Origin of the sequence: Streptomyces tibetensis (assembly GCF_040647715.1) — a bacterium.
GTDB lineage: Bacteria > Actinomycetota > Actinomycetes > Streptomycetales > Streptomycetaceae > Streptomyces > Streptomyces tibetensis_A.
The window spans coordinates 1-57671 of record NZ_JBEZCR010000020.1 but is presented as its reverse complement, the minus strand read 5'-3'; the positions used below and the strand labels follow the sequence as shown (position 1 = coordinate 57671).

The 57671-nt window shown below is 71.4% G+C and carries 43 protein-coding genes and 3 pseudogenes (1 of these 46 running past the window's edge); 17 read left to right on the top strand and 29 right to left on the bottom strand.

The features are described 5' to 3' along the window. Both dxr and AB0B29_RS35935 read right to left on the bottom strand, forming a co-directional pair. On the bottom strand, positions 1 to 539 hold the beginning of the coding sequence (dxr, locus tag AB0B29_RS35940; RefSeq protein ID WP_362246635.1) for a 1-deoxy-D-xylulose-5-phosphate reductoisomerase. The gene continues 718 nt to the left of window position 1, outside the view; the window shows 539 of its 1257 coding nt (coding positions 1-539); it begins with the start codon at positions 537 to 539; the stop codon falls past the left edge of the window. Between the two features lie 96 nt (positions 540 to 635). Then, positions 636 to 2576, bottom strand: coding sequence for an acyl-CoA dehydrogenase family protein (locus AB0B29_RS35935; RefSeq protein WP_362246633.1), 1941 nt, complete (start codon positions 2574 to 2576; stop codon positions 636 to 638). A 394-nt stretch (positions 2577 to 2970) separates the two neighbouring features. Here AB0B29_RS35935 and AB0B29_RS35930 point away from each other — a divergent pair, with 394 nt between their 5' ends. From AB0B29_RS35930 to AB0B29_RS35920, 3 genes are all read left to right on the top strand, one after another. Continuing rightward, complete coding sequence (locus AB0B29_RS35930; RefSeq protein WP_362246631.1) at positions 2971 to 3993, top strand: LacI family DNA-binding transcriptional regulator; 1023 nt, start codon at positions 2971 to 2973, stop codon at positions 3991 to 3993. Positions 3994 to 4299: 306 nt separating this feature from the next. Further along, complete coding sequence (locus tag AB0B29_RS35925; RefSeq protein ID WP_362246629.1) at positions 4300 to 6342, top strand: glycoside hydrolase family 31 protein; 2043 nt, start codon at positions 4300 to 4302, stop codon at positions 6340 to 6342. Between the two features lie 26 nt (positions 6343 to 6368). Next, a complete protein-coding gene (locus AB0B29_RS35920) occupies positions 6369 to 7262 on the top strand; it encodes a sulfotransferase family protein (RefSeq protein WP_362246628.1) in 894 nt (297 codons plus the stop codon). A 31-nt stretch (positions 7263 to 7293) separates the two neighbouring features. Here the strand turns inward: AB0B29_RS35920 and AB0B29_RS35915 are convergent, their stop codons facing one another. The 7 genes from AB0B29_RS35915 to AB0B29_RS35885 form a co-directional block, all read right to left on the bottom strand. Further along, positions 7294 to 8007: a glycoside hydrolase family 12 protein gene (locus AB0B29_RS35915; RefSeq protein WP_362246626.1), complete on the bottom strand. Its 714-nt coding sequence runs from the start codon at positions 8005 to 8007 to the stop codon at positions 7294 to 7296. 34 nt (positions 8008 to 8041) lie between these two features. Continuing rightward, positions 8042 to 10231 (bottom strand): glycosyl hydrolase family 95 catalytic domain-containing protein, encoded by a 2190-nt coding sequence (locus AB0B29_RS35910; protein ID WP_362246624.1) that lies wholly within the window; start codon positions 10229 to 10231, stop codon positions 8042 to 8044. Continuing rightward, positions 10228 to 12207: a beta-galactosidase gene (locus AB0B29_RS35905; protein ID WP_362246622.1), complete on the bottom strand. Its 1980-nt coding sequence runs from the start codon at positions 12205 to 12207 to the stop codon at positions 10228 to 10230. The genes AB0B29_RS35910 and AB0B29_RS35905 overlap by 4 nt, the downstream gene beginning before the upstream one ends. After that, complete coding sequence (locus AB0B29_RS35900) at positions 12204 to 14411, bottom strand: WD40/YVTN/BNR-like repeat-containing protein (RefSeq protein ID WP_362246620.1); 2208 nt, start codon at positions 14409 to 14411, stop codon at positions 12204 to 12206. The genes AB0B29_RS35905 and AB0B29_RS35900 overlap by 4 nt, the downstream gene beginning before the upstream one ends. 130 nt (positions 14412 to 14541) lie before the next feature. Beyond that, positions 14542 to 15477: a carbohydrate ABC transporter permease gene (locus AB0B29_RS35895; RefSeq protein ID WP_362246619.1), complete on the bottom strand. Its 936-nt coding sequence runs from the start codon at positions 15475 to 15477 to the stop codon at positions 14542 to 14544. Then, positions 15474 to 16517 carry an ABC transporter permease gene (locus AB0B29_RS35890; protein ID WP_362246617.1) on the bottom strand — a complete coding sequence of 348 codons (1044 nt, stop codon included), beginning with the start codon at positions 16515 to 16517 and terminating at the stop codon, positions 15474 to 15476. The genes AB0B29_RS35895 and AB0B29_RS35890 overlap by 4 nt, the downstream gene beginning before the upstream one ends. A gap of 27 nt (positions 16518 to 16544) precedes the next feature. Beyond that, positions 16545 to 18230: an extracellular solute-binding protein gene (locus AB0B29_RS35885; protein WP_362246616.1), complete on the bottom strand. Its 1686-nt coding sequence runs from the start codon at positions 18228 to 18230 to the stop codon at positions 16545 to 16547. Positions 18231 to 18551: 321 nt separating this feature from the next. On the opposite strand from AB0B29_RS35885, the gene AB0B29_RS35880 reads away from it, so the two are divergent. Further along, entirely contained in the window at positions 18552 to 21389 is a 2838-nt protein-coding gene (locus tag AB0B29_RS35880; RefSeq protein WP_362246614.1) for a glycoside hydrolase family 3 C-terminal domain-containing protein, read from the top strand. Positions 21390 to 21507: 118 nt separating this feature from the next. Here AB0B29_RS35880 and AB0B29_RS35875 read toward each other — a convergent pair whose 3' ends face one another. The 3 genes from AB0B29_RS35875 to AB0B29_RS35865 form a co-directional block, all read right to left on the bottom strand. After that, positions 21508 to 22953, bottom strand: coding sequence for an aldehyde dehydrogenase family protein (locus AB0B29_RS35875; RefSeq protein WP_362246612.1), 1446 nt, complete (start codon positions 22951 to 22953; stop codon positions 21508 to 21510). Between the two features lie 121 nt (positions 22954 to 23074). Further along, positions 23075 to 24748 carry a PucR family transcriptional regulator gene (locus tag AB0B29_RS35870; RefSeq protein ID WP_362246610.1) on the bottom strand — a complete coding sequence of 558 codons (1674 nt, stop codon included), beginning with the start codon at positions 24746 to 24748 and terminating at the stop codon, positions 23075 to 23077. Between the two features lie 119 nt (positions 24749 to 24867). Then, positions 24868 to 26997, bottom strand: coding sequence for an ATP-binding protein (locus tag AB0B29_RS35865; protein ID WP_362246608.1), 2130 nt, complete (start codon positions 26995 to 26997; stop codon positions 24868 to 24870). Positions 26998 to 27249: 252 nt separating this feature from the next. On the opposite strand from AB0B29_RS35865, the gene gabT reads away from it, so the two are divergent. The 3 genes and pseudogenes from gabT (at position 27250) to AB0B29_RS35850 (ending at position 30408) form a co-directional block, all read left to right on the top strand. Continuing rightward, a complete protein-coding gene (gene gabT / locus AB0B29_RS35860; protein ID WP_362246606.1) occupies positions 27250 to 28584 on the top strand; it encodes a 4-aminobutyrate--2-oxoglutarate transaminase in 1335 nt (444 codons plus the stop codon). A 164-nt stretch (positions 28585 to 28748) separates the two neighbouring features. Continuing rightward, a pseudogene (locus AB0B29_RS35855) lies at positions 28749 to 28973 on the top strand (phosphatase PAP2 family protein); the annotation flags it as partial. Positions 28974 to 29736: 763 nt separating this feature from the next. Then, positions 29737 to 30408, top strand: coding sequence for a phosphatase PAP2 family protein (locus AB0B29_RS35850; protein WP_362246604.1), 672 nt, complete (start codon positions 29737 to 29739; stop codon positions 30406 to 30408). Here the strand turns inward: AB0B29_RS35850 and AB0B29_RS35845 are convergent. The 7 genes from AB0B29_RS35845 to AB0B29_RS35815 all read right to left on the bottom strand — a co-directional run bounded on the left by AB0B29_RS35845 (position 30390) and on the right by AB0B29_RS35815 (position 38165). Continuing rightward, positions 30390 to 30863, bottom strand: coding sequence for a hypothetical protein (locus tag AB0B29_RS35845; RefSeq protein WP_362246602.1), 474 nt, complete (start codon positions 30861 to 30863; stop codon positions 30390 to 30392). The two genes, AB0B29_RS35850 and AB0B29_RS35845, sit on opposite strands and share 19 nt — an antisense overlap. A gap of 143 nt (positions 30864 to 31006) precedes the next feature. Continuing rightward, a complete protein-coding gene (locus tag AB0B29_RS35840) occupies positions 31007 to 32425 on the bottom strand; it encodes an NAD(P)/FAD-dependent oxidoreductase (RefSeq protein ID WP_362246600.1) in 1419 nt (472 codons plus the stop codon). 18 nt (positions 32426 to 32443) lie between these two features. Next, positions 32444 to 33244 (bottom strand): ABC transporter permease, encoded by an 801-nt coding sequence (locus tag AB0B29_RS35835; RefSeq protein ID WP_362246598.1) that lies wholly within the window; start codon positions 33242 to 33244, stop codon positions 32444 to 32446. After that, positions 33245 to 34174, bottom strand: coding sequence for an ABC transporter permease (locus tag AB0B29_RS35830; protein ID WP_362246596.1), 930 nt, complete (start codon positions 34172 to 34174; stop codon positions 33245 to 33247). Further along, positions 34174 to 35319, bottom strand: a complete 1146-nt coding sequence (locus AB0B29_RS35825; RefSeq protein WP_362246703.1) for an ABC transporter ATP-binding protein — start codon at positions 35317 to 35319, stop codon at positions 34174 to 34176. The genes AB0B29_RS35830 and AB0B29_RS35825 overlap by 1 nt, the downstream gene beginning before the upstream one ends. Before the next feature lie 5 nt (positions 35320 to 35324). Continuing rightward, positions 35325 to 36572, bottom strand: a complete 1248-nt coding sequence (locus tag AB0B29_RS35820; RefSeq protein WP_362246594.1) for a polyamine ABC transporter substrate-binding protein — start codon at positions 36570 to 36572, stop codon at positions 35325 to 35327. A 57-nt stretch (positions 36573 to 36629) separates the two neighbouring features. Next, positions 36630 to 38165, bottom strand: coding sequence for a gamma-aminobutyraldehyde dehydrogenase (locus AB0B29_RS35815; protein WP_362246593.1), 1536 nt, complete (start codon positions 38163 to 38165; stop codon positions 36630 to 36632). A gap of 199 nt (positions 38166 to 38364) precedes the next feature. Between AB0B29_RS35815 and AB0B29_RS35810 the strand changes: the two genes are divergently transcribed. After that, positions 38365 to 38940, top strand: coding sequence for an NADAR family protein (locus AB0B29_RS35810; RefSeq protein WP_362246591.1), 576 nt, complete (start codon positions 38365 to 38367; stop codon positions 38938 to 38940). A 101-nt stretch (positions 38941 to 39041) separates the two neighbouring features. On the opposite strand, the gene AB0B29_RS35805 is transcribed toward AB0B29_RS35810, so the two are convergent. Further along, positions 39042 to 39518: a DUF4190 domain-containing protein gene (locus tag AB0B29_RS35805; RefSeq protein WP_362246589.1), complete on the bottom strand. Its 477-nt coding sequence runs from the start codon at positions 39516 to 39518 to the stop codon at positions 39042 to 39044. A 69-nt stretch (positions 39519 to 39587) separates the two neighbouring features. After that, the gene (locus tag AB0B29_RS35800; RefSeq protein WP_362246587.1) at positions 39588 to 40256 is read right to left on the bottom strand and encodes a DUF4190 domain-containing protein; all 669 of its coding nucleotides are present in this window, start codon (positions 40254 to 40256) and stop codon (positions 39588 to 39590) included. A gap of 184 nt (positions 40257 to 40440) precedes the next feature. Between AB0B29_RS35800 and AB0B29_RS35795 the strand changes: the two genes are divergently transcribed. Both AB0B29_RS35795 and AB0B29_RS35790 read left to right on the top strand, forming a co-directional pair. Beyond that, positions 40441 to 41559, top strand: a complete 1119-nt coding sequence (locus tag AB0B29_RS35795; protein WP_362246701.1) for an adenosine deaminase — start codon at positions 40441 to 40443, stop codon at positions 41557 to 41559. Next, positions 41556 to 42281, top strand: a complete 726-nt coding sequence (locus AB0B29_RS35790) for a glycerophosphodiester phosphodiesterase (protein WP_362246585.1) — start codon at positions 41556 to 41558, stop codon at positions 42279 to 42281. The genes AB0B29_RS35795 and AB0B29_RS35790 overlap by 4 nt, the downstream gene beginning before the upstream one ends. Here AB0B29_RS35790 and AB0B29_RS35785 read toward each other — a convergent pair. The 3 genes and pseudogenes from AB0B29_RS35785 to AB0B29_RS35775 all read right to left on the bottom strand — a co-directional run. Continuing rightward, positions 42196 to 42381, bottom strand: a pseudogene (locus AB0B29_RS35785) (hypothetical protein); the annotation flags it as partial. The gene AB0B29_RS35790 and the pseudogene AB0B29_RS35785 overlap by 86 nt on opposite strands. Before the next feature lie 28 nt (positions 42382 to 42409). Next, a complete protein-coding gene (locus AB0B29_RS35780; protein ID WP_362246583.1) occupies positions 42410 to 42934 on the bottom strand; it encodes a hypothetical protein in 525 nt (174 codons plus the stop codon). A gap of 119 nt (positions 42935 to 43053) precedes the next feature. Beyond that, the gene (locus AB0B29_RS35775; RefSeq protein WP_362246581.1) at positions 43054 to 44493 is read right to left on the bottom strand and encodes a gamma-aminobutyraldehyde dehydrogenase; all 1440 of its coding nucleotides are present in this window, start codon (positions 44491 to 44493) and stop codon (positions 43054 to 43056) included. A 164-nt stretch (positions 44494 to 44657) separates the two neighbouring features. Between AB0B29_RS35775 and AB0B29_RS35770 the strand changes: the two genes are divergently transcribed. The 7 genes from AB0B29_RS35770 to AB0B29_RS35740 all read left to right on the top strand — a co-directional run bounded on the left by AB0B29_RS35770 (position 44658) and on the right by AB0B29_RS35740 (position 51692). Further along, entirely contained in the window at positions 44658 to 45197 is a 540-nt protein-coding gene (locus AB0B29_RS35770; RefSeq protein ID WP_362246579.1) for an Lrp/AsnC family transcriptional regulator, read from the top strand. Between the two features lie 13 nt (positions 45198 to 45210). Continuing rightward, positions 45211 to 46578 (top strand): aspartate aminotransferase family protein, encoded by a 1368-nt coding sequence (locus AB0B29_RS35765; RefSeq protein WP_362246699.1) that lies wholly within the window; start codon positions 45211 to 45213, stop codon positions 46576 to 46578. A gap of 206 nt (positions 46579 to 46784) precedes the next feature. Continuing rightward, entirely contained in the window at positions 46785 to 47534 is a 750-nt protein-coding gene (locus tag AB0B29_RS35760) for an ABC transporter ATP-binding protein (RefSeq protein WP_362246577.1), read from the top strand. After that, the gene (locus AB0B29_RS35755) at positions 47516 to 49189 is read left to right on the top strand and encodes a hypothetical protein (RefSeq protein WP_362246575.1); all 1674 of its coding nucleotides are present in this window, start codon (positions 47516 to 47518) and stop codon (positions 49187 to 49189) included. The genes AB0B29_RS35760 and AB0B29_RS35755 overlap by 19 nt, the downstream gene beginning before the upstream one ends. Positions 49190 to 49302: 113 nt before the next feature. Beyond that, a complete protein-coding gene (locus AB0B29_RS35750) occupies positions 49303 to 49710 on the top strand; it encodes a VOC family protein (RefSeq protein WP_362246573.1) in 408 nt (135 codons plus the stop codon). A gap of 24 nt (positions 49711 to 49734) precedes the next feature. Beyond that, positions 49735 to 50856, top strand: a complete 1122-nt coding sequence (locus AB0B29_RS35745) for an LOG family protein (RefSeq protein ID WP_362246571.1) — start codon at positions 49735 to 49737, stop codon at positions 50854 to 50856. Between the two features lie 146 nt (positions 50857 to 51002). Further along, entirely contained in the window at positions 51003 to 51692 is a 690-nt protein-coding gene (locus AB0B29_RS35740) for an LAETG motif-containing sortase-dependent surface protein (protein WP_362246569.1), read from the top strand. Between the two features lie 60 nt (positions 51693 to 51752). Here AB0B29_RS35740 and AB0B29_RS35735 read toward each other — a convergent pair. The 5 genes and pseudogenes from AB0B29_RS35735 to rlmN all read right to left on the bottom strand — a co-directional run bounded on the left by AB0B29_RS35735 (position 51753) and on the right by rlmN (position 57409). Next, positions 51753 to 52297 (bottom strand): annotated as a pseudogene (locus AB0B29_RS35735) (maleylpyruvate isomerase N-terminal domain-containing protein). A 24-nt stretch (positions 52298 to 52321) separates the two neighbouring features. Beyond that, positions 52322 to 53341, bottom strand: coding sequence for an ABC transporter ATP-binding protein (locus AB0B29_RS35730; RefSeq protein WP_362246568.1), 1020 nt, complete (start codon positions 53339 to 53341; stop codon positions 52322 to 52324). After that, positions 53341 to 55005 carry an ABC transporter permease gene (locus AB0B29_RS35725; protein ID WP_362246697.1) on the bottom strand — a complete coding sequence of 555 codons (1665 nt, stop codon included), beginning with the start codon at positions 55003 to 55005 and terminating at the stop codon, positions 53341 to 53343. Before AB0B29_RS35725 ends, AB0B29_RS35730 begins: the two co-directional genes overlap by 1 nt. Next, a complete protein-coding gene (locus AB0B29_RS35720; RefSeq protein ID WP_362246695.1) occupies positions 54981 to 56018 on the bottom strand; it encodes a thiamine ABC transporter substrate-binding protein in 1038 nt (345 codons plus the stop codon). The genes AB0B29_RS35725 and AB0B29_RS35720 overlap by 25 nt, the downstream gene beginning before the upstream one ends. A 284-nt stretch (positions 56019 to 56302) precedes the next feature. Beyond that, the gene (rlmN, locus tag AB0B29_RS35715) at positions 56303 to 57409 is read right to left on the bottom strand and encodes a 23S rRNA (adenine(2503)-C(2))-methyltransferase RlmN (protein WP_344459046.1); all 1107 of its coding nucleotides are present in this window, start codon (positions 57407 to 57409) and stop codon (positions 56303 to 56305) included. Positions 57410 to 57671: the final 262 nt, after the last annotated feature.

The window sequence follows — 57671 nt, the reverse complement described above, 5'->3', positions numbered from 1 at the left end:
AGGGCGGCGTGCTCGGAGTCGACCGGGATGATCTGCCCGGGCTTGGCGAGGGCCTTGACCAGCGGGCCGCCGACGATGAGCGACTCCTTGTTGGCCAGCGCGAGGGTGCGGCCCGCCTCCAGGGCGGCCAGGGTCGGGGCGAGTCCGATGGAGCCGGTGATGCCGTTCAGGACGGTGTGGCAGTCGGACGCCGCCAGGTGGGTGGCCGCGTCCGGGCCGGCGAGGAGCTCGGGGAGCGGTTCGCCGGGGCCGTACTGCGCGGTGAGCGCCTCGCGCAGGGCCGGTACGACGTCCTCGCGGGCGACCGCGACCGTCCGCACCCGCAGCCGGTGGGCCTGCTCGGCGAGGAGGGCGATCCGGCCGCCGTTGGCCGAGAGGGCGGTGACCCGGAACCGGTCGGGGTTGCGCAGCACGAGGTCGATGGCCTGCGTGCCGATGGACCCGGTGGAGCCGAGGATCACCACGTCCTTCGGGCCACTTCCCGCTACGGGGTCGTAGACGAGGTGGGGATCGGCGAGGGGGGTTGGACTGTCGCTCATTGCTCCATTGTTGCCGTAAGGCCGGTGTGTGAGGACAGCGCATCCCCTTCCCGGGGGCGCGCGCCATAGCGGTGCACGCCCCTGGGAGAGCCGGGGTTACCTGATCGGCCGGTGGACGTTCTCCTTCTGTGACGGCCCTGGTGTCGCGTCTGCGATCCACGGGCCCTCGCCGGAGGGGTCGACGATGCCCTGCTCCAGCCACTCGTACGTGCCGGACAGGACGCCCTTGACGACCTTGCGGTCGAGGTCGTCGGTGTTGCTCCACAGGCGGGTGAAGAGCTCTTCGATCCGGATGCGGGACTGGCGGCAGAAGACGTCGGCGAGCTGGTATGCCTCGCGGCCGTTCTCGCCCTGGCTGCGCAGCAGCTCGGCCCGCACGCAGGACGCGCTCATGGCGAACAGTTCGGCGCCGATGTCGACGATCCGGCCGAGGAAGCCCTGCTTGGACTCCATCCGGCCCTGCCAGCGGGACATGGCGTAGAAGGTGGAGCGGGCGAGCTTGCGGGCGGTGCGCTCGACGTAGCGCAGGTGGCCGGAGAGGTCCACCTCGTGTTTGAACTCGCCATAGGAGGCCGGGAGCTGACCGGGGCCGGCGACCAGCTTCGGCAGCCACTTGGCGTAGAAGACGCCCGCGTTCGCGCCCGCCCTGGCCTTGTCGCCCAGGGACTTCTCGGGGTCGATGAGGTCACCGGCGACCGAGAGGTGGGCGTCGACGGCCTCGCGCGCGATCAGCAGGTGCATGATCTCGGTGGAGCCCTCGAAGATGCGGTTGATGCGCAGGTCGCGCAGCAGCTGCTCGGCCGGGACGCCACGCTCGCCGCGGGCCCGCAGGGAGTCGGCCGTCTCGAAGCCGCGGCCGCCGCGGATCTGGACGAGTTCGTCGGCCATCGTCCAGGCCATCTCGGAGGCGTACAGCTTGGCGAGGGCCCCTTCGATGCGGATGTCGTTGCGGTCCTCGTCGGCCATCTGGGAGGCGAGGTCCGTCACGGCCTCCAGGGCGAAGGTGGTGGCCGCGATGAAGGAGATCTTGGAGCCGACCGCCTCGTGGTGCGCGACGGGCTTGCCCCACTGCTCACGGGCCGCCGACCACTCCCGGGCGATCTTCAGGCACCACTTGCCGGCCGCGACACAGGAGGCCGGCAGCGACAGCCGCCCGGTGTTGAGGGTGGTCAGGGCGATCTTCAGGCCCTGACCCTCCTCGCCGACGCGGTTGGCGGCGGGAACGCGGACCTGGTGGAAGCGGGTGACGCCGTTCTCGATGCCGCGCAGGCCCATGAAGGCGTTGCGGTTCTCGACGGTGACGCCCGGCGAGTTCGTCTCGACGACGAAGGCGGTGATGCCGCCGCGGTGGCCCTCACTCCTGGGGACCCGGGCCATGACGACCAGCAGGTCGGCGACGACGCCGTTGGTGGTCCACAGTTTCACCCCGTCGAGGACGTAGTCGTCCCCGTCGGGCACGGCCGTGGTGGCGAGGCGGGCCGGGTCGGAGCCGACGTCGGGCTCGGTGAGCAGGAAGGCGCTGATGTCCGTGCGGGCGCAGCGCGGCAGGAAGCGCTCCCGCTGCTCCTGGGTGCCGAACAGCTTCAGGGGCTGGGGCACGCCGATCGACTGGTGCGCGGAGAGCAGCACGCCGATCGCGGGGCTCGCGGAGCCGATCAGGGCGAGCGCCTTGTTGTAGTACACCTGCCCGAGGCCGAGCCCGCCGTACTTGGTGTCGATCTTCATGCCGAAGGCGCCGAGCTCCTTCAGCCCGTCGATCACCTCGTCGGGGATCCGGGCCTCGCGCTCGATGAGGGCCCCGTCGACCTTGGTCTCGACGAAATCGCGGAGCTTGGCGAGGAACTCCTCGCCGCGCTGGGCCGCCTCGTCGGCCGGGAGGGGGTGGGGGTGGATGAGGTCGAGCCGGAAGCGGCCGAGGAACAGCTCCTTGGCGAAGCTGGGCTTGCGCCAGTGCTGTTCCCGGGCGGCCTCCGCCACCTCACGGGCCTCCCGCTCGGTGACGGCGGGACGGGAAGAAGGGGTGGTGGAAGCGGACATGAGGGGCACCTCGCCGCAACTAGGAAGATGGAGGACCGTTTCGTTACCGACCAGTGCTACTGGATCGTTGGTACCCGAATCCGGACGCTCCCACCAGTCCTCGCGCGTCTGTTCAGCCGAAGGGGGCCGAGCATCCCCGGTACTTGCCGCGAGCATCACCGGTATTTGCCGCGAGCATCTCCGGTACTTGTCGCGCGCCTGACGACGGTGTTGCATCGAGGTGCCGTCCCGGTGGCGGCTCCGGCTCCGGAAGCGCTTCTGGGAAATCCGCATCGAAGCGCTTCGACAACCTATGGACACCCACCCCCGCTGGGGCTACTGTCGAACCACCCTCACCCGCCCGTATCAGCTACGCGCACTGTCGAAGCGCTTCACAACGAACTGGGAGAGCTGGATGGTCACCCTCGCCGAGGTCGCCCAGCACGCCGGAGTCTCGGCGAGCACGGTGAGCTATGTCCTCAGCGGCAAGCGGTCCATCTCCGCGAACACCCGGCAGCGGGTCGAGCGGAGCATCCGCGAGCTCGGGTACCACCCGAACGCCGGGGCCCGCGCCCTGGCCAGCAGCAAGTCGAACATCATCGCGCTCATGGTCCCGCTGCGCACGGACATGTACGTGCCGGTGATGATGGAGATCGCCATCGCCGTGGCGACCTCCGCCCGCGCCCACGGGTACGACGTGCTGCTGCTCACCGGTGAGGAGGGCCCCGACGCGGTGCGCCGCGTGGCCGGCAGCGGGCTCGCCGACGGCATGATCCTCATGGACGTCGAACTCGACGACGAGCGGCTGCCGTTGCTGCGCGCGACGGACCAGCCGTCCGTGCTGATGGGGCTGCCCGCCGACACCTCGGGTCTGACCTGCGTCGATCTGGATTTCTGGGCGACGGGCGCGCTGTGCGTGGAGCACCTGGCCAAGCAGGGGCACCAGGACATCGCCGTCATCGGCGAGGCCCCGGCCGTCTACGAGCGGCACACGGGCTTCGCCGAGCGCACCCTCGAGGGGCTCAGGTCCCGTGCCGGCGAGCTGGGCGTCCGGCTGCTGCACCGGCCGTGCGAGGGCGGGTACGACGCGATGGCGGTCACCCTCGCCCGGATCCTCGACGAACGCCCCGACACCTCGGGCCTGATCGTGCAGAACGAGTCGGCGGTCGAGCCGCTGCTCGCGCTGTTGCGGCAGCAGGGCCGGGCCGTGCCGGAGGACATGTCGGTGGTCGCGATCTGCCCCGACCAGGTCGCGACGCAGGCGTCGGTGCGGCTCACGTCGGTGGCCATCCCCGCGCACGAGATGGGCCGGCACGCGGTGGACCACCTGGTCGCCAAGCTCGACGGGCGAGGCAGCGACGAGGTCGTGCTGATCGCGCCCGAGCTGACGGTACGCGCGAGCACGGGCCCGGCGCCGAGCCGGCCGCGGCGCCGGTAAGCACGACCTGGCACCACCTGCACGACCCTCACCACCGGTACCGCCCGACACCACACCGTAGGCACCACCAACACAGCCCAGCACCACGAGCACCACGAGCACCACCAGTACCGGAGGCACCACCAGTACCGCCAGGCGCCCCTTGCGCGACTGTCGTGGGCACGACCGTCGTGAGCACGAGCGTCGTGAGCACGACCGTCGTGAGCACATCACCTCCACCCGCCTCGAACACCCCTCCCCCTCGAACACCGCCCTCCTCTCAGGGCACCCCCATGTCCGCACTCCTCCAGGAGCACAGGAGCACGCGTGAATCAGCCTGCTGAAACCCAGCCCCAGGTGAGTCTGGCGCAGTCCTCCCCCACCGTCGGCACGTTCCGTGAGCGGGGCGGTGCGCTGGAGTGGAGCGGCCGCCAGGAGACCCTCCGGATCGAGCCGTGGGGTCCGGACGCGGTCCGGGTGCGCGCCCGGCTCGGCGGCCCGGTCCTGGAAGGACTCCCGGGCGCCCTGCTCGACGAGCCCCCCGGGACGCCGGCCACGGTGAAGATCGAGGAGGGCACCGGTCTGCTGACCGTCGGCGCGCTCACCGTCGAGGTGAGCGCCGAGGGTCTGATCCGCTTCCTGCGGACGGAGGATTCCACCGAGATCCTCGCCGAGGACCGCGCCCACTTCTGGTGGCCCGGCTCCCGCCTGTACACGGCCGTCGGCAACGGCCACCACCGCCTGGAGCAGCGCTTCGCCGCCTACGACGACGAGAAGCTGTACGGCCTCGGCCAGCACCAGCACGGGCGCCTGGACCAGAAGGGCCTGGTGCTGGACCTGGTCCAGCGCAACGCCGAGGTCGGCATCCCGGTGCTGACCTCCAGCCGCGGCTACACGCTGCTGTGGAACAACCCGGCGATCGGCCGCGTGGAGCTGGCGCACAACGGCACCCGGTGGGTCGCCGACTCGGCCCGGCAGATCGACTACTGGATCACCGCGGGCGACCCGGCCGCCGGCCAGCGCCGCTACAGCGCGGTGACCGGCCGCAGCCCGATGCTGCCCCAGTGGGCGGCGGGCTTCTGGCAGTGCAAGCTGCGCTACCGCACCCAGGACGAACTCATGGCGGTGGCCCGGGAGTACAAGCGGCGGGGACTGCCCATCTCGGCGATCGTCTGCGACTTCTTCCACTGGACGCACCTCGGCGACTGGAAGTTCGACCCGAAGGAGTGGCCGGACCCGGCGGCGATGGTGCGCGAGCTGGAGGAGCTCGGCATCAAGCTCGTGGTGAGCGTCTGGCCGTCGGTGTCGCCGCTGAGCGAGAACCACCCGGTCCTGGAACAGCGCGGCTGGTTCATCGGCACCCAGTACGGGCCGATGGCGCACGCCGACTGGCCCGACAAGGAGGTCGCCTCCACGGTCCAGGTGGCCTTCTACGACGCCACCAACCCGGAGGCCCGGGAGTTCGTGTGGTCGAGGGTGAAGGAGAACTACCTCGACCCGTACGGCATCACGGCGTTCTGGCTGGACGCCTGCGAGCCGGAGCTGAAGCCGGGCTTCCAGGAGAACCTGCGCTACTGGGCGGGTCCGGGCCTGGAGGTCGGCAACGCCTACCCGGCGGAGAACGCCCGCACCTTCTACGAGGGCCTGCTCGCCACCGGGGAGGAGGAGATCGTCACACTCAACCGCTCGGCGTGGGCGGGCAGTCAGCGCTACGGCGCCGCTCTGTGGTCCGGTGACATCGGCACCGACTTCCCGACCCTGCGCCGCCAGATCGCGGCCGGACTCAACACGGCCCTGTCGGGCATCCCGTGGTGGAACACCGACATCGGCGGCTTCCACGGCGGCGACCCGGACGACCCGGCCTACCGGGAGGTGATGGTCCGCTGGTTCCAGTTCGGCGCGCTGTCCCCGCTGATGCGGCTGCACGGTTTCCGCGACCCGGGCATGCCGCTGGGCCCGGAGATGACGGGCGGCCCCAACGAGGTGTGGTCCTACGGCGAGGAGGCCGGGGCGATCCTGGAGCGGTACCTGCGGCTGCGCGAGCGGCTGAAGCCGTACGTGCTGGACGTCATGCGCGCCGCCCATGAGGAGGGGCTGCCGGTGATGCGGCCGCTGTTCCTGGAGTTCCCGGACGACCCTGCGGCCTGGTCGGTCGACGACTCCTACCTGTTCGGCCCCGACCTGCTGGTGGCGCCGGTGCTGACGGCCGGCGCCACGGCCCGTACGGCGTACCTGCCGGCGGGGGCGTCCTGGACGGACGCGTGGACGGGTGAGACGTACGGGGGCGGGCGGACCGTGACGGTCGACGCCCCGCTGGACCGGATCCCGCTGTTCCTGCGGGACGGGGCGCGGCTGCCTGTGGCGGAGTAGCCGGGTCGCGAGGGGTGGCCGGTTCGATGGAGGTCTTCCGGCCACTCCTTCGCGACTGTCGGCCGGCTTCCGCACTGTGCGGCGCGGTGCGAAGGGCCAGTGCCGTCGCGTGTCCTCGCCCCCGCTCGCCCTCACCCTCGCCAATGTGGCGCTGCGGCCGCCGGCAGCGGCGCCGGGCGATCGCGGCCGGGCGCCGGATGGTGCGGGGCACGGACCTGTTCGCGCCGCGCTTCCGCGACATCCACGCGATGGCCGCCGAGGGCCCCGAGGAGTGCACGTTCGCGTTGCCGCACGCCCTGATGCCGTTCTCCCAGGCCCTTATCCCCGCCTACCTGGCGTGGCACTGCGCGCGCGACTTCACCGCCGACTACCGGTATCTCAAGCAGGTCTACCAGGTGCTCCAGTACGGCCGTCCGCGGCGGCGCTGGATGCTGAAGTCCCCCATGCACCTGGAGAACCTGGACGCGCTGCTGGCGGTGTTCCCCGACGCCACGATCGTGTGGTGCCACCGGGACCCGGTGACCGCCGTGGCGTCCTTCTGCTCCCTGATCGAGCACGGCATGGCCGTCAGCACCCGTCCCGTGGACCCGGCGGGCATCGGCGCCACCTGGCTGGGCCTGCTGAGCCGGGCCGTGACGCGCGGTCTCGCGGCCCGGGCCGCCGTCCCCGCACAGCAGCTGGTGGACGCCCCGTACTCCTGGCTCGGCTCCGACCCCGCGAGCGGCGCCCCGAAGCTCTGCGCCGCCGTCGGCGCCCGGTGGACCGAGGCCGACGCGGTCCGGCTCCCCACGGCCGTCGCCCGCCCCAAGGGCACCCGCAGGCACACCTACGAGCTGTCCCGCTACGGCCTCACCCGCGACGAGGTCGAGTCCGCCTTCGCTGGGTACAACGCGCTGCGGGCCGAGGTCGACCGCGCCTGACGGCACGGCCGGCCCCGGCCCCGGCGACGGATCAGCTGCTGCTGACCGTCAGGTTGTTGGTGGTGAAGTTCAGCCCGCCGGACGACGAGGTGACCTCGTAGCCGAACTGCACGTCACCGATCGTCTCGTTGCCCATCCACTTCTTGGTGTCCTTGATCCACTTCAGGATCGGCAGGATGTTCACGGTGCCGGAGCTGGAGTTGGAGGTGCGGATGAACGAGAACACCTCGTTGGAGCCGTTGGTGCCCTTGAAGACGTTCCAGGAGTGGCCGCCGAGGCTGACGGTGCCCTGCGAGGTGCCGAGCGGCCCGACGGGCCCGGTCTTGTTGACCCAGAGCATGATCTCGTAGTCGTGGTCCGTGTCCCAGATGTCGTACGACGTGTTGTACGCGCCGGACGACGGGACGCTGACGTTGTAGCTGCTGGAGAGCGAGCCCAGCGAGGTGATCGACTTGTTGATCGCCTTCGTCTGGTTCGGGTAGGACTTGATGCCGCCGGTGTTGGGGTGGTTGGCCCAGATGCCCCAGTTGGTGCCGGAGTTGGCCCAGATGCACTGGCTGCCGGCGCCGGAGCCCCAGATGTTGTTGTAGAGCGTGTAGCCGTTCAGGTTGGTCTGGCCCCACTGGTCGCAGGTGTTCCACACGGCGGCGGAGGCGGGGGCGGAGGCGAGACCGATCGTGGCGCCGAGCGCCAGGGCGGGAGCCAGCAGGGCCTTGGTGACCCTGCTCAGCGTGCTTGATGCCATGGTGTCCCTTCCATGGGTGGGGGGGTGGGGGGAACTACCACGTCCTCAGGGTGAGGACGTGGTCTTCTCCGGCGACCAGGTGGAGGGATTGCGCGCCGGAGGAAGTCCGCAGTTCGACGCGGTGGGTGCGGCCGGGTCTGATGACGGCACTGGCGCCGTCCTTCGTCCAGGTGAGGTCGAGCTCGGCCCCGAAGCGGGTGCGCACCCCGCGCAGGGCGCCCTCGGGATACACCGCCGGCAGCGCGGGCAGCAGGACCAGCCGGTCGGGGGTCGACTGGACGAGCATCTCGATCAGCACGGCGGGCAGGGTGTGCGCGGCGTCGGCGTTGTAGACGTCGCGGCCGGGGTAGTGCGCGCTCATCAGGGAGGCGTGGAAGAAGTCGCCGTCCAGGACCTTGCCGAGGGCGTGGGCGACACGGTCCGCGTCCCTGAGCCGGGCCGCGATCAGGGCGTGGTGCAGATGGCCGTGCGCGGAGTCGTTCTCGGCGCCGCGCAGTTCGAGGGCCCGGTGTGCGGCGTCGGCCAGTTCGGGGGTGTCGTAGGGGGTGATCTCGTCGAGCGGCCAGACGCCGTAGAGGTGGCTGAGGTGGCGGTGGTCGTAGGAGTCCGTGAGGCCGGGCCACGCCCATTCGGCCAGGGCTCCGTCCTCGTTGATCCGGTGCGGCGGGAGCCGGTCGGCGAGGGCGTTCCACCGGTCGGCGTCGGGGCCCGGGCGGTAGGCGGCGGCCGTGCGCAGGGCGTGGCGGGCCGCGGAGAGGTCCATGGCGGCGTTGATCGTGCCCCAGCCGGCGCCCGCGGGCCGGTTCTCGGGTGAGTAGGACGGGACGACGACGAGGTGGCCGTTCTCGTCCGTCCTGGTGAGGAAGTCCTCGTAGAACAGGGCGACTTCGGCGAGGGCGGCGGCGGTGCGGGGGTCGCGGGTGCCGTGGGTCTCGTCGTGGTCGACGAGCGGCTTGAGCAGCCAGTCGGCGCCTGCGGTCCACAGGTGGAGGGGGTACTCGCGGCTGAAGTGGTAGGAGTGGCCGGACTCGCCGTCGGTGTGGGCGGGGGCGACGACGCCCCGGGCGCCGAAGATCACGCGGGCGTTGTCGCGCCAGTCGGGGAGCAGCCGGTGGATCAGGTTCGCGTGGGCCTCGGTGACTTCGGGGAGGGCTGCGGCGGCGGACGAGGCGGTCTGGAGGTTGAGGTTGGCGTCGTTGGTGAACGCCCCCGACCAGGCGGTGTTCCAGTCGCCGGTCCACAGTCCGGTCAGCCGGGGCGGGAACAGGCCGCTCGCGGAGAGCAGGTGGTAGCGCCCGGCGGCGAACAGGCGCTCCGGCAGGGCGGTGCTGTGCGGCCGCTCGAGCAGCTCCGAGCCCGGCAGGGCGCGGTCGGCGGGGTCGGCCGCGAGGTCGAGGGTGACGCGCTCGTAGGCGGTGCGGTGCAGGGCGGCGTGACGTTCGAGGAGCTCGTCGTGGTCGGCGGGCAGGTCGCGCAGGGCACGGCCCTCGGCAACCACGTCGAGCTCGCCGGTGTGCCGGTGCACCCGGGTGAGGAGCAGCACGGACCGGGCGCCCTCGATGTGCACGCCCGGGGGCACGAGGGTGGTCGTGCCCCCGGTGACGACGATCTGGGTGACGCCGGTGCAGGCCCGGTCGCTGTCCGGGTAGCGGGCGCGCAGGCTGAGCAGGGCGCCCTCGGGGGTGAGGACCGCTCCGTGGCCGATGCCCAGTCGGGCCGGGGCACCGGGCAGCCGGGGGTCGAGGTCGATGTCGAGTGTGAGGCCGGGTCCGGCGACGTGCTGGACGATCACGTCGTCGGCGCGGGAGACGAAGACGCGGCTCGCCCGGCCGGCGCAGGTCGCGCTCACCACTCCGGTGGTGAAGTCGACGTCCCGGCGGTAGTCGTGGCCGCCGTCCGGGGGCCCGGCCAGCCGGACCTGGAAGGCGGGGTGGAAGGGCTGCACCCACTGGAGGGGGCGGCCGTCCGTGAAGTCCTCGGCAGCGGTCGTGTCGCCCGCCAGGAGGCGGTCCTGCAGCCCGGGCAGGCTGTCGGCGAGCTGCGGGGGCCGGGGGTCCCGGCCGCCGGGCCGCACCAGGGTGTGATGCGTGACGACGACCCGCTCGGCGTGCGCAGGGCCGAACACCAGGGCGCCGTGCCGGCCGTTGCCGCTGAGGAAGCCGTCCTCCCAGCGGGCGGCCGGTCGCGGCTCCCAGGTGCCGTGGACGGGCGCGGAGGTGGTCATGGCCGCAGCACCGCCACCCCGTGGCGGCCGAGGGTGACCCGGTCGGTGACGTCCGTTGCGGTCAGCAGGTCGTGGTGGGTGCCTGGCACCTCCACGGTCACCGGCTCGCGGCCGTGGTTGAGCAGGAACAGGACCTCGCCCCGGCGTACGGCCTCGACCTGCTCGGGCAGGCCGTCGAGCACCGGCCGGACGCCCGCGCCGGCGGCGATCGAGGCCAGCAGGTCGCGCAGCGCCCCGGGCTCCGGGAGCGTGGAGACGTACCAGGCACGGCCCTTGCGCAGGACGGCGGGCATGCCGTCGAGTTCGCCGCCCTTGTAGCAGGTGGTGTCGTCGGGGTCGGCGGGTTCGATCTCCTCGGACCACAGCGTGCCCCGGAAGCCCTCGCAGGCCACGGTCTCCCCCGCGTCCAGCGGCCACCACTCGTGCAGCGTGCGGATGCCGAACAGGTCGCGCAGCCGGGCGTCCATGCCGCCCGGGCGCACCCGGTCGTCCTGGTCGGCGACACCGGTCAGGAAGCCGCAGACGAGGGTGCCGCCCTGCCGTACGTAGGCGAGGAGGTTGTCGATCGCGGTGTCCGTGAGGGCGTACAACTGCGGTACGACGACCAGCGGGTACCGCGTCAGGTCGTGCTCGGGGTGGGCGAAGTCGGTGGTGAGGTGTGCCTGCCACAGGGCCCGGTGCCAGGCGCGCAACACGTCCGGGTAGTCCACCTCGCTGGAGAGACGGCCCTCCTGGGCGCCGGCCCACCAGGAGTGCCAGTCGTGCAGGACGGCGACGCTCGCGGTGAGGTGCCGGCCGGTCACCTCGGGGGCGATGCGTTCCAGGTCGGCGCCGAGCTGCTTGACCTCCTGGTACGTCCGGCCCTGCTCCCCCGCGTGGCTGACCATGCCGGAGTGGAACTTCTCCGCGCCCTGCCGGGACTGCCGCCACTGGAAGTAGCAGACGGCGTCGGCGCCCCGGGCCACGGCCTGGAGGGACCACAGCCGGTTCAGGCCGCGTGGCTTGGGGTGGTTCACGCCCCGCCAGTTGACCGGCCCGGCCGCCTGCTCCATCAGCACCCACGGCCCGCGGGCCTGGGAGCGGGTCATGTCCTGGACGAGGGCGCCGTGCTGTGCGCCGAGCGGATCACGCGGGTCGGGGTAGAGGTCGACGGACACGACGTCCTCCTCCTCGGCCCAGCGCCACGCGTCCTGCCCGAACCACAGCGGCATGAAGTTGCTGGTGACCGGCAGGTGCGGGGTGTGCCGCCGGACGATGTCCCGCTCGGCGGTGTAACACTCCAGGAGCATGTCGGAGGTGAACCGGCGGAAGTCCAGGACCTGGCCGGGGTTGCGCATGTAGTGGGGCAGCCGGGGCGGCAGGACGCCGTCCCAGGTGTCGTAGCCCTGGCTCCAGAAGGCGGTGCCCCAGGCGGTGTTGAGGGCGTCGAGCGTGCGGTACTTCTCGCGCAGCCACCGTCGGAAGGCGGCGGCCGCCTCGTCGCCGTGGTCGTAGGTGCAGTACTCGTTGTTGATGTGCCACATGGTGAGGGCCGGGTGGCCGGCGTAGCGGGCGGCCAGGTCCTCGGTGATGGCGGCGGCGTAGCGCCGGTAGGTGGCGCTGGAGTGCGAGAAGTGCTGGCGGCCGCCCCACCACTCGGTGCGGCCGTCCTCGGTGACGGGCAGGGTGTCGGGGTGCAGCCGGCCCATCCAGGGCGGGGGCGAGGAGGTGGGGGTGGCCAGGACGACGCCGATGCCGCTGTCGTGCATCAGGTCCATCACCGTGTCCAGCAGGCCGAACTCGCGTGCCCCCGGCTCCGGTTCGAGCGTCGACCAGGAGAACACCCCGAGGGTGACGGAGTTGACGCCGGCGTCCTTCATCAGCCGGACGTCCTCGTGCCAGGTCTCCTCGGGCCACTGCTCCGGGTTGTAGTCACCGCCGAAGAGGAGCCGGCGCCGGGTGGCGTCGCCCAGCCCGGGCCGCTTCGCCTCGCTCATCGGACGGGTTCCCCGTACTGCACGCCGCGTCCGTTGGTGGCGATGTACACGCGGCCGTAGACCCGCGGGTCCCCGGTGATGGCGGCACCGGTCCAGCCCCACTGGTGCCGGTCGTCGTTGATCCGCGTCCAGGTCTTCGCCTCGTCGTCGGAGCGGTACACGGCGGTGATGCTCTCGGTGGAGCCGACCATGTAGATCGCCGGGTGGGAGGCGCCCTCGGCGGCCTTGCCGAACCCGAGCGTGTACGAGGCCCAGCAGCTGCTCACCTTGGTGAAGGTCGCGCCGCCGTCGGTCGAGCGGTACAGCCCGTTCCACTTCAGGCTCAGCCACAGGTCGCCGGATCGCCCCGGCGCCGCGACCAGCTGGAACTCGCTGTCCCCGGAGGTCAGGCCGGTGGCCCGGGCGGTGAAGGTCCGGCCGCTGTCGGTGCTGGCGAAGAGCGTGCCGGTGGTGGTGTCGAAGGCGTAGAAGCGGGCCGGGTCGACGGGGTCCGCGACGGGCACCGCGCCCTTGGGGAAGGAGCCGAGCTCGGACCAGGTGGCGCCGTTGTCCGCGGAGCGGTGACCCGGGCCGGCCGTGCCGAAGGACCACAGCAGCACGCTGCCGTCGGCGTTGGTGGCGATCGGGCCGGGCGCGGACTTGGCGACGGCGGGCTGGGTCGCGAAGGGGGCCCAGGTCCTGCCGCCGTCGCGGGAGAAGGCGCCGTTTCCGTGGTCCCCATAGCCGGACCGGACCACGTACGACGGTCTGGCCGCGGCCATCGACAGGCCCGTCGCCGAGCCGAACACCGGGTTCGAGGCCATGCCGCGCGAGGGCGACGCGGTGAGCCGCTCGTGGTACATCACACCGACGTCCCCGCAGCCGCTGAGCAGATGCGCCTTGCCGGCCGGGGGCGAGATCAGATGCCGTGCGGACGCCTCCTCCACGCCGCGGATCTGCGGGGCCCAGTGCCTGAGGTCACGGGTGCCGTAGAGGGTGGCGCCGGTGCCGTACACGACGTGCCGGGAGTCGAACGGATCGAGCCCGACGGCCTGGATCCACCAGCCGAACTTGGGCTTGTCGGCGCCGAAGGTGAGGTACGGCGTCTCGGAGACGTCGAGGACGGCCTTGTCCTTGAGGGACGTCCAGGTGCGGCCGCCGTCGGTGGTCCGGTACACGGTGTCCACCAGCGACCAGCGGTTGTTGGTGGCGACGACGACGGTGCCCGGGCGCCGGGCGTCCACGGCGATGCCGCCGTAGGCGAAGGTGTCGGTCCCGCCGTCGCCCGTGGGCCCGCCGGGCTTCGCCGGGGTGACCTCGGTCCACTTCCCGTCCGTCGTCCGCAGCTTGTGCACGCTGCCGTCGGACTGGCCGTTGGGGCCGGGGGCGTCGCCGTAGGCCACGTACAGCTCGCGGGTGTGCCGGTCGTACGCGGCCCGGATGGGCACCTTGGCGGCGGTGCCGGTGGGCTGCCCGGGGACGGCCTGCCAGGTGGTGCCGTCGGACGTGCGGTACAGACTGGGCTTTTCGGCGGTGCCGTCGGAGTCGCCCCAGCCGGCGTAGACGCTGCGGCCGGCGGCGACCAGGAGGGTGATGCCCTGGCCGGTGGCGCTCGGGGCGGCCGGGAAGTTCACCGCCTGCCAACTGGCTCCCCGGTCGGTCGACTTGAGCAGTCCGTCGTGCCGGGTGCCCAGCCACAGGGTGTCGCTGTCCCGCGGGTCGACGAGCAGCCGTTCACCGCAGCCGCGGCCGTCCTCGTTGGCCCCGAGCTTCACGGTGAGGTCGGTGCGCTGCCAGGTCGTCCCCCGGTCCTCGGACCGCAGCACGGCCCCGTTGCCGGCCCAGGGCTGGGTGTACGTGCCGAGGGCGAGGTAGACCCGGTTCGGGTGCGCCGGGTCGACGGCCATGGCCTCCACGCCGAGCAGGTTCCAGTCGTCCCAGCCGATGTGGTCGGTCAGCGGGATCCACCGGTCGGCCCGGTCGTCCCAGCGGTAGGCGCCTCCGATGTCGGTGCGGAGATAGGCGAGTCCCTCGACGGAGGGGTGGAACAGCACGCCGGTGATGAATCCCGTGCCTCCCTGGACGACGTTGCGCCAGCGGTAGCCGCTCGGGGCGGGGGTGGCGGCGGCCCGGGCCCGCCCCTGGGTCAGCGGCAGGGAGACGGCGGCGGCGGCGACCGCGGTCCCGGCGAGAACGGCACGTCTGGAGAGGCTGGACGCACGCATGACACACACCTCGTCGTTCTGTAAGAAGGGGGAGGGAATCGCCCTGAAGGGGCGCGGGGAACTTCGCGACCGGCCACGACGCTGCCCGCAGCCGCCGGACGACAGGAGCACCCCACCGGGTGGGCGTCGATCAGCCCTTGACGGCCCCGGTGAGCATGCCCTTCTTGAAGTGCTTCTGGACGAAGGGGGACAGCACGGCGACGGGCAACAGAGCCATCACCATCACGGCCATCTGCACCGCCAGCCCCGACAGCTGACCCGTCTTGATGGCCTGCCCCAGCCCCACCGGGGCCTCCTGCTTCTGCACCAGCTGGATCATGACGTTCTGCAGCGGCATCATGTCCTGGTCGTTCAGGTACAGCGACGCGTTGAACCAGGCACTCCAGTACCCGACGGCGTAGAAGAGCGTGATCACCGCGATCACGGCCCGGGACAACGGCACGACGATCTGCCACAGGATCCTGAAGTCACCGGCGCCGTCGATGCGTGCGCTGTCGACGAGTTCCTGCGATATCCCCATGAAGAACCCGCGCAGCACGAGGATGTTGAACACGCTCACCGCACTGGGCAGGATGAGCGCCAGATAGGTGTCCGTCAGGCCGAGGGTCTGCACCAGCAGGTACGTCGGGATGAGCCCGGCGCTGAAGAACATCGTCGCCAGCAGCGTCATCAGGATCCAGCGGTGCCCCAGTGACCCCGTCCGGGACAGCCCGTAGGCGCACAGGACGGACACGGTCATCGAGAACAGCGTGCCGAACAGTGTCACGAGAAGGCTGATGACCGTGGCGCGGGTGACCTGGCCGCCGCTCAGCAGTTCCCGGTACGCGACGAAGGTGATCCCCTTGGGCACCATCACCAGCCCGCCGGCCTCGTCGATGGTCTTCCGTGACGACAGGCTCGTCACGACGACGATCCACAGCGGGAAGAGGATCGCGAGGCAGGCCAGCGACAGTGCGAGGCCCTTGCCCGCGAGGCCGGCCCTGGACGGCTCCTCCTCCCAGGCCGGCCGGGGCGGGGCCTGCCACCGGCCCGGCTTGCTCACGCGTTTGTCGATGACGGCGGTCACTTCTTGTACACCCCCTGCTCGCCCATGAGATGGGCCACCTTGTTCGCGACGAGGACCAGTCCGAGACTGACGACACCCTTGATCAGACCGGCCGCGGCCGCGTAGCTGAAGTCCTGGTTGCGCACGCCGTTCCACCACACGAAGGTGTCGAGCACCTCCCCCGCCCCGGGCCCGACGGCGTCGCGCTGCAGCAGGATCTGTTCGAAGCCGACGGTGAGGGCGTCACCGACGCGCAGCACCAGCAGCAGAGCGATCACCGGGCGCAGCGCGGGGAGGGTGACGTGCCACATCCGGCGCCAGCGGCTCGCGCCGTCCATGGCCGCGGCCTCGTAGAGGTCGGGGCTCACCGAGGCGAGCGCGGCGAGGAAGACGATGATTCCCCAGCCGACGTCCTTCCAGATGCTCTCCGCGGTGATCAGCAGCGGGAAGGTGCCGGGGTTGGTCATGATGTCGAGGCCGTCGTACCCGTTCTGTCGCAGCAGCTGGGAGAGGATTCCGGCGCCGCCGAACAGCTGCTGGAAGACGGCGATGACCAGCACCCAGGAGAAGAAGTGCGGCAGGTAGAGCACGGCCTGCGCGACCGCCCGCACCCGGGGCCGGATCACGCTGTTGATGAGCAGCGCGAGCAGGATCGGGATGGGGAAGAACAGCACGATCTGGAGGATGAACAGCACCAGGGTGTTCTCGACGGCGTTCCAGAAGGCCGAGTCCTCGAAGATCCGCTGGAAGTTCTCCAGGCCCACGAAGGGGCTGTTGAGCATGGAGATGGCGCCGTTGTCACTGATGTACGGGTCGTACTCCTGGAACGCGATGACGTTGCCGAGGATCGGTATGTAGTTGAAGAGCAGGATCAGACCCAGGGCCGGCAGGGTCATCAGGAGCAGCAGCCGGTCGCGTCTGAACCTGACCCTGAGGCTCAGCTTGCCCGTCGGGCGCTTGCCCGCGGAGCCGGTGGCACCGTCGGAGACCACCGGATGCCCGGGGCGCGGAATCTTCGTTGTCGCCTCGGCACTGCTGCGAGGCACCGTGCTGTGGGACACGGGCTTCTCCTTGCCTCGAACCCCGGATCAGTTGGCCGCGCTGCCGTTCTCGTCGAGGATCTTCTGGTACCAGTCGCGCAGTTTGTCGCCGCCCTTGCTCTTCCAGTCGGAGACGAACTGCTGCATGTCGCTGATCTTCTTGCGGCCGCGGACGATGTCGTCCTCCAGCTGCTCGGCGTCGTTGGAGAGGTTCGTGTACCGGGCGGGCTCGGTGATCTGCATGCCCCAGAAGGAGGACTTCTTGGCGAAGGCGCCCATCCGCTGCTCCCACTCGACCTGGCCCTTGGCGACCTCGGGGAAGTCGGGGTGGGCGAGGGTCGCGGCGGGGCTCGCGACCATGACGTAGGCGTTCATCACCTCGATGTTGCCCTTGTCGGTCTTGACGGGGACGCCGTCCTTGACGGTGTAGTGGGTGCCTTCGACGCCGTAGTTGGTCATCATGTACTCCTTGGTGCCGTACGGCGCCGCGGTGACGTTGGCGACGGCCAGCACGTCGCGGATGACCGACTCGGAGGCCTTCTTGTTGACGAAGGCGAAGATGCCGGCGGGCTGATCGGCCCACAGAGTGGGGTCGCCGCCGTCATGCCCCCAGATGTCCATGCCCCAGATCTTGAAGTCCGGGTTCTGCGTGGCCTGTTCGGCGGTGCGGCCCCACCACTGGGAGATGTTGTTGGGGTAGATCAGGAACTCGCCCGCCGCGAACTTGGGGCCCGGGTCGGGGGCGTTCTTGCCCATCATGGAGTCGGGGTGGACGACCCCGGCGGCGAAGAGCTTGCGGGACCACTCCAGCGCCTCGAGGTACTCCTCGGTCTCGATGCGGTTGACGAGCTTGCCGTCGACGAGGTTCCAGCCGAGTGGCTTCTCGCTGCCCGAGAGCACACCGAAGGCCTGGAAGGCGGTCCACTTCATGTCCAGGCAGGCCCAGCGCTTGGCCCTGGCGTTGGTGATCTCCTTGGCCAGGGTCATGAACTCGTCGCAGGACTTGGGGACTTGGTAGCCCTCCTTCTCGAAGATGTCCTGCCGGTACAGGGGCACCATGGAGGGGGCGGACGGCGCCGGCATGGGCAGGCCGCGCAGCTTGCCGCCGAAGATCGAGCGCCGCCAGGCGTCCGTCGGGATCGCCGCGAGGTTCGGGTACTCCTTGACCTTGTCCCCGGAGAGGTAGGGGCCGAGGTCGGCGAACTTGCTGATGATGGCGCTGGGTATCTTGCCGCCCATGTTCCAGCCGGGGACCACCACGACGTCCGGGACGTCGCTGGAGGCGAGGACCGCGCCGAGCTTCTGGTCGTAGGTGTTGCCGTCCTGGTTCTGCCAGAAGACGTCGACGCCGATCAGGTCGTTCATCGCCCTGTAGTAGGCGTTGTTCTGCTTCGGCGGCGAGCCCCAGAACGGCGACATGACGGTGACCTTGCCGCCCTTGCCGAGCTTCTTCGACACCGAGGTCTTCAGGCCGGCGAGGTCGAGCTTGCGGGTGAACCCGAGTGCGGAGCCGTTCTTGGACGGGATGTCGGGCTTCACCACGTTGCTGGCCACGTACGCCGGCAGGATCTTCTGGGCGTCCTTGCCCGACGTGGTGCCGTCCCGCGACCCACCCTCCGACCCGCCGCAGGCGGTGAGCAGCGGCATCCCGCCGGCCACGGCCGCGGTGGCGACCGCCGTGGAGGCGAGGAAACTTCTCCGGCTCGGTCCGGAGGAGGCGGCGTTCGGCGTCATTGCGTCAACCCTTCATGGCGCACCAGGACACCCGGCGGTAGGCCGTCGGCTGTGGTGTCTCGAGTGGAACTGGCTGAGCAGAAGCGGAACTCGACCAGAGGGGCCTCTGCAGTCGAAGCGCTTCGATGTTGCTGTGAGGTTAAGTGAACACCCATGGGTGCACAAGGGTCGTTCCCAAACTTCCTCGCAAGCATCAGAAGGGAACATTCCTCATGCCCGGCCTGAAGTGACGGCGCCCGTCTCTTGACACCCGAGTCGTCGCCGACCAGCATCGAAGCGCTTCGAAAGCGCCTCGCCGATCCATCGCAAGGGGATCCCCACGTGACCGCACACACGCCACCCACCGCACCGTTCAGTGATCCGCAGCTGCCGTTCGCGAAGCGCGTCGACGATCTGCTGGGGCGGCTCACCGTCGACGAGAAGATCTCCTTCCTGCACCAGTTCGCACCCGCCGTCGACCGGCTCGGCGTCGCCGCCTTCCGCACCGGTCAGGAGGCGCTGCACGGCGTGGCGTGGATGGGCCCGGCGACGGTGTTCCCCCAGGCTGTCGGCCTGGGTGCGACCTGGAACCCGGAGCTGGTGCGGCGCGTCGGCGACGCGGTGTCCAAGGAGGTCCGCGCGATGCGCGCCAAGGACGACCGGGTCGGCCTGAACGTCTGGGCCCCGACGGTCAACCTGCTGCGCCACCCCCTGTGGGGCCGCAACGAGGAGGGCTACTCGGAGGACCCGAAGCTCACCTCGGCGATCGCCACGGCCTACACGCACGGCCTGCGCGGGGACCACCCCACCTACTGGCGCACCGCGCCCGTGCTGAAGCACTGGCTGGCCCACAACAACGAGACGGACCGCGCCGCCACATCGAGCTCGGTGCGCCCGCGCGTGCTGCACGAGTACGACCTGCGGGCGTTCCGCGAGACCGTCGAGGCGGGCGCGGTGGCCGGGGTGATGCCGGCGTACAACCTGGTCAACGGCCGCCCCAACCACGTCTCCCCTTACCTGGCCGAACACCTGCGGACCTGGACCGACGAGGACCTGCTGGTCTGCTCGGACGCGGGGGCGCCGACCAACCTCGTCGACGCCGAGCACTACTTCGACACCCACGAGGAGGCCACCGCCGCCTCCCTCGTCGCGGGTGTCGACAGCTTCACCGACCACGGCACGGACTCCTCGCAGATGACGGGGCGGCTGCGCGGCGCCCTGGAGCGCGGCCTGCTGACCGAGGCCGATCTGGACACGGCCGTCCGCCGCCAGCTCTCGGTGCGTTTCCGGCTCGGCGAGTTCGACCCGGAGCACGACCCGCACGGTGCCACCGGCGAGTTCGACACCCCCGCGCACCGTGCCCTCGCCCAGGAGGCGGCCGAGCAGGCGATCGTGCTGCTCAAGAACGACGGGGTGCTGCCGCTCGCCCCGGACACCCGGATCGCGGTGGTCGGCCTGCTCGCCGACGAGTGCAAGCTCGACTGGTACAGCGGCACGCTCATCCACCGCTCGACCCCGCTGGAGGGCCTGTACGAGCGGTTCGGCGCGCAGCGGGTGGAGTTCGCGGAGGGGGTGGACCGGGTCCGGCTGAAGACCTCCGCGGGCGCGTTCCTGCAGGTGCCGGTGGTGGAGGACGCCGCCGACGAGGTGCGCGGCGCCGAGGGCGCGCTCGACCCGGCGCTGCTGGCCGGCCGCACCGACCTGCCCCCGCTCACCACCGACCCGGAGGGCACCGAGCTGGCGCTGGTCGACTGGGGCGAGGGGGTGCTGACCCTGCGCGCCCCCGACGGCCGCTATCTCTCGGTGGCTGAGGACGGCTGCCTGCGCGCCTCCGCCGACCAGCCGGGCGGCTGGATCGTGCAGGAGACGTTCCGCCTGGAACCGCACGGGGACGGACACCTCCTGAAGCACCCGGGGACGGGTCGCCACGTGTGTGTCTCCGCCGAGGGCGTGAAGGTTGCCGACGCGGAGCCCGAGGTCTTCGAGCTGGTCGTCGCCGAGCGCGGCGAGGAGGCGGTGGCGCGGGCCGCGGCGGCGGCCGACGTGGTCGTGGTGGTCGCGGGCAACGACCCGCACATCAACGGCCGCGAGACCGAGGACCGTACGACCCTGTGCCTGCCGGGACACCAGCAGCGGCTGCTGCGGGCGGCCCGGGCCGCGAACCCGGCGACCGTGCTGGCACTGGTCTCCGCCTACCCGTACGCCGTCGACCCGGCCGAGCTGCCCGCCGTGCTGTGGACCGCGCACGGCGGCCAGGCGGCCGGCACCGCCCTGGCCCGCGTCCTGGCCGGTGACGTCTCCCCCGCCGGGCGTCTGCCGCAGACCTGGTACGCCGGCGACGCCGACCTGCCGGGCCTGCTCGACTACGACGTGATCGGCTCCCGCCAGACGTATCTGTACTTCGAGGGGACGCCCCTGTTCCCCTTCGGGCACGGCCTGTCGTACACGTCGTTCGCGTACGGCGGCCTGACGGCCCGGGTCGACGGCGAGACGGTGCGGGTCTCGTTCTCCGTCACCAACACCGGCGACGTCACGGCCGGCGAGGTGGCCCAGCTCTACACCCGGGCCGTCGAGGCGTCCGTGCCGCGTCCGCGCCGCGCACTGCTGGACCACCGCCGCCTCACCCTCACCCCCGGGGCGACGGCCGAGCTCGACTTCGACGTCCCGCTGGCCGCCTTCGCGTTCTGGGACGTCGCCCAGGACCGGTGGCGCGTGGAGCCGGGCGCGTACGAGCTGCTGGCCGGGGCATCCAGTGAGGACGTCAGGCTGCGGACGACCATCACGCTCGACGGGGAACCGACCCTGCCGCGCACGGTCCTCGCAAAGGGCCTGGCGGCGGCCGGGTTCGACGAGCAGAGCGGCATCGAGATCGTCGACCGGACGAAGGTCTCGGGCGACGCCGTCACACCGGGCGGCACGGAGACGGCCGAACTGGTCTACCGGGCGTGCGACTTCGGGCGTGGCATCGGTGAGGTGACGGTGGAGGTGGCCGGCTCGGGCACGGTGGAGCTCTCCCTCGACGGCGGCCCGGCCCTCGCGGCGCTGTCGCCCGCCGCACCGACCTCGGGACCGTACGACTACGTCTCGCTCCGCGCGCCCGTCGCCGCCGCGGGCGTCCACGACGTGCACCTCAGGCTGCGCGGCCCGTTGCGGCTCGCGCACGTCGGCTTCTCCGGTTGAGGGTCCGGAGCGGGCCGGCACACAGAAGGAGCCCGGCACCGGAAGGCATCGGTGCCGGGCCCCTTCGCCCAACCTATATGAAAATGGTTTCCATAAGCCAGGCCTGCCGGAGGCTGAGCTAGAGGTCGATGCCGGTGAGGACCAGCACCCGCTCGTAGGTGTAGTCCTCCATGGCGAACCGCACGCCCTCGCGGCCCACGCCGGACTGCTTGACGCCGCCGTACGGCATCTGGTCGGCGCGGTAGGACGGCACGTCGCCGATGACCACTCCGCCGACCTCCAGGGCCCGGTGGGCGCGGAAGGCGGTCTGCAGGTCGTGGGTGAACACGCCCGCCTGGAGGCCGTACTTGGAGCCGTTGACGGCGGCGAAGGCCGCGGCCTCGCCGTCCGCCTTCTGCACGGTGAGGACCGGCCCGAAGACCTCCTCGCAGGAGATCGTCACGTCGGCCGGGACCTCGGCCAGGACGGTCGGCGCGTAGGAGGCTCCGTCGCGCTTGCCGCCGGTCAGCAGCTGCGCACCGGCGTCCACGGCCTCCTGCACCCACGTCTCGACGCGCTTCGCGGCGTTCTCGTCGACCAGCGGGCCGACGTCCGTCTTGTCGTCACCCGGGTCGCCGGTGACCTGGGCCTCGACGGCGGCGACGATGCGCGGCAGCAGCCGGTCGTACACCGCGGCGTCGGCGATGACCCGCTGCACGGAGATGCAGGACTGGCCGCCCTGGTAGTTGGAGAAGGTGGCGATGCGGTTCGCCGCCCATTCCAGGTCCGCCTCGCTCGCCCAGTCGGCGAGGACGACGGCCGCGCCGTTGCCGCCGAGCTCCAGGGTGCAGTGCTTGCGCGGCACCGAGTCCATGATCGCGTAGCCGACCTTCTCGGAGCCCGTGAAGGAGATGACGGGCAGGCGCTCGTCCTGCACGAGGGCGGGCATCTTGTCGTTGGCGACCGGCAGGATGCTCCAGGAACCGGACGGCAGCTCGGTCTCGGCCAGCAGGTCGCCGATGATCAGGCCGGACAGCGGGGTCGCCGGGGCCGGCTTCAGGATGATCGGGGCGCCGGCCGCGATGGCCGGGGCGATCTTGTGGGCGCAGAGGTTCAGCGGGAAGTTGAAGGGCGCGATGCCGAGCACGACGCCCTTCGGGAAGCGGCGGGTGAGGGCGAGCCGGCCCTGGCCGCCGAGGTCGGTGTCGAGCCGCTGGGCCTCGCCGCCGTTGAACCGCCGGGCCTCCTCGGCCGCGAAACGGAACACGGACACGGCCCGGCCGACCTCGCCGCGCGCCCACTTCAGCGGCTTGCCGTTCTCGGCGGAGATCAGCTGCGCGATCTCCTCGGTGCGCTCGGCCAGGCGCTTGCTGACGTGGTCGAGCGCGGCGGCCCGGACGTGGGCGGGAGTGGCGGCGAACTCGTCCAGCACGGCGTGCGCGGCGGCCACGGCCTCCTCGACCTGCGCGTCCGTCGGCACGCTCACCTTGCCCACGAGCCGCCCGTCCCAGGGGGAGGTGACGTCGAAGGTTTCCTCGCCGGTGGCCTGGCGGCCGGCGAGCCAGAAGGCGTGGGTGGAGGTCATGTGGGTTCCGGCCCTTCGGCGTTGGGGGTGATCTGGACTACGGGACCAACGGTAGGCGCGAGGCGGCCGAAGCACGTTTGTCCGAGGCGTAGCAGTGGCGGACGTGGATGCTCCGGTTTGGCTACTCGGTGGAGGCCGCCTTCAGGGCCAGCCACAGCTCCATCCGGACGTCCGGGTCGTCCAGGGACCGGCCGAGTATCTCCTCGACGCGGCGCATGCGGTAGCGCAGGGTGTGCCGGTGGACGCCGAGTTCGGCAGCCGCCGCGTCCCACTGGCCGTGCTTGGACAGCCAGGCGCGCAGGGAGGAGACGAGGTCGCCGCGGCCGGTGGCGTCGTGCTCGTACAGCGGCCGTAGCATGCCGTCGGCGAAGGCCCGTACCGCGTCGTCCGCCAGCAGCGGCAGTACCGATCCGGCCGCCATCCGCTCGTGCTCCACGAGGACCCGCCCGCGCCGCCTCGCCACCGACAGGGCCTGTTCGGCCTGCTTGTACGCGGCGGATGCGGCGATGGGCCCGGCCGGTGCCGACAGGCCGACGACCAGTTCGTCGTCCTCGCCGCCCGGCACCTTCTCGCGTATGCCGGCCCGGGTCGTCTCCAGGGCGGCCGCATAGTCCCCGCAGGCCGCCGCGGCGGCGCCGCCGTCCGCGGCCAGCACCACCAGCCGCTCCCCCTCAGGCACCACCAGCACGGCCTCCCCGGCCCGGGCCGCCGCGGACTCCATGACGTCGGCGAGAACCGCGAGGGGATCGCCGCCGGTGTCGGCCGCGGCGAGCGCTGCGGCCGAGGACCGCTCGGCGGGCGGGGCTCCCTTGCGCGCCTCGGCACGGGCCAGCGCGGCCGACGCCGACACCGGCACCCGCTCCGCGACCAGCATCCGGAACGGCGCGTCCAGCAGTTCGCCGTACAGGTCCCCGGCGACGGCGCGCGCGTGGTCCGGCTCCCCGGCCAGCAGCATGCGCAGCACCGCCGCTCCGACGCGCTGCTCGGCCGCCTGGAGGGACCGGGAGCGTTCCGTGGTCAGGGTCAGCAGCGCGATGGCCGAGTGGACGGCGTAGCGCTCGGCGGTGCCCGGAGCCGCTGCCGTGCCCACGGCGAGGGCCGCGCGGGGGCGACGGCCGGTGCCGATGGTGTGCAGCTCGACCCGGTCCTCGTTCTCCGGCCCGCCGGCCACGGAGGACGCGGGCGCGGGGCGGTCCCGCAGCTTCTGCACGTCCCCGGTGAGCCGCGCGGCACGCCGCCCCGCCCACTCCGGTGCCGTGGCGACGACCGCGCCCGAGGCGTCGTACAGCGCCGCCCAGCCGTCGACCTGCGCGGCCAGCGCGGCCAGCAGCCCCTCCGGGCCGCCGGTCTGGGCCTGCCGGGTCAGTTCGCGCTGGGCGGCGAACCCGGCGGTGACGGCGCGGTACTGGTCGGCGGCGATCGCGGCGGAGACGGCCTTGCTGATGGCGAGGAACGGCGTGCGGCGCGGCACCTCCAGCAGTGGCAGGCCCTCCTTCGCGGCCGCGTCGACGAGCGCCTCGGGGATCTCCTCGTAGTTGACGCCGACCGCGAAGCCCAGCCCGACCACTCCGGCCCCGGCCAGCCGGTGGACGTAGCGGCGCATGGCCTCCGGGTCCTCGGCGTCCAGCTTGAGCGCGGTGATCAGCAGCAGTTCGCCGCCCTCCATGTAGGGGACGGGGTCGGCGAGCTCGCTGACGTGCGCCCAGCGGACCGGCACGTCGAGGCGGTCCTCGCCCGCCCGCACGGTCAGTTTCAGCGCGGAGTGGTGGACGAGCGAGGCGAGCGTCGGGGGCATGAGGCCTTCTGCGTCAGGGCGGTGTGATCTCTGTGGTCTTTTGGCCGCCACGTATGAACGACCTGTGACGATTCTGCCTCACCGTACGGTCCCCGCGTACCCGACCGGTGGGTAGGGGGTCAGCTCCGCAGGTCCACCAGCAGGGGCGGGGCATGCTCGCCCTTGACGTCGGTCAGCGACAGCACCGCGTGGCCCGCCGGCACGGCGTGCGCCAGCTCGGAGGCGGACCAGCGCTCCCGCTCGACCTGCCGCACGGTCACCGCCCGCGCGGTCGGGGCCTTGCCGGTGATCACCCGGCGCAGCATGTGCACGGCCTTGCCCGCCGGGGTCTCCGCGATGATCTGGCGGTCGGTGACGTCCCGGGCCTCGGTCCACTCCTTGCCCCAGACCTCGGCGAAGTCCTGCCCGTCCCAGGGCGTGAGCCCCGACAGCGCCATCCGGCAGCCGGTCGCGCCGAGCAGCGGCCCGCGCAGCGGCCGGGCCACGTCGTCGAGCGTCCGCAGGGTGAGCACGACCCCGGCGTTTCCGGACCGCAGCCGCTGGATGCCGCGCACGGCCTCGGGCGTCACCACCCCGGTCGCGTCGTCCAGCAGCAGGCAGGCGAACAGCGACCGGTCCTCGCGGACGGCGACACTCGCCGTGAACTGCGCGAGCACGAGGCGGGCCAGCAACTTGGAGGCGTCGGCGTGGCCCCGCTGGGGCAGGTCGATGCGCACCCGCACCGGGTGGTCGAGGGCCTTGAGCGTGAAGGGCCGGGACTGTCCGGAGGTGTCGAAGAACCCGGCGAAGGCGGGCCGGTCGAGCAGCGCGACGCGGTCGCCCAGCACCCCGCTGACGTCACCGGGCTGCCCCATCTGCCGCTCCCGGGCGTCGAGCTCCCGCAGCAGAGAGTCCTGCCCGGTCTCCTGAAGCCCCTGCCGCAGTGCGGCGAACGGCCCCGGCGCGCCGTCCAGCAGCTGCCGCAGCTCCGGTACGGAGGGGAAACGCCCGTGCACGGCCCGGAACGGTCCGAGCAGCTGGGCGAGGACGGTGGTGGACCGGCGGCTGTCGCTGCCGGGGTGCGGGTCGGCGAGGTCCCCGACGAGCGCCTCGGCGAGCACGGCCGCGGCCTCGTCCGGGTCGCCGGAGCCGCCGTACAGATCGAGGTCGTACTCGGACTCCTGGTTCCCGATCCGCACGACCACGTCATAGGCGTCGGCCGGTCCGAGCCCCGCGCCGGCCGCCCCGACGACGACCACGGCGGCCCGCCCGGCGAGGGCGTGCAGGCAGAGCGACTCCGCGAGCGGGCGGACGACGGTCCCGGTCTTGCCGGAGCCTGCCGGGCCCACGGCGACGAGCGAGGTGCCGAGCAGGTCGGGCCCGAGGGCGAGCCCCGTGCCGCGGTAGGTGTACGGGTTGCGGGCGTCGTCCACGGTGGTGCCGAGCCGCACCTGCCCGGTGACGAGGTCGTGCCGGGCGAGCCGGGCGGGCAGGTCGCGCTCCCCGGAGGGGTGCAGGCAGGCGGCGGCACCGTCCTTGAGCACGGCGCCGCTGAAGCCGGCCAGGCTGTGCCGGCCGGTGCGCACGCCCTGCCAGGCACGCAGGATCCGGGCGTGGTCGACGTCCCGCATCAGCCCGGAGCGCGCCTCGGCGGCGAGCCGCTCGGCGGCGTCGACGGCCCCGGCGGCACGCAGCTCGTTCCACTGGGCCGGGTCGTCCTCGGGCACGGTACGGGTCTCCTGGGCCTCCGGTCGGCGGAAGCGGGGGGTGACGAAGCGGCGCCACACCTCGCCCCAGCGGCCGAGCCGGGCCGCCCCGACCATGATCGCCAGGGCGATGAGCAGCTCGTACCCCTGGTAGACGACGAACGTCCCGGTCTCCCCGAGGTCGCTGTCGCCGCCCCGCCAGGCGTCGGGGACGATCAGGTCGAACGGCACCCACCACCAGGTGCCGATGTAGCCGTTCTGCAGCAGCGACCAGATCAGCCATCCCACGAGGAAGGCGATCAGCGCCCCGCTCAGCAGCTGCCGGGTGGGGATCTCCTCGGGTGCCTCCGCGGGCCGCGGCCGGTGCCCGAACCGCCACACGCCCGGGGCGGCGTCGGGGCGCGGCGCCCGCAGCCAGGTGAGGAACGCCGACCCGTCCGTCGGCGGCATCCCCGGCGCCCTGGGCGGCAGGGGAGGCATCGCGGGCACCTCGGGGGGTCCCGCCGGGCGCGGCACAGGGCTCGCATGCGTACCCCGCGTCTCCTGCGTCCCGTCGCTGTCCATCGCCCTTGCCCCCTGACCAGCCGCTCCGTCCACCATCAGCGAGCCAATCTAACGCCCTCTCCTGGGGAGTTCACCGCTTACGCGGCCGGGTCGTGGGCACCGGGTCCACGAGAGCGCCATGTCCACCCCGGACAAGGCGCCCCGCCGACAACGCCCACATGGAGCATGCCCACCCCCCTTCCCCCGCCCTAGCCTGCGAGAAAAGAAGCCAAGCGTCCGCCGAGACCATCCGCACCACCCCAGGAGCCCCGCATGACCGCACTTCCGCAGGAGCGCCGCGTCGTCACCGCCATCCCCGGCCCGAAGTCGCAGGAGCTGCAGGCCCGCCGTACCGCCGCGGTCGCGCAGGGCGTGGGGTCCGTGCTGCCCGTGTTCACGGCGCGCGCGGGCGGCGGGATCATCGAGGACGTCGACGGCAACCGGCTCATCGACTTCGGGTCGGGCATCGCCGTGACGTCCGTGGGGGCCTCCGCCGAGGCCGTCGTACGGCGGGCGTCGGCGCAGCTCGCCGACTTCACCCACACCTGTTTCATGGTCACGCCCTACGAGGGGTACGTCGAGGTCGCCGAGGCGCTCGCCGAGCTGACCCCCGGTGACCACGCCAAGAAGAGCGCCCTGTTCAACTCCGGCGCCGAGGCCGTCGAGAACGCCGTGAAGATCGCCCGGGCGTACACCAAGCGGCAGGCCGTCGTGGTGTTCGACCACGGCTATCACGGACGCACCAACCTGACGATGGCGCTGACCGCCAAGAACATGCCGTACAAGCACGGCTTCGGCCCGTTCGCGCCCGAGGTGTACCGCGTGCCGGTGGCGTACGGCTACCGCTGGCCGACCGGCCCGGAGAACGCCGGACCCGAGGCCGCCGCCCAGGCCATCGACCAGATCAGCAAGCAGGTCGGCGCGGAGAACGTCGCCGCGGTCATCATCGAGCCGGTGCTCGGCGAGGGCGGCTTCATCGAGCCGGCGAAGGGCTTCCTGCCGGCGATCCGCAAGTTCACCGAGGACAACGGCATCGTCTTCGTCGCCGACGAGATCCAGTCCGGCTTCTGCCGCACGGGCCAGTGGTTCGCCTGCGAGGACGAGGGGATCGTCCCGGACCTCATCACGACGGCGAAGGGCATCGCCGGCGGTCTGCCGCTCGCGGCCGTCACCGGGCGGGCCGAGATCATGGACGCCGCGCACGCCGGTGGCCTGGGCGGCACCTACGGCGGCAACCCGGTCGCCTGCGCGGGTGCGCTCGGCTCGATCGAGACGATGAAGGAGCTCGACCTCAACGCCAAGGCGAAGAACATCGAGGCGATCATGAAGTCCCGCCTCGGCGCCATGGCCGAGAAGTTCGACATCATCGGCGACATCCGGGGCCGGGGCGCCATGATCGCCATCGAGCTGGTCAAGGACCGCTCCACCAAGGAGCCGAACCCGGAGGCGACCGCCGCGCTCGCCAAGGCGTGCCACGCCGAGGGCCTGCTGGTCCTGACCTGTGGCACCTATGGCAACGTGCTCCGCTTCCTGCCCCCGCTGGTGATCGGCGAGGACCTGCTCAACGAGGGCCTCGACATCATCGAGCAGGCCTTCTCCCGCGTCTGAGCCCACGGCAGCGCGCATCTGAGCCGCCGTCCGGGCAGGTGAGCCGCCCCGGTTCCGTCACCGGGGCGGTGAGCGGCAGAGGGTGTGAAGAAGGTGTGCGAGGTGGATGACAGGGGGTCCCACGGCCTGTCGTGCGCCTCGTCCCTGTCGTAGGTTCTACCCAGATGAGAGATACACCCCGCCCGCAGGGGACTGTGGGTGACATCAGGCCGGGGCCTCCCCAGCTTCGACCTGGTCGTGCCCTCGCGCACACAACCGGAGCCTGAGGCTCTGGATCTCCTCACCGATCGGACAGTCGCCCGCCCCAAACCCCCCGGGGCGCGCGGCGTTCCGGTCCGGAACGGCCGCCCCGGAACTCCCCCCCTGTTCCGGGGCGGCCGTCCTCTCTTTCCGCTCCCTGTGCGACACCGCGAGTCGCGGTCAGCCCCGTGTGAGGGGGCGCGGGCTCCGGGCGGTGGGTCCCCCGCGGGCCGTATCCGAGGACGTCGGCCAGGCCGAGCAGGTCCGCGAGCAGCCAGATGATCCCCGACGCAGGCCCACGTCGCGGCGTGAAGGGCGGGCTTTCCTCGACGGTCCAGCCGGTCCGTTTCGACGTGGGCGGGCTCATGGCCCTCCCTCGACGTGGCGTCTCGCCGTGGACGCGCTGACGTCTGGTCCCGTTGCCGTTGGTCACAGGCGTGCCGCAAAGAGGCGCGGCTGAGGTCGGGGTTTGCCCGACGGTGCGGGCATCACGCGCATGAGCACCCCGCCCGCCACCTCCGATGACCCGGCGCTGGGCGTCAGCCGACAAGCCGTCCCGACCGGTGAGTCGGCGGGATCGGATCAGGGCGCAAGATCGTACAAGACTGGCGTGCCGGTCCAGCGGCGGAGCCTCCCGGAGATCCGGCAGCACACAGCAGTGCACCCGTGATGCCCTTGCCCCGAGACAGCTGTCGGCAGCACACGCCCGCTTCGTCGAGGACCAGGGGCGGAGCTCGGCCCCCACGCGGACCTTCGTCCCCTCGGTGATCCGGCGGTGAGCCGCCGGCCGGACGGTCCGGAAACTCGGCGGGCAGCTGCTGCCACGTGCGGCCCGACGTGGCGACGTACACGATCGCGGCCAGAACTCGCGGTCTCCGTGTGGGCCTCTGCGCTCGTGCCAAGCTGTGCCCCATGCCGATCTCCGCGAACCAGGACCGTGCCGCTCCCCCGGGCTCCCTCGCCCTCCTGCTCGCCCTTCCGGCCGTCCTCTTCGCGCTGATCACCTGGCAGGTCGTCGCGGACGGCCCGCTCGTCCGGCTCGACGAACGCCTCAGCCGCGTCCTCGTGGACCCCGACCGCTGCTCCGAACTCCTCGCCGACCTGGGCAACGTCCAGGTCGCGGTCCCGGTCCTCGCCGTCGCGCTCGGGTACGCCGCGGTACGTCACCGCCGCACCGGCGCGGACCGCTGGTGGCTGCCCGTCGCCGCCGCTGCCCTGCTCATGGCCCTGGTGCCGGCCCTGGTCGTCCCGCTGAAGGAACTCACGGCCCGCCCGGGCACCCCGGCCGTCCCGCCCGGCACCGGCTACTACCCCTCGGGCCACACCGCCACCGCCGCCGTCGCCTACGGCTCCGCGACCCTGCTCCTGCTGCCCTGGTTCCGCACCACCCTGGCCCGCCGCTGCCTGGTCGCCCTATGCGTCGCCCTGATCCTGGGGGCAAGCTACGGTCTGGTCCGTCGCGGCTACCACTGGCCGCTCGACGTGCTGGGCAGCTGGTGTCTGTGCACGGTGCTGCTGGCGGCGCTGTGGCTGTGCGTCCAAACCGTGGCGACGCCCCCGCGGTCTCAACCACCGGGGGTCTGACCGTCGTTCTCCGTCGCCAGGGCCGCCGCGGCCTCGTGCATCGCCAGTTCCAGCAGTGCCGGGTCGGTCAGCGTGCCCGAGCCGTCCGGCGGGACCAGCCAGCGGACGCCGCCGGGCGAGGAGCGGCCCGGGTACGGCACGACGATCCAGGTGCCGGCGCCCGCCGTGCGGATGCCCGTGCCGAGCCAGCGGGCCGCGGTACCCGGTGGCACGAAGAACCCCATGCGGGCGTCGCCGAAGTCGACGAGCACGGGGCCCGGCCGGTCGAGGAACCGGGTGAGCACGTCGAGCGTGGCGTACCCGAGTACGCCGGGCAGGATGAGCACGTCCCAGGCATGGCCGGCCGGCAGCAGCGCGACCCCGAGCGGGTTGCGCTCCCATTCCCAGCGGCAGGCCTCGGGATCGGGTGCGGCGGATGCGAGCCACTCGACCGCCGTCGTCTTCACACCGGTCATCGGAAGAACCCCCTTCTCACTCGCGAACCTCACGGACGCGCCGGGCGCCCCGTGAGGGCGTCACGAGGGAGAAGGGGGTGTCCCCCCGGTCATTACGCGGATTCCGGTACCTCGTTGGAGTGAACCAGATCACATCCGGTCGATCAGCTGTCGAATCCCAGCCCCAAGCGGTCCATCGTGCGCAGCCACAGGTTGCGACGGCCGCCCTGGGCGTCCGCGCGGGCCAGGGACCACTTGGTGAGGGCGATGCCCGTCCAGGCGAAGGGCTCCGGCGGGAAGGGCAGGGGCTTCTTGCGGACCATCTCCAGTTCCGTGCGTTCCGTGCGCTCACCGGACAGCAGGTCCAGCATCACCTCGGCGCCGAAGCGGGTGGCACCGACCCCGAGGCCGGTGTACCCGGCCGCGTACGCCACCTTGCTCTGGTGGGCGGTGCCGAAGAACGCCGAGAAGCGGGAGCAGGTGTCGATCGCGCCGCCCCAGGCGTGGCTGAAGCGGACGCCCTCCAGCTGCGGGAAGCAGGTGAAGAAGTGCCCGGCGAGCTTGGCGTAGGTCTCGGGGCGGTCGTCGTACTCGGCGCGGACGCGGCCACCGTAGGGGTAGATCGCGTCGTAGCCGCCCCAGAGGATCCGGTGGTCGGCGGACAGGCGGAAGTAGTGGAACTGGTTGGCGCTGTCGCCGAGGCCCTGGCGGTTCTTCCAGCCGATCGAGTCGAGCTGCCCGGCGGTGAGCGGCTCGGTCATGAGGGCGTAGTCGTAGACCGGCACGGTGTACGAGCGGACGCGCCGGACCAGGTTCGGGAAGATGTTGGTGCCGAGGGCGACCCGGCGGGCGCGGATCCTGCCGTAGGGGGTGCTCACGGCCATGCCGGGGCCGTAGGGCTTCAGGGTCAGGGCGGGGGTGTTCTCGTAGACGCGCACGCCCAGCTCCCGGCAGGCCCGCTTCAGGCCCCAGGCGAGCTTCGCCGGGTTCAGCATGGCGACGCCCCTGCGGTCCCACAGGCCGGCCTGGAAGGTGGGTGAGTTCACCTGCTCCCGTACGGCGTCGGCGTCCAGGAACTCCACGCCGTCGGCCAGGCCCCGGCGGGACGTCTCCTCGTGCCACGCGCGCAGTTCGCGTGCCTGGTACGGCTCGGTGGCGACGTCGATCTCGCCGGTGCGCTCGAAGTCGCAGTCGAGGGAGTGCCGGGCGACGGCCGCCTCGATCGCGTCGAGGTTGCGGTCGCCCAGCTCCTGGAGCTTGTGGATCTCGTCGGGCCAGCGGGCGAGGCCGTTGGGCAGGCCGTGGGTGAGCGAGGCGGCGCAGAACCCGCCGTTGCGGCCGGAGGCGGCCCAGCCCACTTCGCGGCCCTCCACCAGCACCACGTCCCGCCCGGGGTCGCGCTCCTTGGCGATCAACGCCGTCCACAGTCCGCTGTAGCCGCCGCCGACGACCAGCAGGTCGCAGGTCTCGGAGGTGGTGAGGGCGGGTTCGGGACGGGGCCGGCCGGGGTCGTCCAGCCAGTACGGGACCGGCTGGGCGTCGGAAAGCGAACGGGTCCACTGATTCATGGCACTCGGGGCCATGATTTCAACTCCCTACGGTTATGCCTTTTGTCTGTTGCGGCGATTCCCGGCGAGCATGGAAACCAGGACGAACAGTACGGCGACGACGAACATGGTCGTGCCGATGACGTTGATCTGAACGGGCGTTCCGCGCTGCGCCGAACCCCAGACGAACATGGGGAAGGTGACGGTGGAGCCGGCGTTGAAATTGGTGATGATGAAATCGTCGAAGGACAGGGCGAAAGCGAGCAGTGCGCCCGCCGCGATGCCCGGTGCGGCGATCGGCAGGGTCACCCGGACGAAGGTCTGGAACGGGCCCGCGTACAGATCCCGTGCCGCCTCCTCCAGCTTCGGGTCCATCGACATCACACGGGCCTTGACGGCCGTGACCACGAAACTCAGGCAGAACATGATGTGCGCGATGAGAATCGTCCAGAAGCCCAGCTGGGCGCCCATGTTGAGGAACAGGGTGAGCAGCGAGGCGGCCATGACGACCTCGGGCATCGCCATCGGCAGGAAGATCAGCGAGTTCACGGCGCCGCGGGCGCGGAACCGGTAACGGACCAGGGCGAAGGCGATCAGGGTGCCGAGGAGGGTGGCGCCGAGGGTCGCCCACACGGCGATCTGGAGGCTGAGGGACAGCGACCCGCACAGTCCGGAGACCCCGCACGGGTCCTTCCAGGCGTCCAGGGAGAACTGCTGCCATTCGTAGTTGAAGCGCCCCTTCGGTTTGTTGAAGGAGAACACCGTCACGACCACGTTCGGCAGGAGCAGATAGCCGAGGGTCAGCAGTCCCGCGAGGACGACGAGATTTCTCTTGAGCCAGTTGACGAGAGCCATTCAGACCAGATCCTCCGTCCCGGACCTGCGGATGTAGAGCGTGACCATGAGCAGAATGGCCGCCATGAGAATGAAGGAGAGCGCCGCGGCCGTCGGATAGTCGAGCACTCTCAGGAACTGCGTCTGGATGACGTTTCCGACCATGCGGGTGTCGGTGGAGCCGAGCAGGTCGGCGTTCACGTAGTCACCGGCCGCCGGAATGAAGGTCAGCAGCGTGCCGGAGACGACACCCGGCATCGACAGCGGGAAGGTCACCTTGCGGAAGGTGGTCCAGGGCCGGGCGTACAGGTCCCCGGCCGCCTCGTGGAGACGTCCGTCGATGCGCTCCAGCGAGGTGTACAGCGGCAGGATCATGAACGGCAGGAAGTTGTACGTCAGGCCGCACACCACCGCGAGCGGGGTGGCGAGGACCCGGTCGCCGGCGGTCATGCCGAGCCAGTCGGTGACGTTCAGGACGTGCAGCGTGTTGAGCGCGCCGACGACCGGTCCGCCGTCCGCGAGGATCGTCTTCCAGGCGAGGGTGCGGATCAGGAAGCTGGTGAAGAACGGCGCGATCACCAGGATCATGATCAGGTTCTTCCAGCGGCCCGCGCGGAAGGCGATCAGATACGCCAGCGGGTAGCCGAGCAGCAGACACAGGATCGTCGCCGTGCCCGCGTAGAGCACCGAGCGGACGAACTGCGGCCAGTACGCGGACAGGGCGTCCCAGTACGTGGCGAAGTGCCAGGTGACCTTGTAGCCCTCCTCCAGGGAGCCCGTCTGCACGGACGTGGAGGCCTGGTAGATCATCGGCAGCGCGAAGAAGACGACCAGCCAGAGGATGCCGGGCAGCAGCAGCCAGTACGGCGTGAAGCGGCCCCGGCGCTTCGGGGGCTTCGGCCCGGGCGCTTCGGGTGCGAGGGGCGGCGGCGCCTCGGTGAGTGTCGACATCAGGCCGCCTCTTCCACGCCCGCGTCGGCGTCCTGGGCGGCGTCCAGGCCGAAGGTGTGGGCCGGGTTCCAGTGCAGGACGACCTCCGCGCCGGGCACCAGTCGGGGGTCGCGGTCGATGTTCTGGGCGTAGACCTCGAAGTCGGAGCAGACCGGGCTGTCGACGACGTACTGCGTGGAGACGCCGATGAAGCTGGAGTCGGCGATCCGGCCGGTGATGCGGTTGCGGCCCTCGGCTATCTCACCGGCGTCGTCCGCGTGGGTGAGGGAGATCTTCTCCGGGCGCACACCGACCAGCACCGTGCCGCCGGTCGTCGCAGGGGCGGAACAACGCGCCCCGGGCAGGACGAGCTTGCCGCCGCCCGCCTTCAGCACGATCTCCTCGCCGCTCCTGGAGTCGACCTCGGCCTCGATGAAGTTGGAGGTGCCGAGGAAGTTGGCGACGAAGGTGGTGCGCGGGTTCTCGTAGAGGTCGGTGGGTGCGCCCAGTTGCTCGACGCGGCCCGCGTTCATCACGGCGACCGTGTCGGCCATGGTCATGGCCTCCTCCTGGTCGTGCGTGACGTGGACGAAGGTGATGCCGACCTCGGTCTGGATGCGCTTGAGCTCCAGCTGCATCTGGCGGCGCAGCTTCAGGTCGAGGGCGCCGAGCGGCTCGTCGAGCAGGAGCACCTTGGGGTGGTTGATCAGCGCGCGGGCGACGGCGACGCGCTGCTGCTGGCCACCGGAGAGCTGGTGCGGCTTCTTGCGGGCCTGCTCGCCGAGCTGGACGAGGTCCAGCATCTCGTCGACCTGCTTCTTCACCGACTTCAGTCCGCGCCGGCGCAGGCCGAAGGCGACGTTCTCGAAGATGTCGAGGTGCGGGAAGAGGGCGTAGGACTGGAAGACCGTGTTCACCGGCCGCTTGTACGGCGGCAGGGCGGTCACGTCCTGGTCGCCCAGGTGCACGGTGCCGGCGGAGGGTTCCTCCAGACCGGCGATCATGCGCAGGGTGGTGGTCTTGCCGCAGCCGGAGGCGCCGAGCAGGGCGAAGAAGGAGCCCTGCGGCACGGTCAGGTCGAGCGGGTGGACGGCGGTGAAGGCGCCGTAGGTCTTGGCTATGCCCGTGAGGCGGACGTCGCCGCCGGGGTCGGTCTTGTTCGTCATGGTGGTCACGCCCCCGTCAGCTTCGCGAACTTCGCTTCGAACTCGGTCTCTTCCTTCGAGCTCAGCGAGCGGAAGGCGTGGGACTTGGCTGCCATGGCCTTGTCGGGAATGATCAGCGGGTTGTTCGCCGCGTCCTCGTCGATCTTCTCCAGCTCGGCCTTCACGCCGTCGACCGGGCACACGTAGTTGATGTACGCGGCGAGTTCGGCGGCCGGCTTCGGCTCGTAGTAGAAGTCGATGAGCCGCTCGGCGTTGGACTTGTGCCGGGCCTTGTTGGGGATCAACAGGTTGTCGGTGGACGTCACGTAGCCGCTGTCCGGGATGAGGAAGTCGATGTCGGGGCTGTCCGCCTTGAGCTGGACGACGTCACCGGCCCAGGCGACGCAGGCCGCGAAGTCGCCGCTGGTCAGGTCCGAGGTGTAGTCGTTGCCGGTGAAGCGGCGGATCTGACCCTTGTCGACTGCCTTCTGCAGGCGGGCGATGGCCGCGTCGTAGTCGTCGGCGGTGAAGTCGGCCGGGTCCTTGCCCATGTCGAGCAGCGTCATGCCGACGCTGTCACGCATCTCCGACAGGAAGCCGACCCGGCCCTTGAGCCTGGGGTTGTCGAGCAGGTCGGAGACGGACTTCACCTCGACGCCGTCGAGGGCCTTCTTGTTGTACGCGATGACGGTCGAGATGCCCTGCCAGACGTACGAGTAGGCGCGGCCCGGGTCCCAGTCGGGGCTGCGGAACTGGGCCGACAGGTTGGCGTAGGCGTGCGGCAGGTTGCTCGGGTCGAGCTTCTGCACCCAGCCCAGGCGGATGAGGCGGGCGGCCAGCCAGTCGGTGAGGACGATCAGGTCGCGGCCGGTGTCCTGGCCCGCGGCGAGCTGCGGCTTGATCTTGCCGAAGAACTCGTTGTTGTCGTTGATGTCCTCGCTGTACTTGACCTTGATGCCGGTGCGCTCGGCGAACTGGTCCAGCGTGGGGTGGTGCTTGCCGCTGTCGTCGACGTCCATGTACTCGGTCCAGTTGGAGAAGTTCACCGTCTTCTCCTTGGCCGAGTGGTCCTCTGCCGAGACGCCTCCCTTCGACTGGCCGGCCGCCGGGATCCCGCAGGCGCTCAGCGTCCCCAGTCCGCCGGCCGCGAGTGCCCCGCCCGCGGAGGCGCGCAGCAGGGACCGCCGGGTGAGGGCGGCCCTGCCGTTCCTGAAACTGCGCCTCATGGCGGCCCTTTGGGCCGCGGACAGGCGGTCGGGCTCGTACTGCTCCATGCGCGTGGTGCCCTTTCGGAGGGTGGACGGCCGTTGGTCAGGCGGCCTGCATAACGGCTATCGGTCCCCGAAGACGGTGCGGTGCCAGTCCTTGGCGGCGACCGCGGTGTTGTCGAACATGACGTGCTTGATCTGGGTGTACTCCTCGAACGAGTACGCGGACATGTCCTTGCCGTAGCCGGAGGACTTGTAGCCGCCGTGCGGCATCTCGCTGATGATCGGGATGTGGTCGTTGATCCAGACGCAGCCGGCCTTGATCTCGCGGGTGGCGCGGTTCGCCCGGTACACGTCCCGGCTCCAGGCGGAGGCGGCCAGGCCGTAGGGGGTGTCGTTGGCGAGTGCGAGGCCCTCGTCGTCGGTGTCGAACGGCAGCACGACCAGGACGGGGCCGAAGATCTCCGACTGGACGACCTCGCTGTCCTGGGCCGCGTCGGCGATCAGGGTGGGCCGGTAGTAGGCGCCCTTGGCGAGCTCCCCCTCGGGTGCCTCGCCGCCGGTGACCACGCGCGCGTAGGCCCGCGCCCGGTCCACGAATCCGGCGACCCGGTCCCGCTGCACGTGCGAGATCAGCGGGCCGAGGTCGGTGCCGGCGGCGAAGGGGTCGCCGAGCCGGACGCTCTCCATGAGTGCCGCGGTCCGCTCCACGAACGCCTCGTACAGCGGCCGCTGCACATACGCGCGTGTGGCGGCCGTGCAGTCCTGCCCGGTGTTGATCAGGGAGCCCGCGACCGCGCCGTGGGCGGCGGCCTCCAGGTCGGCGTCGTCGAAGACCACGAAGGGCGCCTTGCCCCCGAGCTCCAGGTGGAGGCGCTTGACGGTGGCGGTGGCGACCTCGGCGACGCGCTTGCCGACCGCGGTGGAGCCCGTGAAGGACGTCATGGCCACGTCGGGGTGGCCGACGAGGTGCTCGCCGGCCTCCCTGCCGGTGCCCGTGACGATGTTGATCACACCGTCGGGGATCCCGGCGTCCGTGGCCGCCTGGGCGAAGAGCAGCGAGGTCAGCGGGGTGAGCTCGGCGGGCTTCAGGACGACGGTGTTGCCCGCGGCGATCGCCGGGAGGATCTTCCAGGCGGCCATCTGGAGGGGGTAGTTCCAGGGCGCGATCGACCCGACGACCCCGATGGGCTCGCGCCGGACGTACGAGGTGTGGTCGGCGGAGTACTCACCGGCGGACTGCCCCTGCAGATGCCGTGCGGCACCGGCGAAGAAGGCGGCGTTGTCGATGGTCCCGGGGACGTCGAACTCGCGTGTCAGCTTCAGCGGCTTGCCGCACTGGAGCGACTCGGCGCGGGCGAAGTCCTCGGCCCGGTCGGCGAGGACCGCGGCGAACCGGTGCAGGGCGTCGGACCGCTCGCCCGGCGTGGTTCCCGCCCAGCCGGGGAAGGCCGCCCGGGCGGCGGCCACGGCCCGGTCGACGTCGGCCGGGCCCGCCAGCTCGTAGGTGAGGACCTCCTCGCCCGACGCCGGGTCGACGACCGCGTGCGTGCGGCCGGAGGTGCCCCTGGTCAGGCGCCCCGCGATGTACTGCGCGCCCTCCGCGAAGCGCTCCTCGGCCGGAAATCGGTCCGGGGTGGCAATGCCCGGGTTGTGCATATCGCTCTCCTCCGTGCCCCCAGATGGGGCCGGCGTGGCTCAGGCTCGATTTGAGTGCCGATCCTGACAGAGGTATGCCACTCCAACAAGTGATTCCGTTGTTGATTTTTGGTTACGCGACGGAATCTGTCGACCAGGTGTCGAGTTCACCGCGAAAAGGCAGGACGCTGTGTCAGTGGTGCGTGCCAGACTCGCCTGCATGGAGAAGATCACGGGGGCGGTCGGCTCGCAGGAGGCCCTGATCGCGGCGGTCCGCGCGGGGGCGAGGGTCACATATCTGCACTTCTGGGGCCACCGGCCGCGGCCGGACGGCCGGATCGGGGCGAGCTGTCTGAGCCAGTGGTGGCCGGCGCCGTTCACGGTCGACGGTGTGGCCTATGCGACGGCCGAGCACTGGATGATGGCGGCCAAGGCCCGGCTCTTCGAGGACGCGGCGGCGGAGCGTGCCGTGCTGGCCGCGGAGCATCCCGCCCAGGCGAAGAAGGCGGGGCGGCTGGTGCGCGGCTTCGACGAGGCGGTCTGGGCGCGGGAGCGGTTCCGGATCGTCGTGGAGGGCAGCGTCCACAAGTTCGCCGAGCATCCCGAGCTGCTGGGGTATCTGCTGGGCACGGGCGAGCGGGTGCTGGTGGAGGCCAGTCCCGTGGACCGGGTGTGGGGCATCGGGCTGGCTGCGGACGACGAGGCGGCGGTCGATCCGCAGCGGTGGCGGGGGCCCAATCTGCTGGGGTTCGCGCTGATGGAGGCGCGGGAGCGGCTGCGGGCGGCCGGAGCATGAGTGAGGGGCCGGTCCCGATGACCGGCCCCTTGCGACTCCGCGGGTTCCTTTTCAGGCCACCGGCCCCGCAGACCGGCCCGTCCAGGCTCTGCGCGTCCCGTTCAGGAGGCCGCGCCGAGCCCGCCCATGATGCTGGCGAACAGCAGGAAGCCCAGCAGCGGCAGGATCACGGTGGCGATGATGCCGCACACCAGGCCCGCGGTCGCCGCGCCCTTGTTCGTGGCCTCACCGCGGTTGGCCCTGCCGCGGCCGATGGCGCCGAAGATGATCGCGAGGATGCCCAGGATCACGCCGAAGAACCACATGATGAACGTCACGCTGCACACCACGCCGATGATGCCCAGCACCAGTCCCGTGGTGCCCATGCCGTTGCTCGGCTGCGCGGGCATCCCGTATCCGGGTGCCTGCGGGTAGCCCACGGGCGGCGCGGCCGGGTAGCCGGGGCCGCCCTGGGGGTAGCCATAGCCCGGGGCGGCGGGGGGCTGCTGGGGATAGCCGTAGCCGGGGGTGCCGGGGGGCTGCTGCGGGGGCTGGGCGGGTGGACCGAAACCACCCGGGGGCGGATTGGTGTGGGACATGGACGAACTCCCCTCCGTTGTCAGACCAGGGCATCGTAGTGGCCAAGTCGGCCGCGCAGAGCCTGAGTTTCAGCGGTGGGACGGGGCGGTGGCCACCGGGCCGAGGGTGCCGTAGGACGAGTCGTCGCCGTAGCTGTCGCTGTTGATCGCGGCCGTGATGCCGACGGCGATCAGGACGATCACCGTGATGCCGAGGATGATCCCGATGATGCCCATGATCAGACCGGCCTGGGCCTGACCGTGGTTGGTGGCCACCCCGGCCTCGGCGCGCTTGCGGCCCTTGATGCCGAAGACGACGGCGAGGATGCCGGTGATCAGGGAGACCACGCCGTAGAGACAGAAGAGGGTGCAGGAGACGATGCCGAGCACCATCGCGGCGATGCCCAGGCCGTTCTGGGGGGCCGGGGGCATACCGGGCCAGCCGTAGCCGGACTGGGTGTACCCGGACTGCGGGTAGCCGGGGTAGCCGTAGCCGCCGGGCGCTGCGGGGCCGGTGGGGGCCACGGGCGGGGGCGGCACGGCACCGGCACCGGCACCGGCACCGGCACCGGCACCGGCACCGGAGGGGTCGTACTGCGGTGTGCCGGTCGGCGGAGTGAAACCAGGCATGGAGGTGACCGTGGCCTGGTCGTGGACGGACGGCGGCTGCGGCGTCTGGTTCTTGTCGAGCGAGGGCGTGCTCTCCGGCGGCGCCCACGGGTCGTGGCTGCCTCCGTCGGGCTGCGTCGCGTCCGTCATCGTGCGGTCCCCCCTGGGTCGATCGTGTGGTCATGCTACGGGGCGGGTCGGTGCGTGCCACAGTGCGGGTGCGTGGGGCCGCTCGTCCCCGGACGGCGGAGCCGTACGACGACATGGCCCGCGCCCCTCGGGAAGGGCGCTGCACCACACGGCATACGATGATTTCGCGTCAATCGATCAGCCGATCACCCGCGCCCCGCCCGCCGCACGCCGGCGGTGGCGCCGTTCCGGGGAGGAACCCTTGACCGAGCATCTCGTCGACCCCCGCGCCCCACGCGACCTGAAGGCCTTCATCGCGGAACTGCCCAAGGCCGAACTGCACGTGCACCACGTGGGATCCGCCTCCCCCCGGATCGTCTCCGAACTGGCCGCGCGCCACCCCGACTCGAAGGTGCCGACCGACCCCGAGGCCCTGGTCGACTACTTCACGTTCACCGACTTCGCGCACTTCATCGACGTGTACCTGTCGGTCGTCGACCTGATCCGCACCCCGGAGGACGTCCGGCTGCTGACGTACGAGGTGGCCCGGGACCTGGCGCGGCAGCAGGTGCGGTACGCCGAGCTGACCATCACCCCCTTCTCCTCCACCCGGCGCGGCATCGACGAGCGGGCCTTCATGGACGCGATCGAGGACGCCCGCAAGGCCGCCGAATCCGAGTTCGGGACCGTGCTGCGCTGGTGCTTCGACATCCCCGGCGAGGCCGGCCTGGAGGCCGCCGAGGAGACCACCCGGCTCGCCACCGACGACCGGCTGCGCCCGGAGGGCCTGGTCTCCTTCGGTCTCGGCGGACCCGAGGTGGGCGTCGAGCGGCCGCAGTTCAAGCCGTACTTCGACCGGGCGATCGCCGCCGGGCTGCACTCCGTACCGCACGCCGGTGAGACGACCGGCCCGCAGACGGTGTGGGACGCGCTGACCCACCTGCGGGCCGAGCGCATCGGGCACGGCACCAGCTCCGCGCAGGACCCGAAGCTGCTCGCGCACCTCGCCGAGCACCGGATCCCGCTGGAGGTGTGCCCGACCTCGAACATCGCCACGCGCGCGGTGCGCACCCTCGACGCGCACCCGATCAAGGAGTTCGTGCGGGCCGGGGTCCTCGTGACCATCAATTCCGACGACCCGCCGATGTTCGGCACCACCCTGGAGAACGAGTACGCGGTCGCCGCCCGGCTGCTGGAGCTCGACGAGCGGGGCCTGGCCGCGCTGGCGAAGGACGCCGTCGAGGCTTCCTTCCTGGACGCGGCGGGCAAGGCCCGGATCGCCGGCGAGATCGACACGTACACCACGCAGTGGCTCGGCCGGTGACGCCCGCCCCGGTCGCGGTGGCCCACCGGGGCGACCCCTACCGCGTGCGTGAGAACACCGTCGCGTCGCTGCGTTCCGCGCTGCGCCGTGGCGCGGACGCGGTGGAGGTCGACGTACGGCTCACCCGGGACGGTGTGCCGGTGCTGCTGCACGACGCGACGCTGAAACGGCTCTGGGAGCACGAGCGGCCCCTGCGCGCGCTGTCGTCCGAGGAGGTGCGCGGGCTGACCGGCGGCGGGGTGCCGACCCTGGCCGAGGCGCTGACGGCGACCGGCGGGCACCGGGTGATGATCGACCTGCCCGGGTCGCCCGACGTGCGGGCGGTGCGCCGGATCATGGACGTCGTGGCAGAGGCCGGTGCGGCGGAGCGCGTCTACTACTGCGCGGGCGCCGACGCCATGCTCGCCGTGCGCACGGCGGATCCGGCAGCCGAGATCGCACTCACGTGGACGACGCTGGCCCCGCCCCGGCCGGTGCTGCTGGAGGCGATCCGCCCGCGCTGGCTCAACTACCGCTTCTCGCTGGTGGACCGGCCCCTCGCCGACCGCGTGCACCGCGACGGCTACCTGCTGTCGGTCTGGACCCCCGACACCCGCCGTTCCATGCGCCGGCTGCTGGAGGCGGGCGTGGACTCGATCACGACGAACCGCGTCGACGTGCTGTGCGCCACACGCGCGAGCGCTGCGCCACCGTCGCCGGATCGGCCGGGGTCGCGCGCGTGAGGTACTGCGGCACCGGTGCGCGGTCCGTGCCGGTGTCGCGGACCAGCCCGTAGCGGACGGCGCCCTGGGGCGGGCCCTGGCCGACGTCCTCGACCACGGCGTCCCGGTTCGCGGGATGACCGTTTTTCTCAGCGGCCCGGCGCGGGGGCCACCACCGGCACGGTCAGCGCCTCCAGCCGCTTGATCCGCTGCCGCACGGCGTACAGCGGGATCACCCCGAGCACGCCGAAGGCCATGTCGATCACCGACCACCAGAAGGGGATGCCGCGGATCGGCCCGCAGATCAGGGCCAGGGGGATGATGCCCGCGCAGGCGATCATCCCGAACTCGACGACCCAGATGTTGCGGACCGGGTCGCGGTAGGGCCCGTAGAAGGCGACTGCGATCACCAGGTGCGCGAAGGCCAGCCAGTCGGTGCCGTAGAGGAGGAACGGGTACTGGGCGTCGGCCTCGTCGAGACCGGCCCGCACCCGCCCGATCCACTCCGTCAGCCCGGGCAGGTACTCGTCCACGGACAGCCCGCGCAACAGGTCCTCGGTCCACCGCAGTTCATGGACCAGGGGGAAGGCCGTGGCGCCGCTGAGCACCAGGCACACGACGAAGAAGACCAGCCACGCGCGAATGCCCTTCAGCAGGGCGGCTCTGTCGCTCATGCGACGCACTCTACGCCTGCAGTTGAACACGTTCAAAAAGCGGGGCGCCCCTCTCCGGACGCGCGAACGGCCCCGGACGGAGAGGAACCGTCCGGGGCCGTTCAGCAGTGCGGGAAGGGCTACGCGTCCAGCGACGTCATCACGTGCTTGATCCGCGTGTAGTCCTCGAAGCCGTACCCCGAGAGGTCCTTGCCGTAGCCGGACTTCTTGAAGCCGCCGTGCGGCATCTCGGCCACCAGCGGGATGTGCGTGTTGATCCACACGCAGCCGAAGTCGAGCTTCTTGGACATCCGCATGGCGCGGCCGTGGTCCTTGGTCCACACGGAGGAGGCCAGCGCGTACTCCACGCCGTTGGCCCACTCGACGGCCTGCTCCTCGTCGGAGAAGGACTGCACGGTGATGACCGGCCCGAAGACCTCCTGCTGGATGATCTCGTCGGTCTGCTTCAGGCCCGAGACCACGGTCGGCGCGTAGAAGTAGCCCTTGTCGCCGACCCGCTTGCCGCCGGCCTCCACGCGCGCGTGCGCGGGCAGCCGGTCGATGAAGCCCTCGACCTGCTTGAGCTGGTTGGGGTTGTTGAGCGGGCCGAACAGCACGTCCTCGTCGTCCGGCTGCCCGGTCTTCGTCTCGGAGGCGGCCTTGGCCAGCGCGGAGACGAACTCGTCGTGGATGGACTCGTGCACGAGCACGCGCGTGGCGGCGGTGCAGTCCTGACCGGCGTTGAAGTAGCCCGCGACCGAGATGTCCTCGACGGCCTTGGCGATGTCGGTGTCCTCGAAGACCACGACCGGGGCCTTGCCGCCCAGCTCCAGGTGGACGCGCTTGACGTCCTTGGAGGCGGACTCGGCGACCTGGATGCCGGCGCGCACGGAACCGGTGATGGAGGCCATCGCCGGGGTCTCGTGCTCGACCATCAGACGGCCGGTCTCGCGGTCGCCGCAGACGACGTTGAAGACGCCCTTGGGGACGATCGAGCCGATGATCTCGGCGATGAGGACCGTGGAGGCCGGTGTGGTGTCGGACGGCTTCAGCACGACGGTGTTGCCCGCCGCGATCGCCGGGGCGAACTTCCACACGGCCATCATCATCGGGTAGTTCCACGGCGCGACCTGCGCGCAGACACCGACCGGCTCCCGGCGCACGATGGAGGTCAGGCCCTCCATGTACTCACCGGCCGAGCGACCCTCCAGCATCCGCGCCGCACCCGCGAAGAAGCGGATCTGGTCGACCATCGGCGGGATCTCCTCGGAGCGGGTCAGCCCGACGGGCTTGCCCGTGTTCTCCACCTCGGCCGCGATCAGCTCCTCGGCGCGCTCCTCGAAGGCGTCCGCGATCTTCAGCAGGGCCTTCTGACGCTCGGCGGGCGTGGTGTCGCGCCAGCCGGGGAAGGCCTCGGCGGCCGCCGCCATCGCGGCGTCCACGTCCGCCTGCCCGGACAGCGGAGCGGTCGCGTACGCCTCACCCGTCGCGGGATTGACCACCTCGGTGGTCCGTCCGTCGGCGGCGTCCCGGAACTCACCGCCGATGTAGTTGCGCAGACGACGAAGCTCGGTGCTCACTGCCGGCCCTCCAGTTCGGATGTCCAGTACTTGAGACACCCACCCTAGTCGGCCGACCCACGTTTTCAACACCCCCAATCCCTTCGATCGTGCGGAATTCGCAGGAGTAGGGGACCGAAACAACGAATTTCATCGATCGAGGCTTGCGGAAGTGTCGAGACCTCGTGCACAGTGACCTCGTGGCCAGTCGAAGCGCAGAACAGAAGGGCTCGCGGGATTCCCGCGAGCCCTCCCGCGAGTCCAGGAACGGCAGCTCGCCGCAGCTGGACGCCGTCTCCCTCGCCATCATCGAGCAGCTCCAGGAGGACGGCCGCCGGCCGTACGCCGCCATCGGCAAGGCCGTGGGCCTGTCGGAGGCGGCCGTGCGCCAGCGCGTCCAGAAGCTGCTCGACCAGGGCGTGATGCAGATCGTCGCCGTCACGGACCCGCTCACCGTGGGTTTCCGCAGGCAGGCGATGGTCGGGGTCAACGTCGAGGGCGACGTGGAGTCGGTCGCGGACGCGCTGTCGGCCATGTCCGAGTGCGAGTACGTGGTGATGACCGCGGGGTCCTTCGACCTGATGGTGGAGATCGTCTGCGAGGACGACGACCACCTCCTGGACGTCATCAACAAACGCATCCGGGCCGTGCCCGGAGTGCGCTCCACCGAGAGCTTCGTCTACCTCAAGCTCAAGAAGCAGACCTACATGTGGGGAACCCGATAACCGTGAGGACCCGATAGCCGTGAGCAAGGACCTCTCCCAGTCCGCGTACGACCACCTGTGGATGCACTTCACGCGCATGTCGTCGTACGAGAAGGCCCCCGTCCCCACCATCGTCCGGGGCGAGGGCACGTACATCTACGACGACCAGGGCAAGCGCTACCTGGACGGCCTCGCCGGCCTCTTCGTGGTGCAGGCCGGGCACGGCCGGGTCGAGCTCGCCGAGACCGCCTTCAAGCAGGCGCAGGAGCTGGCGTTCTTCCCGGTGTGGTCCTACGCCCACCCCAAGGCCGTCGAGCTGGCCGAGCGCCTCGCCCACCACGCCCCGGGCGACCTGAACAAGGTCTTCTTCACCACCGGCGGCGGTGAGGCGGTGGAGACCGCCTGGAAGCTCGCCAAGCAGTACTTCAAGCTGGTCGGCAAGCCCACCAAGCACAAGGTGATCTCCCGCGCGGTCGCCTACCACGGCACCCCGCAGGGCGCCCTGTCCATCACCGGCCTGCCGGGCCTGAAGGCACCCTTCGAACCGCTGGTGCCGGGCGCACACAAGGTCCCGAACACCAACATCTACCGCGCCCCGCTCTTCGGCGACGACCCGGAGGCCTTCGGCCGCTGGGCCGCCGACCAGATCGAGCAGCAGATCCTCTTCGAGGGCCCGGACACCGTCGCCGCGGTCTTCCTGGAGCCCGTGCAGAACGCCGGCGGCTGCTTCCCGCCCCCGCCCGGCTACTTCCAGCGGGTCCGCGAGATCTGCGACAAGTACGACGTGCTGCTCGTCTCGGACGAGGTCATCTGCGCCTTCGGCCGCCTGGGCACGTACTTCGCCTGCGACAAGTTCGACTACGTCCCGGACATGATCACCTGCGCCAAGGGCATGACCTCGGGCTACTCCCCGATCGGCGCCTGCATCATCTCCGACCGGCTGGCCGAGCCCTTCTACAAGGGCGACAACACCTTCCTGCACGGCTACACCTTCGGCGGCCACCCGGTCTCCGCGGCCGTGGGCCTGGCCAACCTCGACCTGTTCGAGCGCGAGAACCTCAACCAGCACGTCCTGGACAACGAGGGCGCCTTCCGCTCCACCCTGGAGAAGCTCCACGACCTGCCCATCGTCGGCGACGTCCGCGGCAACGGCTTCTTCTACGGCATCGAGCTCGTGAAGGACAAGGCCACCAAGGAGTCCTTCGACGCCGACGAGACCGAGCGCGTCCTGTACGGCTTCCTCTCCAAGAAGCTGTACGAGAACGGCCTGTACTGCCGGGCCGACGACCGCGGCGACCCGGTCGTCCAGCTCGCCCCGCCGCTGATCTCGAACCAGGAGACCTTCGACGAGATCGAGCAGATCCTGCGCGCCACCCTCACGGAGGCGTGGACGAAGCTCTGAGGCCCGTCGCTCCGATCGTCTGCCTGGATGATCAACACCGGCCCCGGTGCCGCCCGTTCGAGTGAGAAACGGCGGCCCGGGGCCGCGTGCTGTCCGGCGTCCCGGCCCCTTCTGCCTAGCGTGCCCAGTGACCGATCGGCCCCGCCTTCGTTCCCCCGCACGGGGGATGGCACGGGAACTACGGATCTGAACCGAGGTGTACGCGCATGGAGGCCCCGCCGGACAACGACGTGCTCTGGGCACGCGCCCTGCACTTCCAGCACGACGACGGCTCGCCCGCGCTCTGCGGCGTCTCGCTCGGCGTGCGCGAGGGCGAGATCCTCGCCCTGAGCGGCCCGCGCGGCAGCGGCAAGACGACCCTGCTGCGGTGCCTGTCCGGCCTGGTGCCCGTCCGGCGCGGCGAGGTCTGGTTCAACAGCGTGCCCGTGCACACCATGGGCCCCCTCACCCGCGAGCGACTGCGCCGCGACCGCTTCGGCTGGATCGACCCGGCCCCCTCCCTCGTCCCGGAGCTCAACGCCTGGGAGAACACCGCCCTGCCGCTGATGCTGCGCGGCACCAGCCGGCGCCGCGCCAAGAAGGCGGCCCTCGAGTGGCTGGAGCGGCTGGACATCGGCGAGAGCGCCCGCAAGCGCCCGCACCAGCTGGTCCAGGCCGAGCGGCAGCGGGTCTGCATCGCCCGCGCGCTGGCCCCCGCCCCGTCGGTGCTGTTCGCCGACGAGCCCACCGCGCCCCTGCACCGCGCCGACCGCGCCCAGGTGCTGCGCACCCTCACCACCGCGGCCCGCTCCCACCGCATCACCGTCGTCCTGGCCACCCACGACGCGGACACCGCGGCCCTCGCCGACCGCACGGTGTCCCTGCTCGACGGGCGGCGCGTGCAGACGGTGCACCTCCCGCCGGTCCCCGAGACCAGCGAGCCGGAAGGCCGGGCGGCGTGCTCGCTCTCCGTCTGACCCGCGGCGCCCACCCGGCCGTCCAGCTGCGCCGCCTCCTGGTGGCGGCCGCCTCGGCGGGTACGGGCTTCCTGTTGCTCTGCGCCCTCGGCTACGCCATGGGCCACCCCGGCTCCCCCGGTTCCGGCGCGCTGCGACTGGCCTGGTGCGCGGCCCCGCTGGCCGCCACCGTGTACTTCGCGGTCGCGGTCGCCCGTACCGATCCCGCCACCAAGCCCCGCGCGGCCCTCTCGGCGATCGGCCTCGGCCCGGTGCGCATGATGGCCGTCTCGGCGACGACGACGGCGCTGTCCTGCACGCTCGGCTCGATGCTGGCCCTGCTCGTCTTCCTGCACCTGCGGGGTGACCTGACGGGCATGCCGTTCGACGGCGCCGCCGCCGAGTCCCTCGCCGCGGGCCTGCCCCTGCCGCTGCCGGCCGCCCTGACCCTGCTGTCGCTCGTGCCCGTCGGCGCGTCGGTGGCGGTGGCACTGGCCCTGCGGCCACGCGAGGCAGGGCCCACCGGGCCCCGGCCGGTCACCCGGACGTACGGCCGCTTCGGCGCGTACCGGCGCACCCCCACCCGCGAGACGTTCGGGGCGTACGGCCGGTTCGGCCGGCAGATCGTCCGGCCCACGGGCGGCACAGGCGCCGAGCCCGCAGCGAAGAGCGGCCCGCCGGCGGCCCGGACGAGCGAGCCGGCCTCGGCGGCGGGCTCCGGGGCGGTGAGCGCGCTCGCCGAACCCGGCGGGACGGTGAGCGCGGTCGCGGACTCTCCGGCACGGGTGCCGGGCCACACGTCCGACGGACCGGCCGAGCCGGCCACCCCGGAGACGGACGGCGCCGGCCCCGCCGGGGATGCGGCCCGGCTCTCTGCACCCCCCCATCCGGCCTCACCGGCCGCGAGCGCCCCGGCCGGCGATCCCGCCCAGTGGCTCAGCCCCCGCGCGGCGGAGCCGGACGCGGCGGGCGCCATCAGCCCCGCCGGGGCCCTGGCGAGGCACCCGGGCCCACCTGCCGCGGCCCCCGGCACCCCCGACGACTTCAGCGCCCCCGGCGCGGCCCTGCCGGACACCATCGCCGCCCCCTCCGGTCTGCCCTGGGGCATCACCGTGCTGGCCGCGGGCCTGGCGGTGGAGAGCTACACGAGCCGTACCGCCCCCACGCCCCCCGACCTGTCCTTCTCCGGTGCCTCCCCCGGCGTGATGGCGGGCTGGGCGCTGGCCGTCGTCGGCCTGGCCCTGGCCGGTCCGGGCCTGACGCACCTGTGCGGACGGCTGCTCCAGTCGGCCCGCCCCGGCGCCCGGCGGCTCCTGGCCGGCCGCATCCTCATGGCGGAGTCCGTCCGCATCGGGCGCCCCCTGGGCGTCGTCTGCGCGGTCCTGTCCGCCGCGTGGGCCATGGCGCTGCTGCACGCCCCGGACGGACTCGCGCTCGGCCCGCTCACCACCCTCGGCGTGGTCCTCGTGACCGGCTGCACCACGGCGACGCTCCTGACGGCCGCCGTCGAGGCCCGGCAGGCCCGCGCCGACACCACCGCCGCGCTGCTGCGGCTCGGCGCCCCCGCCACGGTGCTGCGCAGCGCCGCCGCCCTGCGCGCGGGCGCCCTGCTCGCCCTGTTCGGTCCCCTCACCCTGACGGTCGCCGAACTGGCGGCACTGCCCCTGGCGCGCTGAGCCCGCCGCCCCCGGAAACCCGTACGAAAAAAGTCCCCGCACGGCGATGAGTTCCGGACCGGCCCCCGGTCTGTCCCCGCGTCACCACACAGACTTGATGGGAGAGACCCCGCATGTACCAGCAGATGATCTTCGTGAACCTGCACACCGGCGACCTCGACGCCTCGAAGAAGTTCTTCACGGAGCTGGGCTTCACGATCAACGAGCAGTTCAGCGACGACACGACCGCCTCGGTCGTGATCAGCGACACCATCGTGGTCATGGTGCACACCACGGAGAAGTACCTCCAGTTCACCAAGAAGGAGATCGCGGACTCGACGAGGACCAGCGAGGTGCTGATCGCGCTGAGCGCCGAGAGCCGCGAGAAGGTCGACGAGCTGGTCGACAGGGCGGTCGCGGCGGGCGGTTCCGTGTCCGGCGAGACCCAGGACCACGGCTTCATGTACGGCCGCGCCTTCGACGACGTGGACGGCCACACCTTCGAGGTCGTGTGGATGGACCCGGCGGCCGTCCAGGGCTGACGGCGGCTGTGCCAGCATGGGCGCGTGCAGACGATGCCCGCCCATGCGGCCCACCACGACGACCGTGAGATAGAGAGCCTCGAGGAGTTCGACGCGACCGTCTCGGCGCGCGGCACCCTCGCCGGATACCGCGTCCAGGCCGTCGATCTGACGGACCGTACGCGCGAACTGCTCACCCACGACACGGCGGGCGCCGTCTTCCTCGGCTGCGCGATGCGCGAGGAGGCGGCCGCGAAGATCCGCGGCGACGGTGCCCTGGTCTTTCCTCCGGTCCCGGGCCTGCCGTTCGACCCGTACCGCGGCCTGGTCTACTCGCCGGACGAGCTCTTCGCGTCGCTGGCCGACGGCTACGAGGCCACGCCCGACGCCCTCGCCTACGCCTGGTTCCAGCGCACGAAGGCGGACCGCGACATCTACGCGTCCATGCTGCGCTCGATCCACGACGACTCCGTGTCGGACGCGCTCGACGAACTCCTGTCCGGCGCCCGGGTCGTGGGTGTGATGGGTGGGCACGCGATGGCCCGCGGCACCGAGGAGTACGCGGGCGCCGCGCGGCTGGGCCGGGAGCTGGCCCGGGCCGGCTTCACGATCGCCACGGGTGGCGGCCCGGGCGCGATGGAGGCGGCGAACCTCGGCGCCCACGCCGCCCCCTTCGACGACGAGATGCTCACCGAGTCGCTGGAACTCCTCGGCAAGGCACCGCACTTCACTCCGTCGATCACCCAGTGGGCCGCGGCCGCCTTTGAGATACGCACCCGCTGGCCCCAGGGCGGCCGTTCGGTCGGCATCCCGACCTGGTTCTACGGCCACGAGCCGCCGAACGCCTTCGCCTCCCACATCGCCAAGTACTTCTCCAACGCCACCCGCGAGGACGGCCTGCTGGCCCGGTCGAACGCGGGTGTGGTGTTCCTGCCGGGCGCCGCCGGGACCGTACAGGAGATCTTCGACAACGCGACGCCCAACTACTACGGGTCACGCGGCGAACCCACGCCGATGGTGCTGGTGAACCGCGTGCACTGGACGGAGCGGCTGCCCGCGTGGCCGCTGCTCCGGTCACTGGCCGGGGGGCGCTCGATGGAGGCGCGGATCGCGCTGGTGGAGCGGATCGAGGAGGCGCCCGAGGCGTTGAAACGCCTCGGCGGTTAATAAGAAGGCAAAGCAAGTGCTTGCAAGCTGCATATGCGTTGACACTACTTATGCGGCGCTTATAGACCTGTGAGCCTCACGGTAGTGCTGATGCACAGTCAACACTGCCTCAACCCCCCGCATCTGCGATCCTGTAAAGGACAAACGTGGCAGTTCTGTCCGTATCCCGCCGCGCACGTGCCGTGCGCATCCTCGGCGTCGTCTCGGCCTCGGCCGCGCTCGCGCTCGGCACCGCCGGCAACGCGCTCGCCTGCAACATCAGCGAGTTCTCCGCCGAGGCGAAGTGCGATGGCGACAAGGGCGTCATCACGGTCACCGACGTGGACCCCGCCGGCGTCCCCGCGACGGTCACCGTGTACCTGCAGAACAACGGTGCCGATGCGAAGAAGATCGGCGAGCAGGTCGTCAAGGGCTCGCGCGAAGGCACCACCATCACCTTCCCCGACGACTGGAAGGCCAACGCCGAGTACCGCATCCACGTCAAGGCGTCTTCGTACGTCGACGAGGACATCAAGCCGAACCTCGTCACCCCGGCCACGGCCTGCAAGAAGGAGGAGGAGCCCCCGGCTTCGACTCCCCCGGCGACTCCGACCCCGTCGGCGTCCCCGTCCAAGCCCGCCGAGGAGAGCCAGAGCCCGGCTCCGGAGCCGTCGGAGAGCCAGAGCAGCTCGCCGGCGGGCAACGCGCCCGCCCCGGCCGGTGACTCCAACCTCGCCGAGACCGGCGCCAACTCCAACACCGGCCTCATCGCCGGCATCGCGGCGGCCCTGGTCGTCGTCGGTGGCGGTGCGGTGTTCTTCGGCATGCGCCGCCGCGGAGCGAACAGCGACAGCTGAGGCCCGCGCAGACCGTGACGTGGCCCGTCCCCCGACCCGGGGGGCGGGCCACGTCCCGTCTCACCCGAACGTCGCCCGCTCCAGCCAGAACTCCAGCAGCTCCCGCTCGCCCAGCACTTGCAGCTCCGGTGCGTCCAGCGGCAGTCGGCGGTGGAAGGCCGGCAGGACGGAGGTGAGCTGCGGCCGGCGCCGCGCAGCTCCCGCGCCGTGTCGTGCGGCACCGTCCGCTGCACGAACTCCACGATCTGCAGCCACTCGTCGATCGCGTCGGCGGCCACCTCGGGCACGACCTCGTAGGGCAGTCCGGCCGCGAGCGTGGCGTCCGCGCGGTGGACCGTGATCTCATGCGTCGTCCGCCGGGCCCAGAACCCGGCGAGACCCGGCACCCGCTCCTCGGGCACCTCCTCGGCGGCCCGGGTCCGCACGATGAACTCCACCCAGCGCAGCGCACCGCCCATGTGTCGTACGAGGTCCTCCAGCGACCAGTCCGGGCAGGTCGGCACGGTGCCCGACAGATCGGCCCCGGAGGTCACCACGGACCTCAACAGGCCCACCTGGTGGGCGATTTCGTCGCAGCAGCGGTCGTGCGCGAGTGACGGTGTCATGCCCCGCACCCCAGGCGGCGACGATCAGCCGAGCACCACGATTTCGGCCGCGTCGAACTCCACGCCGACCTCGTCCCCGGTCTCCGGCGCGTCCCGCAGCGCGCACGCCGCCTCCAGGCGCGGGGCGTCCCGGGGCTGGAGGTGGAGGGCGACATGGGTGCCCTTGAAGGTGCGTGCGGTCACCGTGCAGCGCAGGCCCGTGTCGGCCGGTACCAGGCGCACCCCGGCGGGCCGCACCAGCAGGGTGCGGGTGCCCTGCTGGGCTTTCTCCGGAACCGGCACCTTGCCCCAGGGCGTGTCCGCCGCCTCCGTCCCGACGGTCGCCTCGACCACGTTCTCGAAGCCGAGGAAGCGGGCGACGAAGGCGTCGGCGGGCCGCTGCCACACCTCCAGGGGCGTACCGGACTGGGCGATCCGCCCGTCCCGCATCACCACGACCCGGTCGGCCAGCGCGAAGGCCTCCCCCTGGTCGTGGGTCACGGCGAGCACGGTCGTACCCAACCGGCCGAATAGCTCCTTCAGTTCGACGACCAGTCGTTCCCGAAGCGACCGGTCGAGTTGTCCCAGCGGCTCGTCCAGCATCAGCAGCCGGGGGCTCGGCGCGAGGGCCCGGGCCAGCGCCACCCGCTGCTGCTCCCCGCCGGACAGCGCCGCGACGGCCCGACGGCCCGCGCCCGGCAGCCCCACGAGGTCCAGCAACTCCTTGACCCGTTCGGCCTGTTGCCGCTTCGGCTCGCCGCGCATCCGCAGCCCGAACGCCACGTTTCCGGCCACGTCCCGCTGCGGGAACAGCTGGTGGTCCTGGAACATCAGCCCGACGCCCCGCCGGTGCGCGGGCACGCCCGCCTGGTCACGGCCGTCGAGCACCACCCGCCCGGAGCGAAGGGACTGCAGCCCGGCCACCGCCCGCAGCAGGGTCGACTTGCCGCTGCCGCTCGGCCCGAGCACACACACGATCTCGTGCTCGGCGACCTCCAGGTCGACGGCGTCCAGCACGGCACGCCCGCCGAAGCGGACCGTCGCACCCTGCAGGGCCAGCAGCATCAGAACTCCCCCGTCCGGTCCGTGCGGAGCCTCTCCAGTACCAGCAGGGCCACCGCGCACACCACCATCAGAATCGTCGAAAGGGCCATCGCCTGCCCGTAGTTCAGATCACCGGGCCGGCCCAGCAGCCGCGCCACGGCCACCGGCAGCGTCGGCCGGTCGGGGCGGGCGATGAACACCGTCGCGCCGAACTCCCCGAGGGAGACCGCGAAGGCGAACCCGGCGGCGATCAGCAGCGCCCGCCGCACCATCGGCAGGTCGACCTCCCGCCACACCCGCCAGGGCGAGGCCCCGAGCACCGAGGCCGCCTCCCGCAGCCGCACATCCACGGCCCGCAGCACGGGCAGCATGGTCCGCACGACGAACGGCACCCCCACCAGCGCCTGTGCGAGCGGCACGAGGATCCACGAGGACCGCAGATCCAACGGCGGCTCGTCGAGGGAGATCAGGAACCCGAAGCCGACGGTCACCGCGGACACCCCGAGCGGCAGCATCAGCAGGGCGTCGAAGCCGCGCACGAACCGCCCGGCGTCCCGGCGAGTGAGCGCGACCGCGGCGAGGCCGCCGATCACCACCGCGATGAGCGTGGCGGCGACGGCGTACGCCAGGGAGTTGCCGATCGCCTCGATCGGCGGGACCAGGAAGACGCCCCCGTCCTCGCGGGTCAGCGCCCGGTAGTAGCCGAAGCCGGGCGCGCCCAGGGAGCGCTGCACCAGCACGGCGAGCGGCAGCACGAGCAGGACGGCGACGGTGAGGAGCACCCCGCCGAGCAGCGCCCGCTCCCCGGCGCCGCGCGGCCGGCGCGCGGTCAGGGAGGCGTCCACCAGCCGCAGCGCGGTTTCCCGCCGCCGCACGGTCCAGGCGTGCAGGGCGAGGATCGCCCCCACCGCGACGAACTGGATCAGCGTCAGCACGGCCGCGGTCGACAGGTCGAAGATCTCCGAGGTCTGCCGGTAGATCTCCACCTCCAGGGTGGAGAACGTCGGCCCGCCGAGGATCTGCACGACACCGAAGGAGGTGAAGGTGAACAGGAAGACCATCAGCGCGGCGGCGGCCACGGCCGGGGCGAGCGCGGGCAGTGTGACCTGCCGCCAGGCCTTCCGCGGCGACGCCCCGAGCATCCGCGCGGCCTCTTCCTGCCGCGGGTCGAGTTGCGCCCAGAGCCCGCCGACCGTCCGGACGACGACCGCGTAGTTGAAGAAGACGTGCGCCAGCAGGATCGCCCACACGGTGGTGTCCAGCCGTACGCCCCACAGCTCGTCCAGCAGCCCGCCCCGCCCGACGAGTGCCAGGAAAGCCGTACCGACGACGACCGTCGGCAGGACGAACGGGACGGTCACGACCGCCCGCAGGACCTGTTTGCCGGGGAAGTCCAAGCGGGCGAAGACGTACGCGCCGGGGAGGGCGACGAGCAGCGTGAGCGCGGTGGAGACCACCGCCTGCCAGGTGGTGAACCACAGGACGTGCCGCACGTCGGACTGCGCCAGCACCTCCCCGATCCGCCCGAGGTGCCAGGCCCCGTCGGTCTTGAGGCCGCGCGCGACGATCGCGGCGACGGGGTAGGCGAAGAAGACCGCGAAGAACGCGACGGGCACGGCCAGCAGACCGAACCGCGCCGCGGCGCCCCGCCTGCGGGCGGCTACTTCAGTACGAGCGAGGTCCACGACTTGACCCACTGGTCACGATGGTCGGCGATCTTCGCCGGGTCCATGGTCTCCGGGTCCTTCGCCTGCGGCCCGTACTTCACGAACTCCGGCGGCACCTGGGCGCCCTCGGTCACCGGGTACACGAACATGTTGAGCGGCATGTCCTCCTGGAACCTCCTGCTGATGAGGAAGTCGAGGAGCGCCTTGCCGCCCTTGGTGTTCTTCGCGTTGGCGAGCAGCCCGGCGTACTCGACCTGCCGGAAGCAGGTGCCCTCGGCGACGCCGGTCGGGGCGGTGCTCGGCTTGGGGTCGGCGTAGACGACCTCGGCGGGCGGCGAGGAGGCGTACGACACGACGAGCGGCCGGTCGCCCTTGGCCTTCTTGCCGCCGGCCGACCCCGAGAACTCCTCGTTGTAGGCCTGCTCCCAGCCGTCGACGACCTTGACGCCGTTGGCCTTGAGCTTCTTCCAGTAGCCCTCCCAGCCCCCGTCGCCGTAGGCGGCGGCGGTGCCGAGCAGGAAGCCGAGGCCGGGTGAGGAGGCGGAGGCGTTCTCGGTCACGAGCAGGTTCTTGTACTGCGGCTTGATTAGATCGTCGAAGCTCCGCGGCGGCTGCAGCTTGTGGTCGGCGAAGTACTTCTTGTCGTAGTTGACGCAGATGTCGCCGGTGTCGATGGGCGTGACCCGGTGCTTGTCCTGGTCGACCCGGTACGCGGCCTTGATCTGCCCGGACCCCTTCGCCTCGTACGACTGGAACAGGCCGTTGTCGAGGGCGCGGGACAGCAGGGTGTTGTCGACGCCGAAGAAGACGTCGCCCTGCGGGTTGTCCTTGGTGAGGATGGCCTTGTTCACGGCCTGCCCGGCGTCGCCGTCCTTCAGGACGTTCACCTTGTAGCCGGACTGCTTCTCGAAGGCCGCGATGACGTCCTTGGACGCGGCCCACGAGTCGTGACTGACGAGCGTCACGGTCTTGGAGTCGCCGGACCCCTGGCCGCCGTCGGACGACCCGCACGCGGCGAGCGTGCCGGCCATGCCGAGCCCGACGACGACGGCCGTCAGTCGCTTCTTGTTGGTGCTCACTGGATTCCTCCTGGGGTGACCAGGAGAAGACGCGGCCCTGCCCGGGACTTCCAAGGTCCCGGGCAGGGCGCAACAGCTCGAGTGGTGACCGATCTCCCTACCCAGAATGACCTGGGCGAGGTTCGGAGGGTCTGCGGCCGTGTGCCGCACTCTCAGCGCTGTGGCGCTCCCCTGTCGGAATATGCAGGTGTGGATGTGAAGGTGCCGATTATGAAGATGTACTGACGACAGTCAGACTACCGTTCGGTCGCGGCGAGCTGACCACACGCCCCGTCGATCTCCTGACCACGGGTGTCCCGGATCGTCACCGGCACACCATGGGCGGCGATGGCCTCCACGAAGGCCTTCTCGTCCTCGGGCCGGGAGGCCGTCCACTTCGAGCCGGGCGTCGGGTTCAGCGGAATCAGGTTCACGTGCACGGGCTTGCCCTTGAGCAGCCGCCCGAGCCGGTCACCGCGCCAGGCCTGGTCGTTGATGTCCCGGATCAGCGCGTACTCGATGGACAGCCGGCGTCCGGACTTGGCGCTGTACTCGAAGCCCGCGTCGAGCACCTCGCGGACCTTCCAGCGGGTGTTCACGGGTACGAGGGTGTCGCGCAGCTCGTCGTCGGGTGCGTGCAGCGAGATGGCGAGGCGGCACTTGAAGCCCTCGTCGGCGAACCGGTGGATGGCGGGGACGAGACCGACGGTGGAGACGGTGATGCCGCGCTGGGACAGGCCGAGGCCGTCGGGCTCGGGGTCGGTGAGCCGGCGGATGGAGCCGATGACCCGGTTGTAGTTGGCGAGGGGCTCGCCCATGCCCATGAAGACGATGTTGCTGAGCCGGGCCGGGCCGCCGGGGACCTCCCCGTCCCGCAGCGCCCGCATGCCGTCGACGATCTGGTGCACGATCTCGGCGGTGGACAGATTCCGGTCCAGTCCCGCCTGCCCGGTCGCACAGAAGGGGCAGTTCATGCCGCATCCGGCCTGCGAGCTGATGCACATGGTCACCCGGTCCGGGTAGCGCATCAGCACGGACTCGACGAGCGTCCCGTCGAACAGCCGCCACAGGGTCTTGCGGGTGGTGCCCTGGTCGGTCGACAGATGCCGCACGACGGTCATCAGCTCGGGCAGCAGGGCTTCCTGCAGCCGCCCCCGGGAACCGGCCGGAATGTCCGTCCACTGCTCCGGATCATGCGCGTACCGCGCGAAGTAGTGCTGCGAGAGCTGCTTGGCACGAAACGGCTTCTCCCCGACCGCGGCAACGGCCTCCTTGCGCTCGGCAGGAGTGAGATCGGCAAGATGCCGCGGCGGCTTCTTGGCTCCGCGGGGGGCGACGAAAGTGAGTTCTCCGGGCTTCGGCATAACCCTCCCAGTGTCGCAGATCAACTGGCGGAGCCCAGGCCAGAGCGGGGTGGGGGTGGTCACCCGTGGGCGCCGACTGTCAGCGTTGGTCGGCCTCGGACGGCCCAGGGACGGCCCAGGAGGGTACCGCTTCAGCAAGGGCAGACATGACAGGTGGTGCGCAGCCGACTCGGCTCGAAGGTATTCAACGCGCCCCTGCTGCGCACCATGACCCTCGCGTTGCTCGACGACTCGCTGCTGCACGCCTTCCGCTACACCCCGC

Coding starts and splice junctions, on each gene's coding strand:
- AB0B29_RS35750 (WP_362246573.1), top strand. CDS start 49,303: ATGTACCAGCAGATGATCTTCGTGAACCTGCACACCGGCGACCTCGAC.
- AB0B29_RS35875 (WP_362246612.1), bottom strand. CDS start 22,953: ATGACCTCCACCCACGCCTTCTGGCTCGCCGGCCGCCAGGCCACCGGC.
- AB0B29_RS35935 (WP_362246633.1), bottom strand. CDS start 2,576: ATGTCCGCTTCCACCACCCCTTCTTCCCGTCCCGCCGTCACCGAGCGG.
- AB0B29_RS35850 (WP_362246604.1), top strand. CDS start 29,737: ATGCCGATCTCCGCGAACCAGGACCGTGCCGCTCCCCCGGGCTCCCTC.
- AB0B29_RS35815 (WP_362246593.1), bottom strand. CDS start 38,165: ATGCACAACCCGGGCATTGCCACCCCGGACCGATTTCCGGCCGAGGAG.
- rlmN (WP_344459046.1), bottom strand. CDS start 57,409: ATGCCGAAGCCCGGAGAACTCACTTTCGTCGCCCCCCGCGGAGCCAAG.
- AB0B29_RS35730 (WP_362246568.1), bottom strand. CDS start 53,341: ATGCTGCTGGCCCTGCAGGGTGCGACGGTCCGCTTCGGCGGGCGTGCC.
- AB0B29_RS35870 (WP_362246610.1), bottom strand. CDS start 24,748: ATGCCCCCGACGCTCGCCTCGCTCGTCCACCACTCCGCGCTGAAACTG.
- AB0B29_RS35915 (WP_362246626.1), bottom strand. CDS start 8,007: ATGGCATCAAGCACGCTGAGCAGGGTCACCAAGGCCCTGCTGGCTCCC.
- AB0B29_RS35910 (WP_362246624.1), bottom strand. CDS start 10,231: ATGACCACCTCCGCGCCCGTCCACGGCACCTGGGAGCCGCGACCGGCC.
- AB0B29_RS35905 (WP_362246622.1), bottom strand. CDS start 12,207: ATGAGCGAGGCGAAGCGGCCCGGGCTGGGCGACGCCACCCGGCGCCGG.
- AB0B29_RS35820 (WP_362246594.1), bottom strand. CDS start 36,572: ATGGAGCAGTACGAGCCCGACCGCCTGTCCGCGGCCCAAAGGGCCGCC.
- AB0B29_RS35800 (WP_362246587.1), bottom strand. CDS start 40,256: ATGACGGACGCGACGCAGCCCGACGGAGGCAGCCACGACCCGTGGGCG.
- gabT (WP_362246606.1), top strand. CDS start 27,250: ATGACCGCACTTCCGCAGGAGCGCCGCGTCGTCACCGCCATCCCCGGC.
- AB0B29_RS35840 (WP_362246600.1), bottom strand. CDS start 32,425: ATGGCCCCGAGTGCCATGAATCAGTGGACCCGTTCGCTTTCCGACGCC.
- AB0B29_RS35835 (WP_362246598.1), bottom strand. CDS start 33,244: ATGGCTCTCGTCAACTGGCTCAAGAGAAATCTCGTCGTCCTCGCGGGA.
- AB0B29_RS35920 (WP_362246628.1), top strand. CDS start 6,369: ATGGAGGTCTTCCGGCCACTCCTTCGCGACTGTCGGCCGGCTTCCGCA.
- AB0B29_RS35865 (WP_362246608.1), bottom strand. CDS start 26,997: ATGGACAGCGACGGGACGCAGGAGACGCGGGGTACGCATGCGAGCCCT.
- AB0B29_RS35825 (WP_362246703.1), bottom strand. CDS start 35,319: ATGACGAACAAGACCGACCCCGGCGGCGACGTCCGCCTCACGGGCATA.
- AB0B29_RS35900 (WP_362246620.1), bottom strand. CDS start 14,411: ATGCGTGCGTCCAGCCTCTCCAGACGTGCCGTTCTCGCCGGGACCGCG.
- AB0B29_RS35780 (WP_362246583.1), bottom strand. CDS start 42,934: ATGAGCGACAGAGCCGCCCTGCTGAAGGGCATTCGCGCGTGGCTGGTC.
- AB0B29_RS35885 (WP_362246616.1), bottom strand. CDS start 18,230: ATGACGCCGAACGCCGCCTCCTCCGGACCGAGCCGGAGAAGTTTCCTC.
- AB0B29_RS35830 (WP_362246596.1), bottom strand. CDS start 34,174: ATGTCGACACTCACCGAGGCGCCGCCGCCCCTCGCACCCGAAGCGCCC.
- AB0B29_RS35810 (WP_362246591.1), top strand. CDS start 38,365: ATGGAGAAGATCACGGGGGCGGTCGGCTCGCAGGAGGCCCTGATCGCG.
- AB0B29_RS35805 (WP_362246589.1), bottom strand. CDS start 39,518: ATGTCCCACACCAATCCGCCCCCGGGTGGTTTCGGTCCACCCGCCCAG.
- AB0B29_RS35760 (WP_362246577.1), top strand. CDS start 46,785: ATGGAGGCCCCGCCGGACAACGACGTGCTCTGGGCACGCGCCCTGCAC.
- AB0B29_RS35845 (WP_362246602.1), bottom strand. CDS start 30,863: ATGACCGGTGTGAAGACGACGGCGGTCGAGTGGCTCGCATCCGCCGCA.
- AB0B29_RS35720 (WP_362246695.1), bottom strand. CDS start 56,018: ATGGCCGGCACGCTCGCCGCGTGCGGGTCGTCCGACGGCGGCCAGGGG.
- AB0B29_RS35930 (WP_362246631.1), top strand. CDS start 2,971: ATGGTCACCCTCGCCGAGGTCGCCCAGCACGCCGGAGTCTCGGCGAGC.